Raw genomic sequence first — 44,886 nt, 5'->3', positions numbered from 1 at the left:
CTTCCTTGATCTCGAACTCCCAGCCGTTGCCGGCCAGCGAATCCACGGCGTAAACGTCGTTGACCTTGTGCCAGCCCGCGTCAATCGCGCCATACCAGCCATTCGGCTCAGCCGAAGCCGCACCAGCACCCAGGGCGAGCGCCGCAGCGGCGCTGGACGCCAGGATAAAACTCTTAACACGCATCGGTGAATGCCCTCCGCAGCCTTCGTTGAAATATGCGACGGACACGCCGCCTCGCGGTTCTAATAACAGCGCCCGTCCTGAAGGTCGAGGCTCAACTGGCCCGGAAAGCGCCTAAACTGTGGCAGCGTGATACCGAAGATACAGCTTCAGGTCGCCGCAATGTCCGAATCCGCACACAGCCGGGCCTCGCAGGCCGCGAATTCGTCCGCCGTGTCGACATCCCAGCCCCGTTCGACGGGCATGACGTAACCCAGCGCGCCCTCCGGCCTGAAGGTGCGGTCGCGCGACAGTCGTTCGGGACGCGCCACATAGACGGCCCCATTGATGACAAAGGTGTCCTCGAGCGCCGGGGGCGGCCCCGCCAGGCTCCCGTCCCCCACCATCCGGACATGAAACCCCGCAGGCTTGGGCAGGGGCGACACGCTGATCACCGCCGGCGCCTGCCGCTCCTCGGCCAGGGCCACGGCGGCATCGATGTCGAGGGCCCGACGCAGCGGCGAAGTCGGCTGCAGCAGCACCACATAGTCCCAGACCCCGCCCACTTCGCCCAGGGCATGTTCGACCGCATCGATCACAGAGGCCTCTGGGCCCGACAGGGACGCCGGACGCGTGAAAGGGGCCGGGCAGCCCATCTCCGCCGCCAGGTCCAGCACCGCCGGATCGTCGCTGGACACGACAATGCGGTCCAGCACCCGGGAGGCCCGCGCCGCCGCCAGGGTCCAGCCGATCATGGGCCGCCCCGCCAGCATGCGGGTGTTCTTGCCAATCATGCGGCGGGAGCCTGCCCGCGCCGGAATGACCCCGATCACCCGCCTGTCGCCGATCATGGCACCCTCCGCCCTGCCCGTCCGGGGCCGTCCCATCTGAGGACGCGCCGGCTTATGGAGGGTTAACGGCGTGCGTCTTGCGTGGCCGACGCCACCGCCTATCCTGCCGCCATGTCCCTGACCCCGCCCGCGCCGGCCCACCCCCGGCAGACCGGTCCGCTCCGCCATCTGTCGATCGTGCGGGCCCTGATGCTGCGCGAACTGATCACCCGCTATGGCCGCGAGGGGCTGGGGTTTCTGTGGGTGATCGGCGAGCCCCTGGTCTTCTGCCTCGGCGTGGTGCTGATGTGGAACCTGATCCGGCCAGAGTATGAGCACGGCATCCGCCTCGGCCCCATGGTGATGACCGGCTATATGGCCCTGCTGCTGCTGCGCCATCAGATCAGCTTCAGCCTGTCGGCGCTTCAGGCCAACACCGGCCTGCTGCATCACCGGGCGATCGCGGTGCTGCACCTGTACGCCGCGAGGAACGCCCTCGAATTCCTCGGCACCACCGCCGCCTTCCTGGTGGTCTATCTGCTTCTGGGCTTTCTGGGCGAGGTCCCGGCGCCGGCGGACTGGGGCCTGATGTTTGCAGGCTGGCTGCTGCTGGCCCTTCTCGGCCTGGGGCTGGCCCTGATCTTCAGCGCCCTGGCCCAGCGGTTCGTGGTCATGGAGAGGATCGTGCCGCTCTTGACCTATGCCCTGATCCCCATGTCAGGGGCCTTCTTCATGGCCTCATGGGTGCCGCCCGCCTGGCGCGACGCCTATCTGCTCATTCCCCTGCCGCATGCGGTCGAGATGATCCGCGCCGGCGTGTTCGGTCCCTTTGTCGAGACCCACTATGACGGCCTCTATGCGCTCGGCTGGGGTCTGGTCCTCACCCTCCTGGGCCTGCTTCTGATCGCCGGGGCCCGCGACCGGATCGAGGCCGAGTGAGTCCGAGCATGCCCGGCGATAGCCTGTTGCGCCGTCACGGGTTATCAGTCGCGTCATGACCGATCCCGTGCCGGAATTCCCCCGTGACCGCCTGTCCTTCCGGCAGCGTCCGCGCCTGCCCGCCCTGCCCCCCTGGGCCCCGTCCTGGCCCTTCCTGATCTGTGTGATCCTGCCGACCCTGCTGGCCGCCGTCTATTTCCTCCTGATCGCCTCGCCCCGCTATGTCTCCGAGGCGCGTTTCATCGTCCGCCAGTCCGGACAGGTCCAGCCCGATGCCCTCGGCCTGACCCTGCAGGGGGTCGGGCTCAGCGCCACCCAGACCGATGCCTTCGCCGTCCATGACTATATGCGGTCGCGGGACGCGGTGGCCGAGCTGGACCGGTCGCTGGACCTGTCCCGCATGCTAGGCCCGCCCGGCGCCGACGTCTTTTCGCGCTGGCCCCGACCCTGGGAAAGCCGCAGCCGCGAGGGGCTCCACAAGGGCTATCAGCGCTTTGTCACCGTCGGCTATGACGCCACGACCGGCATCAGCATCCTCAGGGTCGAGGCCTATCGCCCCGAGGACGCCCGCCGTCTGGCCGAGGCCCTGCTGACGGGCGGCGAGGATCTGGTCAACCGGTTGAACGCCCGCTCGGTCGCCGATGCCGTCACCCAGGCCGAACGCTCCCGCGACGAGGCCCGCGAGCGGCTCAGCGAGGCCCAGCGCCGGCTGGTGGCCTTCCGCAACCGCGAGCGCTTCATCGACCCCTCCATGGTCGCCGCCGAAGGGGCCGGCCTGATCGGCGAACTGTCGGCCACCCTCGCCGGCCTGCGCGCCGAACGGGCCCAGCTGGCGGCCGAAGCCCCGCAAAGCCCGCAACTGCCCAGCCTCGACAACCGTATCACCGCCTATGAGCGCCAGATCTCGGCCGAGCGTTCCAAACTGGCCGGGGCCGCCACCTCCCTCGTGCCCGCCGTCAGCGCCTATGAGGATCTGGTGCGCGAGCGCGAACTGGCCGACCGGCAGCTGTCCGAGGCTACCGCCGCCCTGCTGGCCGCCGAACGGGACGCCCGGCGTCAGGCCCTCTATCTGCAGCGGGTGGTCAACCCCGGCCTGGCGGACGACGCCATCCTGCCCCGTCGCTGGAGGTCCATCCTGATCGTCCTGATCGGCAGCCTTCTTCTGTACGGGGTGGGCTGGCTGGTCTGGTCGGGCCTGCGCGAGCACCGGCAGCAGGGATGACGGCCGGGCCCGCCCCTGCTGTCGATCCGGGTCTTGTCGTCACCGGACTGGCCAAGGCCTGGGCGTCAGGCCGCGCGCCGGTCTTGGCCGATATCGATTTCAGCCTGTCCCGCACCGGGCGACTGGCGCTGCTGGGCCGCAACGGCCAGGGCAAGTCGACCCTGATCAAGGTGCTGGGCGGGGTGCTGCGCCCCACCCGGGGCCAGGTCCGCTGGCGCATGGCAGCCTCATGGCCGATCGGCTTCGGCGGCGGCTTTCAGGGCAGTCTGTCGGGCCTCGACAACATCCGCTTCCTCGCCCGTCTGTATGAGCGCGACTTCGACCATCTGCTGGCCCGTGTCGACGACTTCGCCGAGCTGGGCCAGGCCCTGAAACAGCCGGTCAAACACTATTCCTCCGGCATGCGGGCGCGCCTCGCCTTCGGCCTGTCGCTGGCCATCGAGTTCGACTGCTATCTGATCGACGAGGTGGTGGCCGTCGGCGATGCCCGCTTTCAGGAAAAATGCCGCGAGGAGCTGTTCGCGCGCCGCGCCGACCGCGCCTTCATCATGGCCTCACACGACACCCATCTGGTCGAGCGCGAGTGCGACCGCGCCCTGATTCTCGAGGGCGGCCGGGCGCGCCTCTATGACAATGTCCATGAGGCCGTCGAGGCCTACACCTTCCTGAGGGCGGCCTGATGGCGGATCTGAAGACCCTGCTGGCCCGCAGCCGGGCCGCCTTCACGCCGCCGACCGCGCTTCAGGCCCAGGTGCGCGCCGATGCCGCCCGCGACCGCCGCGACTGGGCTGCCGCCGCCCGCCACTATCGCCGGTCGCTGGACCTCGACCCCACCCGCGCCGCCATCTGGGTCCAGTACGGTCATGCCCTGAAGGAGTCGGGCCGCCGCGCCGAGGCCGAGACGGCCTATCGCAAGGCCACCACCCTCGCCCCCGACGACGCCGACGCCGCCCTGCAGTTGGGCCACATCCTGATGCTGCTCGACCGGCCGACGGAGGCCCTGCCCACCTTCGAACGCGCCCTCGTCCTGATGCCGACCCTACGTCCGGCCCGCGAGGCCCTGCGCGATCTGGCCCGGCGCGGCCATCGCTCGACCGATCCGGCCGTTGTCGAGGCCCTGCGCACGACACAGCCCCGCTTCCGCGCCCAGACCTCAGCCAGCGTCACAGGCTTGCCGGCGCATGAGGCCCGCTATGTCTTCGACGTCTCGGACCTGCTCGGCTATTTCCGCAATGCCCGCCTGCCGACCGGCATCCAGCGCGTCCAGATCGAGGTGATCTCCGCCCTGCTGGCCACCCCGGACCGGGCTGATCAGATCGCCGTCTGCGCCTTTGCCGAGGGGCGGGACGGCTGGGTGCCGGTGCCGTCCGATCTGTTCCTCGACCTCGCCGATGCCGCCCGCGCCGACGGATCGCTTGACGATCCCGACTGGCAGAAGCTGATGGACACCCTCCAGACCGAGCTGGAGCTGGCCCCGCCCCTGAGGTTCCGCACCGGCGCATGGCTGGTCAATCTGGGCACCTCCTGGTGGCTGCAGAACTATTTCCTCAGGGTGCGCGAGGCCCGGCGGCGTCACGGCATCCGCTATGTGCCCTTCGTCCACGACATGATCCCGGTGATGGCGCCCGAGCACTGCGTGCGTCCGCTGACCCAGGACTTCATCAGCTGGGTCATGGGCGTCTTCAGCCATGCCGACGGCTGGTTGACCAATTCTGAGGCCTCGGCGCGCGATCTTCACCGGGTGGCCGCGCGCCTCGGCCGCCGGGTTGATCCAGCGCAGGTCCATGTCGTGCCCCTCGATGCCGACTTCCGGCCCCCGTCAGAGCTCGGCCTCGACCCGGCCCTGCGCGACCGCCATGATACCGAGGTGCTGGCCCGCTTCGGCCTGGCCGCCGACCGCTATGTCCTGTTCGTCTCGACCATCGAGAGCCGCAAGAACCACCTTGAAGCCTTCCGGGCCTGGCGCGAGCTGATCGACCGCCATGGCGAGGACGCGGTGCCCACCCTGGTCTGCGTCGGCAACCACGGCTGGCTGAATGATGCCGTCTTCGCCCGGCTGGAAAGCGACCCCGTCCTGCAACGCAAGGTGCAGATGCGGCGCGGACTGGCAGATGCCGATCTGGCCGCCCTCTATCGTCAGGCGGCCTTTACCCTCTATCCCAGTCTGTACGAGGGCTGGGGCCTGCCGGTGACCGAATCCCTGTGCCACGGGACGCCCGTGCTGGCCTCAGACAGTTCCTCCCTGCCCGAAGCGGGCGGCGATCTGGCGGTCTATTACCGGGCGGGAGACACAGAGGGGCTGGTCGAGACGCTCGAGCGGCTCAGCCTGACCGACGGCTGGCGGCAGCGCCTCCGCGCCGACATCGCCCGCCGGTTCCGGCCCCGCGACTGGGCCGCGGTGGCCGATGACATGCTGAACCGCCTGTCCGGGTGGGACTCCGCCGGCGGCGCAGCCCTTCCCGATGCCCCGGTGCCCGCCCTGCCCCCCGGCCGCTATGTCTGGATGCGGCGCAGTCAGGAATTGGCGATCCGCCCCGGCCTGCTGCCGGCCGAGGCCTTCCGTCTCGGCGACACCTGGCTGCCGCCCGAGGACTGGGGCTGCCCGGCGCGGGCGGGTCAGGCCGTGCTGAAGATGACGCGGACGGCGAGCGGCGATCCCCTGCGTCTGTTCATCGGCCTGAAGGGCGCGCCACACGCGGGCTGCAGCTGGTGGATCGACTGTTCGGGCATGCCGGTCGATCAGGGCCACCTGGACCCGGACGCGGTATGCTGGCGCGCCATCGATCTCCCGGCACCAAGCTGGTCCAACCCGACCCTGATCCTTGGCCTGCACAGCCGTCCCGATCCGGGGGCGCCGCGCACGGACGCCCCCCCGCGGGGCGTGGGGGTGATCGGCTTCATGATCTGCCCGGTCGACGATGCCCGGGCGCGGGCCGACTTCCTCGAGGCCCTCAGGCTCGACGACCTGGCCGGTCTGGAACGCCGCCAGATCGCAGCCGTCGAACAGGCCGTCAGCCCTTCGACCTGAAACCAACCAGGGGCTGCCGCGTGTGCGACAGCCCCTGGTGTGCCTTTGGCCCTGTCCGCCCCGGGGTGGCCCGGGGCGGTCGGGTTATGCGTCTCAGGCGAAGCCCCACGGATCGTGCGGGGTCGGCCGTCCGAAGTCGTCGTCCAGCACGGTCACCTGCTTGCGGTCGTCGATCGGAAGGATGAACAGATCCAGATCCGTCCCGCGCAGGGCCTCGGGCAGATCGGCCAGCCCCCCGGGCAGACCGACCGGCCCGTCCTCGGCCTGCGGCAGCACCAGCGGGGTCGAGTCCAGCGACGCCTTGCTGAACAGGAAGTCGTCGTCGCCCAGCGCCGGCAGGATCTGCGGACCCGCATCATCCTTGATCACCGGCCCGGTCTCGGCCACCGGCAGGACCTGGGGCCCGGCCGCCTTCGACAGCACCACGAAGGCGTCGTCCTCCAGCCCCGGCAGGATCTGGGCGGCGTCGGCGTACGGGTTCACCGGCCCCTCTTCGGCGACCGGCAGCACCTGGGCCTCCCCGGCCTTGCCGGCATCGCCAGTCTTGCCGGCCTGCCCGGTGAGGTCCGGGCGGGCCGCGACCTCCGGCAGCACCAGACCGTCGTCCACACCCGACCCCGGCAGCACCTGCGGTCCGTCGTAATCGATCCTGGCGACCAGACCCGGCAGGGCGATGTCGTCGTCGGCCGGCGGCAGGACCTGCGGTCCCGCGTCGGCATCGTCGGGCGCGACCTCGGCCGCGGCAGGCGCGGGCGACGCCAGGGTCGGAATGCCCCCCACATAGAGCGGCAGGGTGATGGCCCGGTGCTCGGCCGATTCCGAGAATTCGAGCAGCATCTGGGCCCGGGTCAGGGTGCCGTTGGTCAGCGCCTCAATATAGACGGCCCGGCCCCCGGCATCGGCCGCGCGGTTCAGCACCGTCTGGTAAAGGGCATCGACGAACTGGGCGTTGGTCAGCCCGCCATAGATCTGTTGCCCCTCGGCCGAGTTGAGGAAGGTGGTGGCGATGGCCAGAAGGCTGGTGCCCCCGGCCAGGGCCCCGGTCCAGCTGATCAGGCCGTCCTCGTCCGGCAGGCGGTTATAGGCCGCGTCATACAGCCGGGCGATGGCGGCGGCATTGTCGTTGCCGACCCACAGCCCCTCGGCCAGGGTCGACCAGCTGATGGCGCGGTGCTCCGCCGACTCGGCAAAGATCAGCATCAGACCCGCGCGCGTGCCGCCGTTAGCCAGATAGACCAGCCAGCTGTTGATGCCGTCGGGGTCGCCGTCCCGGTTCAGCGCGTTCAGATACAGCCGGTCGATGAACTGACGGTCGGTCAGCGTGCCGTAATTGTTCACGAACTCGGCCGAGGCGATGAAGCGCGCAGCCATTTCCTGCATCGACACCCCGGCCTCCAGCGCATTCAGCTGGATTTCGAAGCCGAGCGCATCGGGCTCACGGCCAAAGGCCGCCGAATACAGCCGCATCAGCTGGGCCGCCTGGCTGTCGGCGTTGAAGGTCAGGGTGCCGTCGACGAACTCGGCCGCCTCCATGCCCGACAGGGTGTCGGTCCCGCCCTCGCGTCCGCCCGACACCGTGTCATACCGCGCCGTCGTATAGCCGCGGTAAGCCCCGGCATAGACCGCCACGTCATACCCGTCGCCGCCATTCAGCGTGTCATTGCCCGCCCCGCCCACAAGACGGTCATTGCCCGCACCGCCAATCAGGGTGTCGGGGCCTGCGCCACCGAACAGCTCATCGTCGCCCGTGCCGCCGTCCAGGGTCGAGCCCTGCAGGGTCACCGGCACCGGCGGGGCGCTGGGAATGGAGACGTGCAGCGTATAGGTGCCGCCCACGGGGGGTGCGCTGGTGGTCACGAACTCGCCGCTGCCGCTCGCCCACTGGGACACCTCGATATAATAGGTGCCCGGCTGGCCGAAGCTCATGGTCAGGCCGGAATCCGTGGTCTGGCCGTCCGGCGGGATGGCGTCGTCGTTCGTCGCCAGCACCACACCGCTTTGAGTCATTATCCGGATGACGGTGTCGAAACTGGCGTTGTCGATATCGAAGGTAACGCTCTCGCCCGCCACGACGGTAAAGGAATAATACTCCCGCCCGCCATGGCTGGTCGCCCTGACGGTCGAGTGCGGAATGGTGGTGGAATCCTTGATGTCGGGGTTTTCCATGAGATCGAAGGTGCCGGCCAGCGACACCGCATTGGCGGTGCTGTTGTTGGCCGTGCCCTGCGCCTTGATCACATCAGGGGCGGCAACCTCGGCCGGAGCCCCGGCATAGAGACGGTCGTTGCCGCCGCCGCCATTGATCACATCCACGCCGCCGCCCCCGCGGATCACATCATTGCCTGCGCCCCCGGTCAGAGTGTCCGAAAAGGCTGAGCCGATGATCTCCTCAATGCTGATCAGGGTGTCGTTGCCGGCCGCCCCGGTCACCACGCCCGTGCCCAGATTGGCGACGATCCCGCCGATGGCGGTCGAATAGTCCGCGATGTCATGGCCGTTGCCGCCGTTCAGCGTGTCATTGCCGAACCCGCCGATCAGGATGTCGTCGCCGTCTCCCCCGTTCAGGACGTCATTGCCGAAGCCCCCGTCCAGGATGTCATTGCCCGCCAGACCGTTGATGACGTCATCCCCGCCCAGACCCGCGATGGCGTCGCCGAAAGTCGTACCGTTGATGTTCTCATTGGTGATGTCGCCGGACACGACCAGGCCACCGGTCGGGGCCGCCGCGATGGTCTGGTCCGCGAACTGAAGCCACTCGACGTTGGTGATGGTATCGGTGCCATCCGGCCCGACCACAGTGCCGATCTGCCCGTTCCAGGTAATGGTGTACTGGCTGCGGTTGCCCGAGAAGACTACCGTGTCGATACCCAGGCCGCCGTCGATCTGGTCGTTTCCGCCATTGCCCCGCAGCACATTATTGCCCGAGTTGCCGCGGATCATATCATTGCCCGAGCCGCCGATGGCATTCTCGATCACCGCACCGAGCGCGATCGACACATTGCCGACCAGCCCGCCGACGTTCGAGAACGACGCCTGGCGCAGGTCGATGACCTGGTTCTGGCTGTAGCCCGAGAAGTCGAAGGTGTCGTTGCCCCCCGCGTCCCAGACGGCAAAGATCATATGGCCGTTGTGGTCAGGGGCGAACCAGGGCTGACCGGCGTTGGAGTTGAAGCCATAGACCGTATCGCCGGTGCGGGTCGTCATATTGGCCCCGTACAGCCGCTGGGCCGCCGCGATATCGTCCATCAACGGTACCGCCGAATACTGGAAGAACCCGGTGTTACCCACCCACCGGACGAAGTCCGCGCCCGTCTCGCGCTCGCTGAAATAACTCATCAGCGAATACTGGCGGGAATCCTCGAAATAGGTGGCGTGGGCCGCATAGGTGATGGTGACGCCGGCCCCGGCATTGTAATCGGCGGGGTGCAGCAGGCCGATGGCGTGGCCGATCTCGTGGGTCAGCACCTGATAGCCATAGGCGTTCAGCACCGGCGTGGCGTTATACCCCAGGCTGTTGTTGATCCAGACGTCGCCCGCATTGGCGTTGAAAGCGGTGCTGCCCGGCAGATAGGCGAAGGCTGCGGCACCCGAGGCACCCGTGGAATAGTTGCCGAACAGGATGGTGGCGTTGTTGGAATAGTCGCTGCCCGTGTCGGTGACCCGCTGGAAGGTGATGCCGGCCACGTCGGCCCAGGACTGCAGGGCCAGCAGGGTGGCCGTGATCTGGGCCTGGGTGAACTGCGAGAAGCCGCCGGTGCCGTTCGGCATGGTGCCCGGCTCGGTCGCCCGGAAGGCAAAGGTGACGGTCGTCGCCTGGCCCATGGTGCCGCCCCAGAACAGATTGGCGCGCGTCAACTGGATGCCCGCATCGATCGGTCCCAGCGAGGGCTTGCCGTTCTCGCCGAAACTGCCCCGGAAGTCCCCGTTCAGGATGGCCGACAGGTCGCCGGAGCCGCCCATGTCGATCGCGCCGTGGAACCGTCCGCAGCCGGCGCACAGCCCATAGCTGGAGATGTCGCCGAACATCGCATAGGTGTCGCGTTCGGTGCTGTCCTCGACGAAACGGCCCGAGCCGCCCGTGCCGCCGGTGTTGCCGTAGACCGAAAGTGCGGTCGCATGACGACCGGTGAACAGGGAGTCGAACATTGGGAAAGCCCCTCGCGTGAATATCCAGCAGGCACCCTACTGCAGGATTCCCCGACGACAAGCGTTACAGCAGCGGTGGCGGTCAACAGACGGTGAACCGGGGTATGCGGGCCACACGGCGTCCGCGAGCCTTGCCCCGCTTCCGTTTCGGGCCGATCCGATCTAGTGAGCCCGCACCATGGATGAGATCGAACGCCAATCCGAAGACCGCGCCTGGACCACGGCCAAGACCCTGGCCGAGGCCCTGCCCTACATCCAGAACTACGACCGCCAGACCGTCGTCATCAAATACGGCGGCCACGCCATGGGCGAGACCGCCGTCGCCAAACAGTTCGCCGCCGACATCGTGCTGCTGAAGCTGATGGGGGTGAACCCGGTCGTCGTGCACGGCGGAGGACCGCAGATCAGCGCCATGCTGGACAAGGCGGGCGTCAAGTCCAGCTTCGTGGACGGCCTGCGCGTCACCGACGCCGACACCATGCAGGTCGCCGAAATGGTCCTGTCCGGCGCGGTCAACAAGGAGATCGCCCACTGGATCACCGTCGCCGGCAAACAGGCCGATGTGCGCGGCGTCGGCCTGTCGGGCAAGGACGCCGGCCTGCTGACGGTCGAGCGCACCCGCCGCACCAAGCGCGATCCCGACAGCCTGATCGAGCAGGAGGTCGATCTCGGCTTCGTCGGTGAACCGACCCGCGTCGATGCCAAGCTGATCACCCGGCTGATCGAGTCCGACGCCGACTGGGTCCCGGTCGTCGCCCCGATCGGGGTGGCCGACGACGGCCTGACCTACAACGTCAATGCCGACACGGTCGCCGGTGCCCTCGCCGGGGCGCTGGGGGCCAAACGCATGCTGCTGCTGACCGACGTCGAGGGCGTCAGGGGCAGGGACGGCCAGATCATCCGCCAGATGACCCTGGCCGAGGCCGAGGGGCTGATCGCCGACGGCACGGCCACCGGCGGCATGATCCCCAAGCTCCAGACCGCCATGGCCGCCGTGCGCGCCGGGGTCGAGGCCGTGGTCATCCTCGACGGACGCCGCCCCCACGCCATGCTGGTCGAGCTGTTCACCGAGCACGGCGCCGGAACCCTGGTGCGCGCGACATGAGCGTCGAGCTCCACCGCGCCCGCGTCTGGATCTTCGACATGGACGACACCCTGTATCCCCGCGAACAGGGCGTCATGCGGCTGGTACAGGAGCGGATCAACGCCTTCATGATGGCCGCCGTCGGCCTGCCCCAGGAAGAGGCCCGCGTCCTGCAGAAGCAGTTCCTGAACGAGCACGGCACCACCCTGGCCGGCCTGATGGCCAACTATGCGATCGACCCCGAGGCCTTCCTGACCGAGGTCCACGACGTGCCGCTGGATTCGCTCGAGCCCAATCCCGACCTCGACGCGGCGCTGCGCCGCCTGCCCGGCCGCCGGTTCGTCCTGACCAATGGCGCCCGCTATCACGCCACCCGGGTGCTGGAGCGTATCGGCATCACCGGGGCCTTTGACGCCGTCCATGCCATCGAGGACATGGATCTGGTGCCCAAGCCCGCCCCCGCCACCTTCCGCCGCTTCCTCGCGGCCCACGCCATCGAGGCCGAGGGCGCCGTCTTCTTCGAGGACACGCCGCGCAACCTCGCCCCGGCCAAGGCGCTGGGCATGACCACCGTCCTGGTCGGCGACGGCCACGGCCATGAGATCGGCGACTGGGTCGATCACCACACCCCCGACCTGCTCCACTTCCTGACCCACACCGCGCCCAAGGAGGCCGCATGAGCGACCCCGCCCACTTCAAGTCCGTCATCGAACAGGCGTGGGAGGACCGCGCCTCGGTCTCTCCCGCCACGACCGGCGAGGTCCGCGATGCCGTCGACCATGCCCTGACGGGCCTCGACGACGGCTCCCTCCGCGTCGCCTCACGCGAGGCCGATGGCACCTGGACGACCCATCAGTGGCTGAAGAAGGCCGTGCTGCTGTCCTTCCGCCTCAACCCCAACGTCCGCATGGGGGCCGGTGAGGCCGCGCCCGGGCCTTGGTGGGACAAGGTGCCGGTCAAATGGGCAGGCTGGACCGATGCCCGGTTCGAGGCCGCAGGCTTCCGCGCCGTGCCGGGCGCCGTCGCGCGCCACGGGTCCTTCATCGACCGCGACGTCGTGTTGATGCCCAGCTTCGTCAACATCGGCGCCCGGGTCGAGGCGGGCACCATGGTCGACACCTGGGCCACGGTCGGCAGCTGCGCCCAGATCGGCCGGAATGTGCACCTGTCGGGCGGCGCCGGCATCGGCGGCGTGCTGGAGCCCCTGCAGGCCAATCCCACCATTATCGAGGACGGCTGCTTCATCGGCGCCCGGGCCGAGGTGGCCGAGGGCGTCATCGTTCGCGAGGGCGCGGTGCTGGCCATGGGCGTCTATCTGTCCGGCTCGACGAAGATCGTCGATCGCGCCACCGGCGAGGTCTTCCGCGGTGAAGTGCCCGCATACTCCGTCGTGGTGCCCGGCACCCTGCCCGACCCGAACGGCGGCCCCGGCCTCTACTGCGCCGTGATCGTCAAGCGGGTTGACGCGCAGACCCGGGCCAAGACCGGCGTCAACGAACTGTTGCGCGCCTGAGCCGTTCAGGGCCGCCTTCGGACTTGGGATCGCCGTCGCCTTGCTTTAGGGCAGTATCCGGCGGGCCCGGTCCGCGATTGCAGGAGTGTATATGTCGATGCGAGTTCTGGTTCTCGGGGGTGATGGTTTCTGCGGCTGGCCCACGGCCTTGCACCTGTCGGCCCGCGGCTGGGATGTGACGATCGTCGACAATCTGTCGCGCCGGAACATCGACAATGAGCTTGAGGTCACCTCCCTGACGCCGATCCGCTCCATGGGCGAGCGCATCGCCGCCTGGAAGGAGGTCTCGGGCCGGGACATCGGCTTCGTCAACATGACCGTCGGCAAGGAGTTCGACCGTCTGGTCGCCCTGATCCGCGACTTTGCCCCCGACAGCGTCGTCCACTTCGCCGAACAGCGCGCAGCCCCCTATTCGATGAAGTCGGCCCGGCACAAGCTCTACACCGTCGACAACAATCTGAACGCCACCAACCATCTGCTGGCCGCCATCGTCGAGAGCGGGCTGGACGTCCACCTCGCCCACCTCGGCACCATGGGGGTCTATGGCTACACCACCGCCGGCCTGCGCATTCCCGAGGGCTATCTCAAGGTCACCGTCGAGACCGACTTCGGCCCGGCCGAGCAGGAGATCCTGTTCCCGCCGAACCCCGGCTCCATCTACCACATGACCAAGACCCAGGACGCCCTGCTGTTCCAGTTCTACGCCAAGAACGACGGCCTCCGGATCACCGACCTGCACCAGGGCATCGTCTGGGGTGCCGAGACCGAGGAAACCCGCAAGGACGAGCGCCTGATCAACCGCTTCGACTATGACGGCGACTACGGCACGGTCCTCAACCGCTTCCTCATCCAGGCGGCCGTCGGCTATCCGCTGACCGTCCACGGATCGGGCGGCCAGACCCGCGCCTTCATCCACATCCAGGACACGGTCCGCTGCGTCGAACTGGCCCTCAAGAACCCGCCGAAGGCCGGGGACCGGGTCAAGATCCTCAATCAGATGACCGAGAGCCGCCGCGTGCGCGACCTGGCCGAACTGGTCGCGGGCATGACCGGGGCCGAGGTCCACAATGTCCCCAACCCGCGTCAGGAAGCCGACGAGAACGACCTGGTCGTCGCCAATGACCAGTTCCGCGAGCTGGGCCTTAAACCCATCACCCTGGCCGAGGGCCTCATGCAGGACGTGACCGAGATTGCCCGCCGCTATGCCGCCCGGGCCGACCGCTCCAAAATCCCCTGCGTCTCCAGCTGGAACGCCCGCCGGGCCGAGGCGCTCAAGACCGAGCCCGTGGTCTCGGCCACCGCCGCCGCCCATCTGCGCACGGCCTGATCCCGGTTCACCCGTGAGCCCGCCCCGATCCCCCCAGACCCCGTCGATCCTGATCTTCGGCGGCGGCTGGCTGGGACAGGCCATGGGCCGCGACGTGCGGGCGAACGGCGGCACCGCCTGGCTGACCTCGCGCTCGCCCGAGGCCCGCGCCGAACTTGCGGACGCCGGCTTTCAGGCCGTCGATCCGGCCGACCCCGGGGCGCTCAAGCACGCCGTATCGGCCGTCCGGACCCTGCTGGTCACCGCCCCGCCCGAGCCCTCCGGCTGTCCGGGGCTCAGGGCCCTGATCCCGGCCCTTTCGGCCTCGGGCGCCTGGCCCGACTGGATCGGCTACATCTCGTCCAGCGCCGTCTATGGCGACCGGGCCGGTGCCTGGGCCTTCGAGGATGAACCCCTTCATGCCTCCAGCCTGGCGGGGGCCCGCCGCGTCCGGGCCGAGGCCGAATGGCTTGAGGCCGGCCAGGGCATGGGTCTGACGGTTCAGCTCTTTCGCCTGCCCGCCCTCTATGGCCCGGGCCGGTCCGTCGTCGAGCGCCTGCGCGACGGCACCGCCCGGCTGGTCAGGAAGCCCGGTCAGGTGTTCAACCGCATCCATGTCGACGATGTCGTCTCGGGCCTCACGGCCTCCATGGCCCGCCCCCACCCCGGCCGCGCCTATACGCTGTGCGATGACCAGCCCTCGCCCGCCGACGAGGTCATCGAATGGGCCGCCCGCCGCATGGGCCTGCCCCTGCCGCCCGAGGTCGACTGGACCGACCCCTCCGTCTCCGAGGGCATGCGCCGCTTCTATCTCGACTCCAAACGCCTCTCGAACGCCCGCGCCAAGGCCGAACTCGGCTGGCGCCCCCGCTACCCGAGCTATCGCGAGGGGATAGAGGCGATCCTCAAGACCGAGGGCTGAGGCGCCCAACCCGCACATCTCCGCCAACAAACCCCCGCCTTTCCAAGGCCCTGCCCGTCCTGACCGTCATTCTCCCCGCCCTGGTCGACCAGCCCCGCCCACTGACCGGTTGAGACTGAGGGAGGACCCCATGGACCCGCACGACCCAAACCACACCGAAGACGGCTACTGGCCCAATGACTGGCCGGGACACGATCCCGACTACGACCCCGACCGCGCCTCGATCGACGACGAATGTGCCGGCATCTTCGCCGAACGTGAACCCCGCTCCCGCCCATCCGGTCGCTCCGGCCATCACCGCGCCTCGGACGAGACCTGGGCCCGCGCCCGGGCCGACTATCTGGCGGGGGAGTCCGCCTCCGTCGTCTGCGACCGCTACGGCATGCGCGTCTCGACGCTCCGGAACCGGGCCGCCGAAGAAGGCTGGCGTCGGCAGGATCAGCCCGCCCCCGAACCCGTCGACCTCGAGGCCGAGATGGAACAGGGCCTGCCCGACTATGCCGACATGGCCAACCACGCGCTCATCCGCCTGAACCGCGCCATCCTGAAGGGCCACGCCACCGAAGCCGGCCGCTGGATGCGCCTGCACCGCACCCTGCTGGACATAGCCCGGAAGCCGGCAGCAAAACCGGCCCCCCCGCCCGCGCCCAGGCCCGACCCCCTCATGGACGCCCTCGAAGCCCAGGTCGCCGAGATCCAGACCCTGGCCCGCTCGCTGGCCAGGGCGAATTCAGACGGTTCAGACGGTTCAGACGGTAAATTGCGGGAGGACGCAGCGTCTCCTCCCCACCTCGGGTGGGGAGGGGGACCACGAAGTGGTGGAGGGGATCTTCACCCCGCGCACAGCCCTCAGCCCTCGGCCCAGAACCCCTCCGTCACGGCGCAAGATGCGCCGCGCCACCTCCCCATTGCTCCGCAACAGGGAGGAGACCCTTCAGACCCTTCAGACGGTATTTCCCGCCCCTAGAACGGCAGCAGGTTCCGCTGGCGGCTGTAGGCCATGGTGCCGACGTTGGCACCGAGGCGCAGGCCGACGCCGGTGCGCACGGGGGCCAGGATGATGCCGTCAGCCTGCTGATAGTTCACGCCCAGCCCGCCGATCAGATAGGCCGAGCCCTCGACCCCCGGGTACCGCCGGTAAATCATGTCGGGATAGTAGAGCCCGTAGACCAGGGTGAAGACGCGGCTGGCGTTGCCGCCCACGTCCCAGCCGATGGAGATGCCTTGCCAGAAGACTTCCTGTGAAGCGCTGAGGTCCTTCATGTGCAGCGCGCCGCGTCCGTAGCGCACGCCGACACCGACCGCGCCCGCGCCCTCCTCGCCCGCGATATAGGCGGTCGGGCTGTCACCCTGATCGGCGAAGATGCGTTCGATGGCCCCGCCCATGGCCTCGGCGGCGATGCCCAGCTCGCGCGAGCCGGCGGCGATCAGCTCGTCCGCCGTATAGGCCGGGGCCTGCTGATCCGAGCGGATCGGATAGTTGGGGCCCGCCGGGCCCTGACCCGGCTGGGAAGTGGCACAGCCCGACAGCGAACCGGCCGCCAGCGGCGTGGCGGCGGCAAGGCCGGTCAGGATCAGCTTGCGACGGTCCATGGCAAATCTCCTCGGGCAGCGATGGGCGCACCCTGTCGCGGCCCACATTCTCGTGGCCCACATTCTCGCGGCATTGAGTCAGACTTGCGGCGGCAAGGTTAACGGCAGATTGCCGTCAGCACTCAGCCTCTATGCGACGGGGCGTCACGGAGGGGGTCATATAGACGAACTGGCTGGTCTCGCCCGGCGACAGCGAAAAGCTGCTGGTCAGGCCCGTGCTCCAGGTGACGGTCATGGTGGCGCTGCGCGAGCCGAGGTTGCGGACCCGGTAGTAGGTCTGGTTGTTGACCCGCCCGTATTCGCTGAAAGCCGGGCATTCGCCATCCATGCGATCCGAATGATGCTCGTCCGGCCACCAGGCACCGTTCTCGGCGTCCAGCTGATCGGAAAAGGCGGCCATGCCGGTCACCAATTCCGCGCAGCCTCCCAGAAGGGCGCACGCGGCGAGCCCCGCAACAACGCGTACTCTCATGAAAACACTCCCCTATTCCCCGAAACACTGTTCGAAAAACCGGAGATCGTCAATCAGATTTTGAAGCGCATACCTACTGGCGCAGGGTCGCACCCAGCTTTTCCGCCACCGCCACGATCCTGGCCGACAGGGCCTCGATCTCGGCCTCGGTCAGGGTCGCCTGATCGGGCTGGATCGTCACCTCCAGCGCTACCGACTTGTAACCTGGCTCGACGCCCTTGCCGCGATAGACATCAAAGACGACGACATCGGCGATCCGCGCCTTGTCCGCGCCCTGCACCGCCCGGATCAGATCCCCGGCCGGCACGCGGTCCTCGACCACAAAGGCAAAGTCGCGGCTGAGCGGCATCAGTGTCGAGAGCCTGGCCGGGCCGCGCGACTTGGTCTTCGCCCCGCGCGGTTCGGGCAGGGCCTCGAGGATCAGCTCAAAGCCCAGCATCGGGGGCTCGGCGTCCAGCATCTTCAGCGTCGCCGGATGCAGGGCACCGAACTGGGCGATGACCGCCTTCGGTCCCAGCTGAACCCGCGCCGAACGGCCCGGATGCCACCAGCTGTCCGTGGGGCTGCGCTCGGGGTCCTGAACCGTCTGCAGGCCCGCCGGGGCCCCCAGCAGGGTCAGGAGGCGCATCAGGTCGCCCTTCAGCTGGAACAGCGGGTCCTCTCCCGCCCCGCTCCAGTGGCGGGCCGCATGGGGGGCCACGACGACCGTGATGGCCGTCCGCTGACCGGTCGGGCTGTCGTCGCGATAGACCGGCCCGATCTCGAACAGGGCCACATCGGGGTGGCCCCGGGCGGCATTCCGCGCCGCCGCCTGGATCAGATTGGGCAGGATCGAGGGCCGCATGCAGTCGAGCCCCTGGGCGATCGGGTTCTCGACCACCAGCCGGTCGTCCCCGCCGCCAAAGGCCCGGGCAATGTCCTGGCTGGTGAAGGACCAGGTGACCGCCTCGGCATAGCCCAGGGCGGCCAGCGCCCGGCGGGCCCGGCGCACCCGGGCCTGCAGGGGCGACAGCAGGCCGGCGCTGGGCGCGCCCAGATCCGGCAGGGGGGTGGACGGCAGGGCGTCATAGCCGACGATCCGCGCCACCTCCTCGATCAGGTCGGCCGGGCCATGGGCGTCGGCGCGCCAGCTGGGCGGGGTCACCGTCCACGGCTGGCCGGTCTCGACGGCAAAGCCGAGCGCGGTCAGCACCTCGGCGGTGCGCTCCGGGCTGACGTCCAGCCCGGTCAGCCGCCCGACGCGGGCCGGGTCAAAGGCAAAGGCTTCGGGGGCCGCCGGGGCCTCGCCCGCGACCACGACCTCGGACGGCTCGCCGCCGCACAGGTCGAGGATCATCCGGGTGGCCAGCTCGATCCCGGGCACCACCGTGCCGGGGTCGACCCGGCGGGCAAAGCGGTACTGGGCGTCCGAGCTGATGCCCAGGGTCCGTCCGGTCTGGGCCGTCGCCAGCGGATCGAACCAGGCGCTCTCGAGGAAGACGTCGGTCGTGGCGTCCGAGCAGCCGGTCGTCTCGCCGCCCATGACGCCGCCAAGGCCGATGGCCCTCTGGCCGTCGTCGTCGGCGATGACACAGATGTCCGGGGCCGCCGCATAGGTCCTGCCGTCCAGCGCGGCCAGGGTCTCGCCCTCGGTCCCGCCCCGGGCGACCACAGTCTGGCCCTTCAGGCTGCCGAGGTCATAGACGTGCAGCGGCCGGGCCCGGTCGTAGGCGATCAGGTTCGTCACATCGACCAGCCGGTTGATGGACCGCAGGCCGATGGCCGCCAGCCGCCGCTGCAGCCACTCGGGCGAGGGGCCGTTGCTGACACCCCGGATCACCCGTCCGGCAAAGACGGGGCACAGGCCGGGGGCCTCCAGCCGGATCGACACCGGGCAGGCAAAGCGGCCCGGCACGGGGGCGATGGCGGGGGTCTTCAGCCGGCCCAGACCGGCGGCGGCCAGATCCCGGGCGATGCCGTCCACGCCCAGCCAGTCGGGGCGGTTGGGGGTGACCTCAAAGTCGATGACCGGCTCGGCCCCGAACACCTCGGCCGCCGGCGTGCCGACCGCGAGGTCCGCGGGCAGGTCGAGGATGCCGTCGCTGTCGCCGGGCAGTTCCAGCTCGGCCGCCGAGCACAGCATGCCGTTCGAGACCACGCCCCGCACGGGCTTCTCGACCAGGGTCACGCCGAGGCCCGGCACGAAGGCGCCGATGGGGGCGTAGACGGTGACCAGCCCCGCCCGGGCGTTCGGCGCGCCGCAGACGATTTCCTTCGGCCCATCCACGGTCTCGACCTGACAGACCTGCAACCGGTCGGCATCGGGGTGGCGCGCGGCCGAGACGATCCGGGCGACGGTGAAGGGGGAGAGGGCCGTCGTCGGATCGGTGACGTCCTCGACCTCCATCCCGGCCATGGTCATGGCCTCGGCCACGCCCGCCGCGTCCGTCGTCGTGTCCAGGTGATCCTTCAGCCAGGAGAGGGTGAACTTCACGAAGCCTTGCCCTCGGCCTCGGCCCGCGCCTGCGCCTCTGCCTGGGCCTTCTCGGCCACCGCTCGGGCGCTCGTCAGGCCCTGCGCCATCTCCTCGACGGCCGCAAGGTTGCCCGCGAAACCAACCATCATGAAGCGGCAGCGGACGAACCGGCAGTGGGCCACGCCCACCACGCCGATGGCCTTCGTGCCGTGCGGCACGAGGAACAGGGCCTTCACGTCCTGGGTCACGCCCATGTTGCAGCCCTCGAACTGCACGCCCTCGGCCATGCCCAGGACCGCCGGCCCCTCGATCAGGCAGTCCGTGAAGGTCTTGCCCTCGATCAGGAACGCCCCGGCATTCAGATGCTGCGCGGCCATGGCGGGCAGCCAGATCGCCTCGTTCTGGAAGGTGTCGCGTTCGACCAGTTCGCGTCCGGTCGGGTTGGTGATGGGGGCTTGGTTGGAGGGTTGGCTCATGGGACGGATCCTGGGTGTGGGGTCAGCTCAGCCCGGCAGCGGGGCTGGGCGCGGAAAAGGCGGAGAAGCCGTAGTGGGACAGCCAGCGGCTGTCGGCCTCGAACATGGGGCGAAGGTCGGGGATGCCGTACTTCAGCATGGCCAGCCGGTCGACGCCCATGCCGAAGGCAAAGCCCTGGTACTCATCGGGGTCGATCCCACAGGTGCGCAGCACATTCGGATGGACCATGCCGCAGCCGAGGATTTCCATCCAGCTATCGCCCTCGTTGAGCTTCAGCACGCCGCCGGAACGGTCGCAGCGGATGTCCATCTCGGCCGACGGCTCGGTGAAGGGGAAGTGGTGCGGTCGGAACCGCGCATCGATGCCCTCGACCTCGAAGAAGCGGGCGACGAAGGTCTCCAGCGTCCACTTGAGGTGACCCATGTGGATGTCCCGGTCGATCACCAGCCCCTCGACCTGATGGAACATCGGCGTGTGGGTGGCGTCCGAGTCCTTCCGAAAGGTGCGTCCCGGAGCGATGATCCGGATCGGCGGGGTCGTCGACATCATGGTGCGGATCTGCACCGGGCTCGTGTGGGTCCGCAGCACCTTGCGCTCCCCCGTCTCCGGGTCAGGCTTCAGGAAGAAGGTGTCGTGCATCTCCCGCGCCGGATGCTTGGGCGGAAAGTTCAGGGCGGTGAAGTTGTGGAAGTCGTCCTCGATGTCCGGACCTTCGGCGACCGCAAAGCCCATGTCGGCGAACAGGGCGACCATTTCGTCCATCACCTGCAGGGTTGGATGGACGCTGCCGGCGCGCGCGGGGCGGGGCGGCAGGGTCAGGTCCAGATGCTCCGACTTCAGCCGGGCTTCCAGCTCTGCGGTCTCCAGCTCGGCCTTGCGGGCAGCGAGTGCGCTCGCCACCCGGTCGCGCAGGCCGTTGATGCGCGGGCCCTCGGTTCGGCGCTCCTCCGGGCTCATCGCGCCAAGGCCCTTCAGCAGGCCGGAGATCGAGCCTGTCTTGCCGAGGGCGGAGACGCGGAGGTCCTCAAGGGCCTGCACGCCTTCAGCCGAGCCGATGGCGTTGATCAGGTCCAGTTCCAGTTGGTTCAGGTCTGTCATGACGCCCGTCGTCTAGCGAGACGAAGGCCGTTCGTCACCCCGAAAGGCTGCCGGAGCGCAAGGACCCGGGCCGGGCTTGCGCCGAAGCCTCAGTCCTTGAGGACGAAGGTGATCTTGAGATTGACCCGGTAATCGGTGATCTTGCCGCCCTCAACGACGACCTTCTGCTCCTGGACCCAGGCGCCGCGCACCTGATCGAGGGTTTCGTCGGCGCGGGCGATGCCTTTCTGAATGGCATCCTCGAAGCTGACACTGGAGGAAGCGGTGATTTCGGTAACGCGGGCAACGGACATGGGACACTCCTGTTTCGGTGCCCTTGTCCAACGATGCCGGGGCCGTCGGGTTGCCTCGCCGATCGCCTCATGAAAACGCCCGCCGTCCTGAAGGGAGGCGGGCGCTGTCAGATCGTCAGGGTTGACCGGTTCAGGCCAGGGCGGCGCGAACCTTGTCGGCCACGGCCTTGAAGCCGGCTTCGTCAGTGGCCATCGCGGCCAGGACCTTGCGGTCCATCTCGATGCCGGCCTTCGACAGGCCGTGCATGAACTGCGAGTAGGTGAAGCCTTCCAGACGGGCGGCGGCGTTGATGCGCTGGATCCAGAGGGCGCGGAAATTGCGTTTCTTGGTGCGGCGGTCGCGATAGGCATACTGCCCGGCGCGGTCTACGGCCGCCTTGGCGGCCCGGATGGTGTTCTTGCGCCGGCCGTAGAAACCCTTGGCCTGTTTCAGAACCTTCTTGTGCTTGGCGTGCGAAACGACGCCTCTTTTGACGCGAGCCATTATATATCTTCCTTCGGAAGGGCCCTAACGCGCGCGACGCGGTCGCTTGCTGCTTGAGGGCCGCTGTTCAAATTCGTTCGATGCGATGCGGTCAGTCGTGTGTGCGGCTACGCTCAGGCGTAGGGCATGTAGGACTTGATCTTGCGGGCGTCGGCATCGGACATCACCTGCGTGCCGCGGTTCTGCCGGATGTATTTCGAGTTGTGGCTGATCAGGCGGTGACGCTTGCCTGCCACGCCGGCCTTGACCTTGCCGCTCGCGGTGAATTTGAAGCGCTTCTTGGCGCCCGACTTCGTCTTCAGTTTCGGCATTTTCCATTCCTTTTTCGGCGACCGGTCCCTGGACCGGAAAGGCCCGGGGGGTGGAAGCGCTGGGTTCTGGAACCGCCCAGGCATGCCTGTTCGCCCGGCGGTTCGGTACGCGAAGGCGCGGGTCATACGGCAAGGCCCCGCCAAACGCAAGGGCAGGTTTCCGGCCCTGGCCCGTTCCCACGAACGCTTTGTTCATGTTATGTTCTGATGGCATGGCAGCAGATGATCAGAGCGAAGACGGGGCGGGACTGCGCTGGTTGTTTCTGGACCTGAACAGCTATTTCGCCAGCGTCGAGCAACAGTACCGACCGGAGTTGCAGGGACGGCCGGTGATCGTGCGACCGGCACCATCCGAATACACCTGTGCGATTGCCGCCAGTTATGAAGCCCGGCCCTTCGGAATCCGCACCGGGACCCGTGTGGCGGATGCCCGTAAACTGTGTCCCGGTCTGGCCGTGGTCGAGGCCCGACCGGATCTCTATGTGACGGTCCACAAGCAGATCATGGCCGAGATCGACAGGCACCTGCCGATCTGGAAGGTCTGTTCGATCGACGAGGCCGCCTGTGAACTGGTCGGGCCACAGCGGCTGGAAATCAATGCCGTTCCCCTGGCGCGCCGGATTCAGGCGGGCATCAAGGCGGCGGTGGGGGATTGTCTGCGCTCATCGGTTGGTCTGGCCCCCAGTCGCCTGCTGGCCAAGACCGCCTGCGGTATGCAGAAGCCGGACGGCTTGACGGTGTTGCGGGCCGATCAGTTGCCCGGACGTCTGCTGGACCTGCCCGTGTCGGACCTGCCGGGGGTAGGGCCGCGCATGACCCGCCGCCTGCGGGCCGCAGGAATCACCGACATGGCCGGACTGTGGGCGCTGGGGGCGGCCGAGGCCCGACGCCTGTGGAACAGTATTGAAGGGGAGCGCATCTGGCGAGGCCTTCACGGGCTGGACTGTACAGAGCCACCGGAGCGACCGCGCGCCTCCATCAGCCACAGCCACGTTCTGGCCCAGGCCATGCGGACCCCCGACGGATCCCGGGCCGTCGTCCGGCGGCTGACCGTCAAATGCGGTGCCCGTCTACGCCGGTTAAGGCTGACCGGCGCGTCCCTCACATTGATCGTGGACATGCCGGACGGCATGCCTCGAAGAGCCCGACGACGCGATGTGGCGTCGCTCAGCTGCAGGTTTCCGCCAACCTGCGACAGCTTTGTCCTGCTGAAGGCCGTGGATCGTCTGTGGGAAGGCGTTCGGGCTGAGGTCGAGCGCCGCCCGCCCAACTACGTGGGGGTGGCCGTTCATGACCTGCGTCCGATGGACAGCTTCGTGCCGGACCTGCTGGGCTGGTCGCCGGATCAGGCGGGGAAATCCCGGTCGCTGCGGCTGTCCAGGGCGCTGGACCAGCTGAACGCGCGCTTTGGCAAGGACACCGTCTCGATCGGCCCCCGCGCGGCCTTGCCCGATTATGTAGGGGCCAAGATCGCTTTCAACCGCATCCCCGAAGATGAGGAATTCCGGGAATAGGCCTCAGTCCGGCGGGTTGTGTTCCAGCAGGAAGGCTACGGTTTCCTCCAGCATCCGGCGGCGGGTTGGGCCAAAGGAAAGCCAGTGATCTTCTCCATCAAGGATGATGAGGCGCGACTCCTTGCCGGCTGCACGAAGCGCGCGGTGCATGATCTCGCTCTGGTTCAGGGGGACGACGGTATCGTTCCGGCCATGGATCAGGAGGATGGGGCCCTGGACAGCTCCGGCGCGGCGAGCGGGCGAAAGTTCGGCGAGGACGGAGTCGCGGCGGCTGTCCGCCCCCATGAAGCGGTTCCAGTATCGGATGACGGGATTGTTGTTGGTGCCGCCCCCGAGACGACCTTCCGCCTCGAGCATTTGGGGGAGGTCCGAGACACCGGCGAACGACACGCCGCAGCGATAGATGTCGGACTGGGTCGTCATGCCCTGCAGCACCGCGTAGCCGCCGTAGCTGGCCCCGACGATACAGACGCGTTCGGGATCGATCATGCCCTGCTGAACGAGATGCTCCACGCCATCCGAAAGGTCGGTCTGCATCTTGCGACCCCATTCACCGTAGCCGGCGCGGAGGTGGGCTTCACCAAAACCGTCCGACCCGCGGAACTGCGGCTGGAACACCGCATACCCGCGCGATGCCATGGCCTGGGCCCACCAGTCGAACTGCAGATAGTCCCGGGCCGCCGGCCCCCCGTGGGGCATGACGACCAGCGGAAGGTTAGTGGTATCGCGACCAGGCGGCAGGGTCAGATAGCCCATCAGCTCCATGCCGTCGGCGGCCTTGTACGGGATCACGAAGATGGCCCCCACCACGTCGGGTCCGATCACGGGATACGGACGGCCGACTACAGAAACCGAGCGCGCCGCACCGTCGTAAAGGAAATAGGTGCCCGAATCCGACACCCCTTCGCTGCGGACGACAAGGGTCTGGAAGTCGTCACTGAAGGAATGGAGCCGTAGCCGACGCCCCTGGAGGCCTTGGGTCATGACCTTCCACCCCTCTTCCAACCGGGGCTCGAAGAAGGTGTAGTGGGCATCATCGCCGTAGGTGGTCATGGCAACCAGCCGCCCCCGCCGGTCATAGAAGGGGCCGGACGGGTCATCCTCCATACGGGTGCGCCTGACCTCCTCGCCGGTGCCGAGGTTAATCTCGCTGAGATAGGCCTGACCGTCTTCAAGGGTCGAGATCATGACGTGGTCACGATCATGGCCAAAGCCCCAGACGGCCGGTCCGTCCAGCTGACTGACGACTTCATAGAGGGTGCGCCAGCCGCCCGAGCCGTCGGGGGCCGTCAGGCGGAAACGCGTGGCATCGTCCGAGCTGGCGATGCGGGCCGCGATACTGCCGTCCGGCCGGATCAGATAACCGCGCGTGTCGCGCTGCCCCGTGGCCACCCGGCGCCCGCGGCCGCTGTCGAGGTCGACGCGATAGATGTCGCGGGTCACGTGGCCGCCCTCGATCGTATAGGTCTGGACATGAATGACGGGTTCGCGACCGGCATCGACCCGGGTGACGCCATAGACGGCATTGATCACGCCGCCCCGATCCGTTGATCGCAGGGCCTGCGCCACGTTGCGGGTGCGGACGTTGACGATGTCGAGCTGGGGCACGTGGCTGCCTCCCGTCAACCGGTGCTCAAGCACGAGCGACCAGATTCCGACGTGGTCCGGCGACAGCCAGCGAAGCCCGCTGAATCGACGGTCGCTGACATCGATGGTGGTCAGGATTTCGCCGCCTGTGGTCTGAACGACGACGACCGACTGATCGCCCTCGCGCCGCACATAGGCCAGCCGGGTTCCATCATCGGACAGGGTGACGTCAGCGACCGCGGGCAGGGAGGCCCAGGCATCCAGCGGGACCTCGCGTAGCTGGACCTGGGCCTTTGCGGGGTCACCTCCGATAACGGACATGCCGACCGCCATGGCGACCAAGGCCATCAGAATTCCACGCATCACCGCCCCCAAGCTGTTTGCGTCCCCGGTGTTAACCCGGACGCGCAGGAATCGCCAGCCCGGCGCGGTGGCATCGGGCATCTGGTGATGCTTCGGAAAGCTAGCGCGGGGCCAGGATCATGATCATCTGGCGGCCTTCCATGCGCGGGGCATACTCGACCTTGGCGATTTCCTCGAAGTCGGCCTGGACCTTGTTGAGCAGTTTCATGCCCAGTTCGGGGTGGGCCATTTCGCGACCGCGGAAGCGAAGGGTCACCTTGACCTTGTCGCCCTCCTCGAAGAAGCGGTGCATGGCCTTGGCCTTCACATCATAGTCGTGGGTGTCGATGTTCGGCCGGAGCTTGATTTCCTTGAGCTCGACGATCTTCTGGCGCTTGCGCGCCTCGGCCTTCTTCTTCTGTTCCTGGAAGCGGAATTTGCCGTAGTCGAGGATCTTGCAGACGGGCGTCTCGGCGTTCGAGACGATCTGGACAAGGTCCATGCCGGCTTCTTCGGCGGCTTCCAGCGCGGCCGCCAGAGGCATCACGCCCTGCTTTTCACCGTTCTGGTCGATCAGGAGCACACGCGCGGCGCGGATATCCTGATTGATGGGCGGCCCATCCTTGACGGGCGGAGTTTGCATCGGACGGCGAATGGGCGTCGTTTCCTTATGTGGTCGAAAGAAGATCAGTAGATGTCATACGGAAACGCGCGGTGACCCGCCCCGTTTCCCGACGGTGCAATATGACCCTACGCGGCCCAATCTTCAAGGCGTGGGGCCCGGACGCCCCTCCGGCCAGGCCTCATACAGGTCAACCACGGCAGAAAAGACACGATCCACCGTCAGATCCTCGATCGGGGCGAACTGACCCCGCGTCTCGTTGGAGGCGACCGTGGCGGTGCGCGGGCCCCAGGGACCGTAAAGCCACCACTCGGTCGGTCCGAACAGGCCGAGCGTCGGCCGGCCCAGGGCGGCGGCCACGTGCATGAGGCCCGAGTCGTTGCCCACGAACAGGGTCGCCCGATCGATGGCCGCCGCCGAAGCCAGGATGTCGCCCTTGCCGACAAAGTCGATCCCCCTGGTCCCCGCCGCCTCCAGCGCCGGAGTCGCCGGCTGCCGGTCGCCGGGGCCGCCCACCGGCATGAAGCGCCAACCGTTGAAACGGGGATCGGCCATCAGCCGCTCGACCAGCTGGCCCCATCGGTCGGCGGGCCAGGACTTGCCCGGCTGATGGGCGATGGGGGCCAGGGCCATGATCGGACCGGGACCGGCCCCGGCCGCCAGCTGGGGATCGATGACGGCGGCGGCCTCCCGCTGCGCCGTCTCGTCGAGGAAGATTTCCGGATCCAGGGGGGCGTCGGCGCCCATCAGGCGCGAGACCATCTCGACCTTGCGGGTGCCGGTCTCCCAATTGCGGGTGTAGACGACACGTCGACGGGTGGGCACCAACCAGGCGAGGGCCGAGCCCCGGATGTCGATGACCAGATCCCAGCGCGTGCCGCGCACCTGACGCCACAGATTGAACCAGTGCCCCGACATCGGTGTCTTGTCGAGAATGATGACCCGTTCGACCCCGGGGGCGGCGCGGAAGAAGGGGGCCGGCGGTCGCCCGCACGCGACGGTGATCCGCGCGCCCGGCAACTGACGCCCGATCTCGCGGATCACACCCGAGGAGATCACGCAATCGCCGATGCGGTTTGAGGTGACGAACAGGACCTGGGGGGTGCGTGTCATGCGATTCCGTCTTCGCTTCCGGGGTCGGGTCTGGCTATCAGGGTCCGGGAGCCATGGCGAGAGGAGCCGGACATGACCGAATACCTGACCCGTCCCGACGGGGAACGCCTGGCCCTGAAGCAGGTCGAGGGCGAGGGGCCGACCATCCTGTGGGTCGGAGGGTTCCGCTCGGATATGGAGGGGACCAAGGCGCTGGCCCTGCACGCCGCCGCGCAAGAAAGAGGCTGGGCCTTTGTTCGATACGATCATTTCGCCCATGGCCAGTCCTCGGGCGCGTGGCGCGACGCCACCGTGGGCCGCTGGTGCGACGATGCCTGTGCGTTGGTCGATCATCTGGTCGGGACGGGTGGGCGACAGGTCGTGCCGGTCGGTTCGTCCATGGGCGGCTGGGTAGCGCTGAACCTTGCCCTGGCGCGACCCGGGACGATCAAGGGAATGGTGCTGATCAATCCGGCGCAGGATTTTACCGAACGGCTGATGTGGCCGGGTCTCGGCCCCGACCGTCAGGCCGAGATTCTGGAAACGGGCGAGACGCTGATGCCGGACGAAGGGCTCGGGCCCTATGTGCTGACCCGGAGGATGTTCGAGGATGCCCGCACCCGCATGCTGCCGGAGGGGCCCCTGCCGATCCGCTGTCCGGTCCACATTCTGCAGGGCCGAAGGGACACCGCCGTGCCCTGGCAGCATCAGCTGGCTCTGATCGCGCAGATGGAATCGGCCGATGTGCGGCTGGACCTGATCGCAGAGGGGGATCACCGACTGTCAGGGCCGGACGATCTGGCGCGCATGATCGCGGCGGTCGAGGCCTTACGATCCGTCTGAATGTCCGGAGGGACGAAGCCGCCCGGGATCAGGTGCCGACGCGGCGCAGGCCCCCGGCCGTGGTCGGGCGCTGTTCACCGCCGGACAGGATCACGCGATCAATGCGGGTTTTTTCCGCCCGGAAGGCGGCCAGATCGGCGCCGCCGAGGATGGTGCCTTCCTGGGTCTTAACCCCTGATGGATTGATCCGTCGACCGTTCTGCCAGATTTCGTAGTGGAGGTGCGGGCCGGTGGAGGCACCGGTCGAGCCGACATAGGCGACGACCTGACCCTGGCGAACCCGAACCCCGGCGCGGATGCCCGAGCCATAGCGCGACAAGTGGGCATAGCCGGTTTCCAGCCCGTTGGCGTGGCGGATGCGCAGCCAGTTGCCATAGCCCCCCCAGCGGCGTGCCTCGACGACCACGCCGTCGGCGGGGGCCAGCACCGGCGTGCCGGTCGGCGCGGCGAAGTCGATGCCCTGGTGCATGCGGCGATAGCCGGAGATCGGGTGCTGTCGGAAGCCGTAGGAGGAACTGACGCGGGCGCGGTCCAGCGGGGTGCGCATGAAGGTGGAGCGCATATTCTTGCCCGAGGCGTCGAAATACTGGGCCTCGGCCGAATTGGCCGGCTTGAAGCGATAGAAGACGTGGCCCTTGAGCTCGGCATAAAGCAGTTCGCCGGACTCGACGACACGACCGCTTTCGGTGACCGTCTGGCTGAAGACCAGCACAAATTCGTCCGACGCGCGGATGTCACGATCCAGGTCGAACTTGTGCGCAAACAGCTGGGTCGCCTTGCGGATCACCTGGGCATTGGCGCCCGACTGACGCGCAGTCGCAAAGATGGATCCCTTGACGGCGCTGCGCACCACGACGGTCTCATGCGTGACCTTTTCCTCGATCGCGCGCAGGCGCAGGGCCCCGTCGAAGGTGCGCGACACGGTCAGCTGGCTGGCCGGGCCGGTCCGCATGGTCAGGCCGATCAGGCGCGCCCCGCCCCGGCCGCCGCGCGGCTGGGCGATGGCGGTTTCAAACCGCAGGCCGGCACGAAGCTCGTTGACGTCATAGGCGTTGGCGATGGTCTGGGTGACGGCGCGGGCCTCTTCCGCCGGGATACCGGTGCGGCGTACGGCCTGCTCGAAGGTTTCGCCCTTGCGGATCTGGACCGGGATGGCCTCGGGCGCGTCCATGCCGACCGGCGTTCCGGCGGCGGCGATCGCCTGGGCTTCCAGTTCGGAGATATTCTCGGCGCTGACAGCGGCGACCGGAACCTCGGCCCTTACCGGTTGGTAAACCCGCCCTGCCAGCATGGCGACGGCCAGGGCCGCGCAGGCGGTAAAGATATGCGGCGCAAGGCGCATCGGTTGGCGGCGCGGATCAAATTGAGCCATCGTTTCCCGACATATCAACGACGCCGTCCGGCGCCCGATCTGATACCAGCAAGTTCCGCGCCGAAGACGCCCCTCCGGCACCGGAGGCTCGCTATAGCCCGTCAAAGGCCCAATGTGAAGCGGAAGTGTTACGAAGCCTTAACGGCAAAGGCTGTTTCCGTAGCAAAGCTAGACACAGGGAGAACAAACTCACCTGCTTCGAGTTATGCCCGTCGGTGACAATGAGTCTTGTTTTGATCTTCATGACCCTGTCGAAACATCTGCTCGCCCCTTCTTGTGTTCTTGAGGCAACTTTACAGTGGTCGTGAAGCAACACCCCGCACCCCCCGACCGGGGCACTGATCCAGAGCGGGAGCGGGTCGAAAGATGGGCGCGTCCCGTTCAGGGACAGGCTATGGCCCTCTCGTGAGCCCGCCGCCCTCCCCGCCTGAACCGACAGACGCCGCCCCTCGAATGGCCAGAAAGGGGTACGGGCGGACGTGGCCGCGCATTCTGACCGGCGTCATCGTCGGCCTGCTGATCCTGCTGGCGGCGCTTTACCTGAACCGGCGAATGGTGGCGCGCGAGGTGCTGGTCGGATGGCTGGACCGGCAGGGGATCGCCGCCGAGGTCGAGGTCGAGCGACTGGAGCTGAACGGCTTTGTCGGGCGCATTCGTATCGGCGACCCCGCCGATCCCGACTTTCTGGCCGAGCGGGTCGAGGTCGATTACAGCCTGACGAGCCCCTGGTCAGAGACCGGCTTCGGCGCCCGGCCGAGCCGAATCCGGCTGGTCGCACCGTCCTTGCGCGCCACCTGGACGGACGGAGGCTTCAGCTTCGGCAGGCTTGACCCGTTGATCGACCGGTTCACCGGGCGACCGGTGCAGCCCGAGGCCTCGTCCCCGCTCATCCTTGTCGAGCGGGGCGAATTGCGCCTGACCACCGCCTATGGGCCTGTGCGGGCGCTGGCCGATGCGCGAATCGAGGACAACCGTCTGGTGCGGCTGACCGCCCGCATGCCGGCCTCGAATCTGGCGCTGGACGACCAGTCCATTCGGGGTCTGGCCGCGAATCTGGACCTGGCGACGCAGGGGGATCGGACGACCGTTCGACTGACCGCCGGGGCGGACAGCCTGAGCGGCGCGGACGGCACGGCTGGCGAGGTGACGCTCGGTCTTGAGGCCGTGTTACCTTATCCGGAGGGAACGCCCCTGACACTGGACGGACCCGGGCAGGTCGCCCTGACCCTGACGGCCGCGACCTATGCGGGCGGCGATACGGCAGCCGAAGCACTGGCCGTGGAGTTGTCGGGCGAGGGCGTGCTCAGCGGTCTTCTGACCCGGCCCCGGTTCGAGGGTACGGCGCGGGGGGACGCTTCGGCCGCGCGGCTGAAAGGGCAGGGCTCGATCCTGGCCGAGGCGCGCGCCCTTCTGGGGCCTTCGGCCACGACCCTCGACCTGACGGAAGGGGCGCCCCGCTGGAGCCTCATCGGACCGGTGGGGGTACGGGCGGTCCGCATGGACAGCGAGGCCCTTGGCGGGCGGGATCTGGACCTGACGACGGCCCGGCTGGTTGCCGGGGGCCGCGAGGGCCGATTCGAGATCACAGGGCCGTGGCGGGTAACCGCGGGGCTGATGACCTCGGGCACGTTGCGGCTGGCGGGTGTGTCGGGTGGAGCCGACCTGGATTGGGTCTCGGACGGGGCCCTGACGATCCGCGGACAGATGACGGCTGAGCGGGGCAGTTGGCCGCTGCTGGGCACGCCCGCCCCGGACGATGTGCCGGAACTGGCGGCGATGAAGGGCGCGCTGGAGGGGTTCCGGCTGGACGCCCCCGGCTTCCTCTACCGGTCCGGGGTCGGAGGGGGGCGGCTGGACCTGACGCGGCCTCTCGCGATCCGGCCCCGGAACGGCGGACAGCTGACGATCCGGGAGGGGGATGCGCCCGTGCTGGTGCTGCGCGACGGCCAGGCCCCCGGGGGACAGATGCGCCTGACGGCAACGCGCGGCAGCGGCCTGCCCGAGGCCGAGATTGCCGTTCCGCGCTGGGCCCTGGTCTCCGGCGGGTTCGTGGCTGACTTCGAAGGCCGCGCGTCGCTCGACTTCGGGCTCGGGCGTGGATTGACCCTGGCCGGTCAGGGGCGTCTGCAGAACAGGGGCGGGGTGGTTACCGTCACCACCGCCGACTGTCTGGCGATGACCGCCGAATGGCTGGAACTGGGCGAGAACGACGTCACCGACATCAGGACCGGCCTGTGCCCCACCGGCCGCACACCCCTGGTCCGGATCGCCGACGGCGGCTGGCGGGTGGACGGGCGGCTCGAAGACGGGTCGGGGCGGGCCCCCTTCCTGGCGTTGGGGGTCGAGGATCTGGACGGGGCGCTTGAGGTCGTCGGCCGTCCGGAGGGCCTGGCCCTGGACCTGACCGTGGAGGGGGCGCGGGTCGAGGATGCGACCCGGCCCATCCGCTTTCATCCCCTGACCGGACGGGGCATTGCCCGCATGCGGGGTGCATCGTGGACCGGAGACTTTGTCCTGAGCCGGAACGGCATGGAGGTGGCGCAACTGGATCTGGTGCACGACGGCCTGACCGGGGACGGCGGCGTCGATATCACGACACGCGACCTGACCTTTGTCGAAGGGGGTCTGCAGCCCTCGACCCTGACGCCGCTGGCCGACGACCTGGTCGGGGAGCCCGTCACGGGCACGGCGCGCTTTGACGGGAGGATCGGCTGGACATCCGTGGACGGCACCAGCACCGGTCGATTGGCGCTTCGCGACCTGACGTTCTCCAGCCCCGCCGGACAGGTCAGGGGCCTTGAGGGCACGATCGACTTCACCAGTCTGGCCCCCTTGACCACGGCCCCGGACCAGTCGCTGACCGCCCGGTCGCTGGAGGTTGCGGGTGGCGTCTCTGATCTGGGTTTGACCTTCACCCTGGACAAGGCGGCACTGTCGGTCTCGGGTGCGGAGCTGGCGGTAGGAGCCGGGCGGGTGACTATCGAGCCGTTCGACATTCCGCTGGATCCGGCCGCGGCCTGGGGCGGGACGGTTCTGCTCGAGCGGGTGCAGCTGGGCGATCTGGTGGCGGGTGCGGGTTTTGGCGACAAGGTGCAGCTGGATGCCGTGGTCTCGGGCCGCATTCCCTTCGTTCGCAATCCGGATGGCCAGATCCGCATCTCGGGGGGCGCGCTCGAGGCCGTCCAGCCGGGGCGCCTGTCGATCCAGCGCGAGGTCCTGTCGGGTCTTGAAGCCGGAGGCGGAGGCGAGGAGATACCGCCGGGCGTGGTCGAGGACCTGGCCTATCAGGCGATGGAATACATGGCCTTTGACACCCTGACGGCCCGCGTTGACAGCCTGGACGGCGGCCGGCTGGGGGTGTTGTTCCGGATCATGGGCCGGCACGACCCGCCCGAGCGCCGGGAGCTGCGACTGGGCCTGCTCGACGTGATCCGGCGCGACTTCCTCGGCCAGCCGCTGGAGCTGCCGTCCGATACCGGCATCCGGTTGACGCTCGACACGACCTTCAATCTGGATCAGATCGTCTCCGACATCCTGGCGCTCAATCGGGCGCGGCGGGGCGAGGCCGATCCCGACGCCGCCTCCGAGCCCAAACCTGAATCCGATCCGCGCGTTCAGACCCTGTTCACCCCCGTTGGGGCTGTATGGCTCCGACACTGAAGGAGACTTCCGGACATGAGGCCCAGATTGCCCTACCGCAAAGCCCCCGCCCTGCTGGTCGCGGCGACCGTGCTGGCCCTGGGCGCGTGCACGCCGACCATTCGTCTGGAAGTCGCCCCGATCGAGATCTATGCCAAGCTCGACGCCGACGTGCGGGTCCGCCTTGATCGGGAGCTGCAACAGCTGCTGATCGAGAACCCCAACCTGTTCTGATGAACCGAGCCCTGAAGGGTACGACCATGACTTTCCGCAAACTCTTCGTCATCACCGCCGCCGTGGCCGCCCTCGGTGTGGCCGCCACCGGTGCGTTTGCCCAGTCGGCCGAACAGAAGGCGATGGTGGACCGCGCCAAGGCCGAGGGGATCGTCGGCGAGCAGGCCGATGGTTACCTGGGCTTCCGCGTCAGTTCCTCCGATGCGGCCCTGAACGACGCGGTGCAGGCCATCAACGCCGGACGCCGCCAGGCCTATGCCCGCAGCGCCGCCCAGGCCGGCACGACACCGGCGGTCGCGGGGGCCGTGATGTTCGAGAACCAGCTTCTGCCCCGCATCACCTCGGGCCAGTGGTACCGCACGACCGACGGTCGCTGGGTGCAACGCTAGGCCGGGACCTAAACCGGGGGCTAAACCCGGATATCCAGATAGCTTCCGGGGCGCAGGGGGCGATCCGCCGCCTGCGCTTCGCTGCGTGTGGGTTCCGTCGCGGGGGCGGCGGGCCGTGGCACGATCTGCTGACCCGTCTCGACCTGGGCCAACGCCTGCCTGAAAAAGGCGGCCTGCGCCCGACGCACGTCCGCCGCAGGTCCTGCGGGGGGCTGGACAGCCAGATTGACAGGCGTGAAGGGGCGAATGTCGCTCATCCCCAACAGGTTAACGAGCAGGGTTCAGAAATCGTTAACGCCGGGAGGGAAAGCTGTGGATCACGGTCGTTCGGCGGGTGCGTTGAGGGCGTCGACCAGACGGCGGACGTCGGCCGCGTCGGTCAGCGGGCCGGTGTGCTTGGCCACCACCCGGCCAAAGGCGTCGACCGCATAGGTTTCCGGCACGCCCGCTATGCCCAGATCAAGTCCGGCCAGGCCCTCGGCATCCACCAGTACCATCGAAAAGGGGTCCCCCAGCTCGTCCAGAAACGCGCGGGTGGCGGCGGGCTCGTCCTTGTAGGCGATGCCGACGATGGCGATGTCCTGACCCGCCAGCTCCATCAGGACGGGATGTTCGATCCGGCATGGCGCGCACCAGGAGGCGAACATATTGACCAGCATGGGCCGCCCCACGCCGGCGGTCCTGATATCCACCTGCCCCGGCCCGGCGACGGCACCGGTCAGCATGGGCAGGACGGTCTCGGGAACCGGCTGGCCGACCAGGGCGTCGGGCTTGTAGGCCGGGTCGCGGTTGAGCGCCCAGACGCCGAACAGGACCGCCAGCCCCAGCAGCACCACCAAGGGAAGGACAGCCAGCCAGCGCTTCATTGATCGTCGTCCTCAAGCCGCTCAAGCTCGCGTTTCCAGCGGCGCGACTGCGTCAGGCAGCGGGCCACCACGGCGACCAGCACACCGACCGTCACCGCCCATGCGGGCCAGACGAAGGCGCCATAGGTGCCCATATCCAGATCGATCATCCCTGAGCCTCCCTCGCGCGGCGCGCCCTGATCGCCAGCACCCGGCGGCGCACGACCTCGGTGCGGATCGCCGTCAGCCAGACGGCGAGGAACAGCAACAGCCATGCGGTCATCATGGTCAGCAGCGGCCACAGATAGGCGGGGTCCAGACTGGTCCCGCCTGCCCGCAACAGCGAGGCCGGCTGATGCAGGGTGTTCCACCAGTCGACCGAGAATTTCACGATCGGCAGATTGATCAGGCCGACCAGCCCCAGAACGGACGCGGCGCGGGCACCCCGACCCTCGTCGTCAAAGGCGCCGCGCAGGACGGCATAGGCGATGTAGAGCAGGAACAGCACCAGCATGGAGGTCAGGCGCGCGTCCCAGACCCACCAGGTGCCCCACATGGGCTGGCCCCACAGGGCGCCGGTGATAAGGGCCAGACCGGTAAAGGCCGCGCCGGGCAGGACCGCCGCCCGGGCCGCCGCATCCGCCAGCGAATGCCGGAATACCAGATAGAACAGGCAGCTGAGCCCCAGCGAGGCATAGACTGCCAGACCCAGACTGGCGGCCGGCACATGAATGAACAGGATTCGCACCGTGTCGCCCTGAAGCGCATCCTCGGGCACGCGAAAGGCCCAGACCGAGCCCACGGTCAGCAGCACCGCCGCGATGACCCACAGGGGGCCGACCAGCGGGCGGGTGACGCGCATGAACCTGTCGGGATTGGCCAGACCGAACATGGGCGCGGCTTACCCGTACGACCGGGGGGCGGCAAGCGGCCCGCATGTCGCGGCTTGCCGGGTCATGTGCGGCTGCCCCTGAGGCCGGCGGCCCCGGCCAGCACGCCGATCACCAAGGCCACCAGCGCACAGGCGAACAGCAGGGCGAGCGCCGGGGCGGGCGAGCGGCCCTCCGCCTGGGCGACCAGCGCCCCGGCCCCGAAGATGACAGGCGGCAGGAACAGCGGCAGGACGATCACCGCGATCAGCAGTCCGCCCTTGCGCGCGCCGATGGCCAACGCCGCCCCCAGCGCCCCGGTCGCGGAAAAGGCCAGAGCCCCGACAGCTGCCGTCAGGGCCAGCAAAGGCAGCTGGGCCGGGGCGAGACCGAGGCTGATCCCCACGGGCAGGGTCATGGCGGCTAGCGGCAGGCCGAGGGTCAGCCAGTGCGCCAGCGCCTTCACCGCAAACATGCCCTCGTCCGGCAGGGGCCCGAGCGCCAGGAGGTCGAGCGTGCCGTCCTCGAAGTCGCGTTCGAACAGCCGCTCCAGCGTCAACAAACTGGCCAGGGAAAGCGCCAACCACACCAGTCCCGGCGCCAAATTCGCCAACTGATCCAAGCGCGGACCGGCGCCCAGCGGCACGATGACCGCGAGGCTGAGCAGGAAGCCGCAGGCCAGCAACGGCCCGCCGCCGCCATTCCAGGACAGGGCCATTTCGCGCCGAAGCAGTAGCAGGGCCGCGCTCATGCGACCTCTCCCACGGCGAAGCTGCAGGCGGGGATCGGAAGGGGGTCGTGGACCGCCGCCAAAAGGATTCCGCCGCCGTCCAGATGCGCCTGCATCAGTTGGCCGAGCCGGGCTCGCCAGCGGGCGTCGAGCGGCGACAGGGGCTCGTCCAGCAGCCAGACCGGACGCGGCGCGGCCAGCAGACGGGCCAGGGCGAGGCGACGCCGCTGCCCGGCCGAGAGACGCCGGACCTCCAGATCCATGAGCCCCTCAAGCCCCAGCGCCTGCACGGCACCGGAGAGGGCCGCGGTATCGCCCCCGCACCATCCGACCTGAAAGGCTAGCTCGTCGCGCGCCGTGCGTCCCGACCGGAATCCGTCCTGATGGCCGATCAGGTGCAGGTGCCGGGTGCGGGCGACCTCGGGGTCGAGATTCTGCCCGTCCCTTTCGAACCGGACGATCCCGGCCTCAGGCGTCAGCAGGCCCGCGATGGCGCGCAGCAGGCTGCTTTTGCCCGCGCCATTGGCCCCCGTCAGGGCCACGGCCTCGCCGGGGCGGACGGTCAGGTCCAGCCCCTCGAACAGCCGCCGCTCGCCGCGCCACACCGACACGCCGTCAAGGACCAGGGTGATCACAGCCCCACCGCCGGTTTGCGAACCGCTCTCAATGTCCATGACGCCGGCAGGGACACGTGGACGCGCGCGCGGACGCGCTCTATATCCGCGATTGCCGCAGCAGGCTTTCGCCGCGCGCGCCGGGGACCTGTGTGCCCCTGCGTCTGCCGCGCGATCGCGCAACCGGATGTCCGGGCGGCCTTTGCCAGAGGAAGCTCTCCATGCCGTCAATCGACACTCACGCCACCCGCCGGGATCTCGCCGTCGGGCGTAAGAAGTATGCCTATTACAGCCTTGCCGCCGCAGAGGAAGCCGGTCTGACCGGGATTTCCCGCCTGCCCCGTTCGATGAAGGTGCTGCTCGAGAACCTGCTGCGCAACGAGGACGGCGTGTCGGTCACCGCCGAGGACCTGAAGGCCGTGGCCGCCTGGGTTGAGAACAAGGGCTCGGTCGAACACGAGATTGCCTTCCGTCCCGCGCGCGTGCTGATGCAGGATTTCACGGGCGTGCCCGCCGTCGTCGATCTGGCCGCCATGCGCGATGCCATGGCCAGGCTGGGAGCCGACCCCAAGAAGATCAATCCGCTCAACCCCGTCGATCTGGTCATCGACCACTCGGTCATGGTCGACCACTACGGCACCCCCGAAGCCTTCGAGGCCAACGTCGCCCGCGAGTACGAGCGCAATATCGAGCGCTACAAATTCCTGCGCTGGGGTTCATCCGCCTTCAACAACTTCCGCGTCGTGCCGCCGGGCACCGGCATCTGCCACCAGGTGAACCTGGAGCACCTGGCCCAGACCGTCTGGACCGCCGAGGAAGGCAAGAAGACCGTCGCCTATCCCGACACCGTGGTCGGCACGGATTCCCACACGACCATGATCAACGGCCTGTCGGTTCTGGGCTGGGGCGTGGGCGGCATCGAGGCCGAGGCGGCCATGCTGGGTCAGCCGATTCCGATGCTGATCCCCGAGGTGATCGGCTTCAAACTGACCGGAAAGCTGCCGGAAGGGGCCACGGCCACCGATCTGGTCCTGACCGTGACCCAGATGCTGCGCAAGAAGGGCGTGGTCGGCAAGTTCGTCGAATTCTTCGGCCCGGGCGTCAACGTCCTGACCATCGAGGATCAGGCCACCATCGCCAATATGGCTCCGGAATACGGCGCGACCTGCGGCTTCTTCCCGGTGTCGCAGGCGACCCTCGACTATCTGACGGCTACCGGCCGCGACAAGGCGCGCGTGGCGCTGGTCAAGGCCTATGCGGAGGCGCAAGGGCTCTGGATCGACGAAAGCTCCGAGGACCCGGTGTTCACCGACGTCCTGGAACTGGACATGGCCGAGGTCGTGCCGTCGCTGGCCGGGCCCAAGCGCCCCCAGGACCGGGTGGAGCTGACCAACGCCGCCCCCGCTTTCCACACCGCGCTGGGCGAGGTGTTCAACCGCGAGGCCGACGCGCCGCGCGTCGCGGTCGAGGGAGAGACGTTCGACCTCGGCGACGGCGATGTGGTGATCGCCGCCATCACCTCCTGCACCAATACCTCCAACCCGTCGGTGCTGATCGCCGCCGGTCTGGTGGCGCGCAAGGCCCGCAAGCTGGGTCTCACGGTCAAGCCGTGGGTGAAGACCTCGCTGGCCCCCGGCTCGCAGGTGGTCACCGACTATCTGACGGCGGCGGGCCTGCAGGACGACCTGAACGCCATGGGCTTCAACCTGGTCGGCTATGGCTGCACGACCTGTATCGGCAACTCGGGCCCGCTGGATCCGGCGATCTCCAAGGCCATCAATGACAACGGCCTGGTCGCGACCTCGGTGCTGTCGGGCAACCGCAATTTCGAAGGGCGGGTGAACCCCGATGTGCAGGCCAACTATCTGGCCAGCCCGCCGCTGGTGGTCGCCTATGCCCTGGCCGGCTCGATGCGCATCGACATCACCAGGGAGCCGATCGGCAAGGACAAGAAGGGCAAGGATGTCTTCCTCAAGGATATCTGGCCGACCAATCAGGAAATCGCCGACATCCAGAAGAAATGCGTCACCCCGGCCATGTTCGCCAAACGCTATGCCGACGTCTTCAAGGGCGACAAGCACTGGCAGGGTATCGAGACCGCCGGTGGCCAGACCTATGCCTGGGACGACACCTCGACCTATGTGCAGAACCCGCCCTATTTCGAGGGCATGACCATGGAGCCGGCGGCCGTCACCGATGTGGTCGAAGCCCGCATCCTCGGCATCTTCGGCGATTCGATCACCACCGACCACATCAGCCCGGCCGGGTCGATCAAGAAGAGCTCGCCCGCCGGGGCCTATCTGACCGAGCACGGCGTCGATGCGCTGGACTTCAACTCGTACGGGGCCCGTCGCGGGAACCATGAGGTGATGATGCGCGGCACCTTTGCCAACATCCGCATCCGCAACAAGATCACCCCCGATATCGAGGGGGGCGTGACCCGACACTTCCCGTCGGGCGACACCATGTCGATCTATAACGCGGCCATGCGCTATCAGTCCGAGGGCCGCCCGCTGGTGGTATTCGCCGGCAAGGAATACGGCACCGGCAGCTCGCGGGACTGGGCGGCCAAGGGTACGCGCCTGCTGGGCGTTCGCGCGGTCATCGCCGAAAGCTATGAGCGCATCCACCGGTCGAACCTGATCGGCATGGGCGTGGTGCCGCTGCAGTTCAAGCAGGACGGCTGGACCCGTCTGGGCCTGACCGGCGAGGAGATCGTCACCATCCGCGGCCTGTCGGACGCCAATGTCGGCAAGCTGAAGCCGCGTCAGGACCTCTGGGTCGAGCTGTTCCGCGCCGCCGACGGCAAGATGGCCCGCTTCCCTGTCCGCTGCCGCATCGATAATGCGACGGAACTGGACTATTTCCGGGCCGGCGGCGTCATGCCCTACGTCCTGCGGAACTTGGCCCGCGACTGACGGTCTCTGTCGGATCAGGGTGGGAAAGGCCGGGGTCTGTCCCGGCCTTTTTTCGTCTCAGCTCCCCGCAGCGAAGGCCTCGCGGCATAGCTGAGCACCAAGCGCCTCCCCAAGCGCCGAGCGTCGCTCGCCGAGATCGCCGGCCGGGCCGGGCATCTGCGCCGAAAGGGGATAGCGCCCGATGACCCGTCCGCGCGCGTCGATCAGGTCTACGCTGCCGGACAGGCGCGCCTGTCCCTGGTCATCCAGCAGGGTACCGCCCCGGTCAAGAGCATGGATAAAGACGACGGCCCGTACGGGAGACTGCCCCCGGGCGCAGGCGTCGGTCTGGCTCTGGAAAGCCGGGATGAAGGCTTCCGAGAAGGCATCCGGCGGGTCGTAGTAACTGCTGCGGATCTCGATTCGGTCGACCCGGAGCGCGGTCGCCTGCCCGGGGGGAAGGGCAATCCGCATTTCGGGGTCCATATCCCAGAAATCCGTCGAACAGCCCGCCAGCAGGGCGGCAGCAACAAGGCAGGAAAGCAGGGCGCGCATCAATTCGGGGTCGCGTTGTGCGGCCCCGGGCGGCGGGGATTGCGGGCAAAGGCGGCGTCGCACAGGGCGCGACCGAAGGCCTCGGCGACGATCATCTGGCGGTCGCCGAAGATGCCGGCGACGCGTCCGCCGGCGTCGACCTCGACTTCCAGCGGATAGCGACCGACCACCGTGCCCGAGCGCGGGTCGACCAGTTCGGCGACGCCGCGGGCATAGTGGCTGCCCCGACCCCGGACGGCCATGGTCAGTCGCCCCTCGCGATCCAGCTCCTCGATGTGCAGCCGCAGGTCGAGCGGCCAGGTGCCGTAGGCGCAGGTGCGCATCTCCTCGCCGATCTCCTCGATGAAGGTATCGCCCACATCGTCCTCGGCCCGCAACCAGCCGGTGGACAGGGTGATTGTGCCGATCGAGGCCGTCTCGACCAGACCGGGCGGCAGGGCGAGCGGCGGCCCGCCCTCGACCACCGGGGCACAGGCGGGCGTGATCGCAAGGGCCATGAGGGCGGCAGCGGCGGCAAGGGAGCGGTTCATGTCACGGATCGGGGTTATGGGGATGAGCTGATCCGTCCCATGCCCCGACTTTCGACGGCCCCCTAGTGTATTTTCAGCAATGAAGGGGGCGGCATCAGTCCAGCTTGAGGGCTTCGGCCAGCAGGCGGGCCTCGGCGGCGCGGCTGGAGCCGGTACGCCAGGCGACTACAATCTCGCGCCGGGGGGCATCGGCGCTAATCGGGCGCACGACGACGCCGGGATCGTCGGCGAGGCCGGCGCGCACGGCCATTTCGGGCAGGAAGCTGACCCCCAGCCCCGAGGAGACCATCTGCACCAGCGTATGCAGGGAGGTCGCGGCAAAGACGTCCTCGCCGCGGGGCGCCTCGATATCGAAGGCCGCCAGGGCCTGATCACGCAGACAGTGGCCGTCTTCCAGCAGGATCAGGTCATCGGCACGGAGCGATCCCGGCGGGATCGGCCCGGTGCCCGCCAGGCGGTGGCCGACGGGAGCGGCGGCCAGAATCTCGTCATCGCCGATGCGGGCATGATCGATCCCCGGGGCACCGTAAGGCAGGGCGATGACGGCGGCGTCCAGCTGTCCGGCTTTCAGACCGGCCACCAGCCGCGGGGTCAGATCCTCACGGATGAACAGGCGAAGCGCCGGATAGGCGGCCTTCAACCCCGGCAGCTTGGCCGGGAGCAGAAAGGGGGCGACCGTCGGGATCACCCCCAGGCGAAACCGTCCCGACAGAGGTTTGCCCGCATTGCGGGCCGCCTCGACCAGATCTTCGGTCCGGGCCAGAACATCCTCGGCCCGGCGCACGGCCTCGGCCCCCACGGCAGTCAGCTGCACCCGGCCCCGGGTGCGCTCGACGACGGCGGCCCCCAGAATACGCTCCAGCTCCTGCACGCCCGAGCTCAGCGCCGGCTGGCTGACATGGGCGGCCTCGGCCGCGCGGCTGAATGAGGCATGCTCGGCGAGGAGCTTCAGATACTGCAACTGGCGCAGGGTGGGCAGCACGCAGGGACCTCCGGCAATGGGGCCACCACCCTACCCCTTCGCATAAGCGAAATCTATTCGCGAATGCGAAAGGATTGATTTGACTTCCGGGGCGGAAACCCCCAAGTCCCGCCCATGCGGTCGGCTCCCCCCGGCACGCGATATATTCTTTCATCCCTGATCCCAAGGAGAGCCCATGCTCGGCGTCGGCGAAAAACTGCCTGCATTCAAAATCATCGGTGTGAAGCCCGGCTTCAACAGCCACGAAGAGAACGGCGTCTCGGCATTCGAGCCGATCACCGAGACCAGCTTTGAAGGCAAGTGGAAGGTCATCTTCTTCTATCCGAAGGACTTCACCTTCGTCTGCCCGACCGAAATCGCCGAGTTCGCCTCCCTGGCCCGCGATTTTGAGGACCGTGACACCGTCGTGCTCGGCGGCTCGACCGACAATGAGTTCGTCAAGCTGGCCTGGCGCCGCGACCACGCCGACCTGAACAAGCTGCCGATTTGGCAGTTTGCCGACAACGGCGGCAAGTTCGCCCGCGAGCTGGGCATTCTGAACGAGGAAGAAGGCGTCGCCCTGCGTGCCACCTTCGTCGTCGATCCGCACAACGTCGTCCAGCACGTCTATGTGACCAATCTGAACGTGGGCCGCGCCCCGGCCGACACCCTGCGTGTCGTCGACGCCCTGCAGACCGACGAACTGTGCGCCTGCAACCGCCCGGTCGGCGGCGAGACGCTGGCGGCGTAAGCAGTGACGTGTGGCGAGTGATGAGTGGCGAGACCTTCGTCGCCCATCACTCGTTGCGCCTTCCTACACACTCTCCCGTGGCTCAAGCAGCGAGCAACCGCGTTGCGAGCGTTAGCCACTTCCCGAAGGGAAACCTCAACAATGTCCCTCGACGCCCTGCGCGATCTGATCCCGGCCTATGCCAAGGATATCTCGCTGAACCTCAGCTCGCTGGCCAGCGAGACGGTGCTGAACGACCAGCAGAAGTGGGGCTGTTTCCTGGCCTCGGCCCATGCCGTGGGCACTGTGCCCGTCGTCCGCACCATCGAAGCGGCCGCAGCCGACAAGCTGTCGCCCGAGGCGCTCAATGCTGCGCGCGCGGCGGCGGCCATCATGGGGATGAACAACATCTACTACCGGTCCCTGCACCTGATGAAGAACAAGGAGTACGGGACCCTGCCGGCGCGCCTGCGGATGAACGTCATCGCCAATCCGGGCGTCGACAAGATGGACTTCGAGCTGTGGTGCACGGCGGTGTCGGCCATCAACGGCTGCGGGGCCTGTATCGATGCCCATGAGGGGCCCCTGCGCCAGCACGGCTTTACCGCCCCCCAGGTTCAGGCTGCCCTGCGCATTGGTGCTGTCGTGCATGCGGCCAGCCGCGTGGTCGCCTCCGCCGAGGCGCTGAACGCCTGATCAGAGAGCGGAGGCGCGGGCGTCCATATGGGCGGTCCAGCGTGTGAAGCCGCCGCCCATAACCCCGTCAACCGGATCGGCCATGGCCCCCACACCGGGCCCCTCCACCACAAAGGTCCAGGTCGTCCGCACGACACCGTTGACCAAGGCGTAGGTCACGACCAGATCGGCCCGTGTGGCCATGGCCCGCAGCGGACCGAAAGGCGCGTGAAGGCGGAGCTCACCCAAGGCCACCGACTCGACCCGGCCGTGGTCGAAGCGGGAGCCATCCGGCATGACCTCGCACCAGCAGCCGCCGGTTTCGAGAGCGAGGCTGAGGTTTGCCGCATCACCGGTGTAACTGTGCGCCGGGTCCCACCACTGTTCGACCTCCGAGAAGGCGTCTGCCACTTCGGTCGGGTCAAGGCGGGTCGTCCCCTCGAACTTCAGGGTGAAGGCATTCTCGCTCCGCGAAATGACCTCCGCCGCCACGGGAGACGTCACCAGCCCTGCAAGGGCGAGGGCGACGACAAAAATCAGAATACGCATGATCAGGCCTTCTCGAAGGTCAGGGGTTCACCCCAGAAGCGTTCGACCCGCTCGCTCTGGCCGCCGGGTGAGCCGGTGGTCAGGAAGCGCAACCGCCCCTGATCCCCCAGCGCATATTCGGGATGGCGGGTGAAATAGCGCTCCAGCGCATCGGCGACGGCGTCGGGCTGGCCGATGACCGGCGTGCCTTCTGGCAGGGCCTCGGCGAACAGATGGGCGACGATGCCGTAATGGGTGCAGCCCAGGATGACCTTGTCCGGCCAGCGCCCGATGCGGCGGCGCAGGGCCTCGACATGGTCGCGCACCGTGGTTCGCAGTTCATCCTCGTCGACACCCGTCTCGATCTGGCCGGCGAGGCCCGGGCAAGGTTCGGTGAAGACAGCCAGGTCCTCGCGCCGCTTGTCGATCTCGATCTCATAGACGCGGCTGTTGGCCGTGGCCTGGGTGCAGAACAGGCCCAGAACCTCGACCGCCGACTTGCGTTCGTCGCGGAACCGGTCGTCCGTTTCGCGGGCATAGGTCCAGGGCAGGCCGGTGGCGGCCTCTATGGTCGGAACGATGATGCCCAGCACATTGACCGACCGGCCAAAGGTGCGCGCGGCTTCGGGCACCCAGGTCTGCTGCAGGCGGCGAAGCGCGATGGCCGAGGCGGTGTTGCAGGCCAGCACGACCACCGAGGCCCCCTCGGCGAACAGCCGTTCACAGCCCGCCCGGGTCAAATCGACGATCTCTTCCCCCGCCCGGCCGCCGTAGGGGGCGTGCTTCTGATCGGCCAGATAGAGGAAATCCCGTCCGGGAAAGCGCCGCGTGAGCGTGCGGTGGATCGTCAGCCCCCCGACCCCGGAATCAAACACCCCTATGGCCATCCCGGCCCCTCTGTCCTGGCGATAACGGGCAGGCCCGCGGACGTTCCTCTTGCCCCCGCCCCCGGACCTGATGCAAGTCTTTGTGCGGAAGACGACTT

General features: G+C 68.2%; 43 protein-coding genes and 1 pseudogene. 18 read left to right on the top strand and 26 right to left on the bottom strand.

The annotated features are described in order from the left end of the window. Positions 1 to 184, bottom strand: a pseudogene (locus IBJ06_RS08965) (cell envelope biogenesis protein OmpA); the annotation flags it as partial. A gap of 146 nt (positions 185 to 330) precedes the next feature. Continuing rightward, entirely contained in the window at positions 331 to 1,011 is a 681-nt protein-coding gene (locus tag IBJ06_RS08960; RefSeq protein ID WP_292159373.1) for an acylneuraminate cytidylyltransferase family protein, read from the bottom strand. An 81-nt stretch (positions 1,012 to 1,092) separates the two neighbouring features. Here IBJ06_RS08960 and IBJ06_RS08955 point away from each other — a divergent pair, with 81 nt between their 5' ends. The 4 genes from IBJ06_RS08955 to IBJ06_RS08940 are packed head-to-tail and all read left to right on the top strand — an operon-like array spanning position 1,093 to position 6,179. Further along, positions 1,093 to 1,929, top strand: coding sequence for an ABC transporter permease (locus tag IBJ06_RS08955; protein ID WP_292159371.1), 837 nt, complete (start codon positions 1,093 to 1,095; stop codon positions 1,927 to 1,929). A 55-nt stretch (positions 1,930 to 1,984) separates the two neighbouring features. After that, on the top strand, positions 1,985 to 3,151 hold the full coding sequence (locus IBJ06_RS08950) for a chain-length determining protein (protein WP_292159369.1): 1,167 nt from the start codon (positions 1,985 to 1,987) through the stop codon (positions 3,149 to 3,151). Continuing rightward, on the top strand, positions 3,148 to 3,831 hold the full coding sequence (locus IBJ06_RS08945; protein WP_292159368.1) for an ATP-binding cassette domain-containing protein: 684 nt from the start codon (positions 3,148 to 3,150) through the stop codon (positions 3,829 to 3,831). The genes IBJ06_RS08950 and IBJ06_RS08945 overlap by 4 nt, the downstream gene beginning before the upstream one ends. Then, positions 3,831 to 6,179 carry a glycosyltransferase gene (locus IBJ06_RS08940; protein ID WP_292159366.1) on the top strand — a complete coding sequence of 783 codons (2,349 nt, stop codon included), beginning with the start codon at positions 3,831 to 3,833 and terminating at the stop codon, positions 6,177 to 6,179. Before IBJ06_RS08945 ends, IBJ06_RS08940 begins: the two co-directional genes overlap by 1 nt. 93 nt (positions 6,180 to 6,272) lie before the next feature. Here the strand turns inward: IBJ06_RS08940 and IBJ06_RS08935 are convergent, their stop codons facing one another. Then, positions 6,273 to 10,325 carry a DUF4214 domain-containing protein gene (locus tag IBJ06_RS08935; RefSeq protein ID WP_292159364.1) on the bottom strand — a complete coding sequence of 1,351 codons (4,053 nt, stop codon included), beginning with the start codon at positions 10,323 to 10,325 and terminating at the stop codon, positions 6,273 to 6,275. Between the two features lie 187 nt (positions 10,326 to 10,512). On the opposite strand from IBJ06_RS08935, the gene argB reads away from it, so the two are divergent. From argB to IBJ06_RS08905, 6 genes are all read left to right on the top strand, one after another. Continuing rightward, on the top strand, positions 10,513 to 11,430 hold the full coding sequence (gene argB / locus IBJ06_RS08930) for an acetylglutamate kinase (RefSeq protein WP_292159428.1): 918 nt from the start codon (positions 10,513 to 10,515) through the stop codon (positions 11,428 to 11,430). Beyond that, on the top strand, positions 11,427 to 12,089 hold the full coding sequence (locus IBJ06_RS08925) for a pyrimidine 5'-nucleotidase (RefSeq protein WP_292159363.1): 663 nt from the start codon (positions 11,427 to 11,429) through the stop codon (positions 12,087 to 12,089). The genes argB and IBJ06_RS08925 overlap by 4 nt, the downstream gene beginning before the upstream one ends. Continuing rightward, the gene (dapD, locus tag IBJ06_RS08920) at positions 12,086 to 12,922 is read left to right on the top strand and encodes a 2,3,4,5-tetrahydropyridine-2,6-dicarboxylate N-succinyltransferase (RefSeq protein WP_292159360.1); all 837 of its coding nucleotides are present in this window, start codon (positions 12,086 to 12,088) and stop codon (positions 12,920 to 12,922) included. The genes IBJ06_RS08925 and dapD overlap by 4 nt, the downstream gene beginning before the upstream one ends. A gap of 97 nt (positions 12,923 to 13,019) precedes the next feature. Then, positions 13,020 to 14,249 carry an NAD-dependent epimerase/dehydratase family protein gene (locus tag IBJ06_RS08915; RefSeq protein ID WP_365812383.1) on the top strand — a complete coding sequence of 410 codons (1,230 nt, stop codon included), beginning with the start codon at positions 13,020 to 13,022 and terminating at the stop codon, positions 14,247 to 14,249. 13 nt (positions 14,250 to 14,262) lie between these two features. Then, entirely contained in the window at positions 14,263 to 15,150 is an 888-nt protein-coding gene (locus IBJ06_RS08910; protein WP_292159356.1) for an NAD-dependent epimerase/dehydratase family protein, read from the top strand. A 130-nt stretch (positions 15,151 to 15,280) separates the two neighbouring features. Then, on the top strand, positions 15,281 to 16,117 hold the full coding sequence (locus IBJ06_RS08905) for a hypothetical protein (protein ID WP_292159354.1): 837 nt from the start codon (positions 15,281 to 15,283) through the stop codon (positions 16,115 to 16,117). Here IBJ06_RS08905 and IBJ06_RS08900 read toward each other — a convergent pair. The 8 genes from IBJ06_RS08900 to rpmI all read right to left on the bottom strand — a co-directional run bounded on the left by IBJ06_RS08900 (position 16,114) and on the right by rpmI (position 22,333). Beyond that, the gene (locus IBJ06_RS08900) at positions 16,114 to 16,743 is read right to left on the bottom strand and encodes a DUF1134 domain-containing protein (RefSeq protein ID WP_292159352.1); all 630 of its coding nucleotides are present in this window, start codon (positions 16,741 to 16,743) and stop codon (positions 16,114 to 16,116) included. The genes IBJ06_RS08905 and IBJ06_RS08900 overlap by 4 nt on opposite strands. A gap of 115 nt (positions 16,744 to 16,858) precedes the next feature. Then, positions 16,859 to 17,215: a hypothetical protein gene (locus IBJ06_RS08895; protein WP_292159350.1), complete on the bottom strand. Its 357-nt coding sequence runs from the start codon at positions 17,213 to 17,215 to the stop codon at positions 16,859 to 16,861. A gap of 73 nt (positions 17,216 to 17,288) precedes the next feature. After that, positions 17,289 to 19,688, bottom strand: coding sequence for a phenylalanine--tRNA ligase subunit beta (pheT, locus tag IBJ06_RS08890; RefSeq protein WP_292159348.1), 2,400 nt, complete (start codon positions 19,686 to 19,688; stop codon positions 17,289 to 17,291). Continuing rightward, on the bottom strand, positions 19,685 to 20,146 hold the full coding sequence (locus IBJ06_RS08885; RefSeq protein ID WP_292159346.1) for a hypothetical protein: 462 nt from the start codon (positions 20,144 to 20,146) through the stop codon (positions 19,685 to 19,687). Before IBJ06_RS08885 ends, pheT begins: the two co-directional genes overlap by 4 nt. 22 nt (positions 20,147 to 20,168) lie before the next feature. Next, positions 20,169 to 21,245, bottom strand: a complete 1,077-nt coding sequence (gene pheS / locus IBJ06_RS08880) for a phenylalanine--tRNA ligase subunit alpha (protein ID WP_292159345.1) — start codon at positions 21,243 to 21,245, stop codon at positions 20,169 to 20,171. An 89-nt stretch (positions 21,246 to 21,334) separates the two neighbouring features. Next, positions 21,335 to 21,538 (bottom strand): dodecin family protein, encoded by a 204-nt coding sequence (locus IBJ06_RS08875; RefSeq protein WP_292159343.1) that lies wholly within the window; start codon positions 21,536 to 21,538, stop codon positions 21,335 to 21,337. Positions 21,539 to 21,668: 130 nt separating this feature from the next. Further along, complete coding sequence (gene rplT, locus IBJ06_RS08870) at positions 21,669 to 22,022, bottom strand: 50S ribosomal protein L20 (protein ID WP_292159341.1); 354 nt, start codon at positions 22,020 to 22,022, stop codon at positions 21,669 to 21,671. Between the two features lie 113 nt (positions 22,023 to 22,135). Continuing rightward, positions 22,136 to 22,333, bottom strand: coding sequence for a 50S ribosomal protein L35 (rpmI, locus tag IBJ06_RS08865; RefSeq protein WP_292159340.1), 198 nt, complete (start codon positions 22,331 to 22,333; stop codon positions 22,136 to 22,138). 212 nt (positions 22,334 to 22,545) lie between these two features. Between rpmI and IBJ06_RS08860 the strand changes: the two genes are divergently transcribed. Further along, the gene (locus tag IBJ06_RS08860) at positions 22,546 to 23,847 is read left to right on the top strand and encodes a type VI secretion protein ImpB (protein ID WP_292159338.1); all 1,302 of its coding nucleotides are present in this window, start codon (positions 22,546 to 22,548) and stop codon (positions 23,845 to 23,847) included. 3 nt (positions 23,848 to 23,850) lie between these two features. Here IBJ06_RS08860 and IBJ06_RS08855 read toward each other — a convergent pair whose 3' ends face one another. The 3 genes from IBJ06_RS08855 to IBJ06_RS08845 form a co-directional block, all read right to left on the bottom strand. Continuing rightward, positions 23,851 to 25,797 carry a S9 family peptidase gene (locus IBJ06_RS08855; protein ID WP_292159337.1) on the bottom strand — a complete coding sequence of 649 codons (1,947 nt, stop codon included), beginning with the start codon at positions 25,795 to 25,797 and terminating at the stop codon, positions 23,851 to 23,853. Positions 25,798 to 25,897: 100 nt separating this feature from the next. Then, positions 25,898 to 26,419 carry a translation initiation factor IF-3 gene (gene infC / locus IBJ06_RS08850; protein ID WP_292159336.1) on the bottom strand — a complete coding sequence of 174 codons (522 nt, stop codon included), beginning with the start codon at positions 26,417 to 26,419 and terminating at the stop codon, positions 25,898 to 25,900. A gap of 123 nt (positions 26,420 to 26,542) precedes the next feature. Then, complete coding sequence (locus tag IBJ06_RS08845; RefSeq protein WP_292159334.1) at positions 26,543 to 27,511, bottom strand: glycosyltransferase family 9 protein; 969 nt, start codon at positions 27,509 to 27,511, stop codon at positions 26,543 to 26,545. Positions 27,512 to 27,583: 72 nt separating this feature from the next. On the opposite strand from IBJ06_RS08845, the gene IBJ06_RS08840 reads away from it, so the two are divergent. Next, a complete protein-coding gene (locus IBJ06_RS08840; protein ID WP_292159331.1) occupies positions 27,584 to 28,333 on the top strand; it encodes an alpha/beta hydrolase in 750 nt (249 codons plus the stop codon). A 28-nt stretch (positions 28,334 to 28,361) separates the two neighbouring features. Here IBJ06_RS08840 and IBJ06_RS08835 read toward each other — a convergent pair whose 3' ends face one another. After that, positions 28,362 to 29,705 (bottom strand): M23 family metallopeptidase, encoded by a 1,344-nt coding sequence (locus IBJ06_RS08835; protein ID WP_292159329.1) that lies wholly within the window; start codon positions 29,703 to 29,705, stop codon positions 28,362 to 28,364. Between the two features lie 453 nt (positions 29,706 to 30,158). Between IBJ06_RS08835 and IBJ06_RS08830 the strand changes: the two genes are divergently transcribed. From IBJ06_RS08830 to IBJ06_RS08820, 3 genes are read left to right on the top strand one after another with little or no spacing between them, the layout of a single operon-like run. Further along, the gene (locus tag IBJ06_RS08830; RefSeq protein WP_292159327.1) at positions 30,159 to 33,365 is read left to right on the top strand and encodes a YdbH domain-containing protein; all 3,207 of its coding nucleotides are present in this window, start codon (positions 30,159 to 30,161) and stop codon (positions 33,363 to 33,365) included. A gap of 15 nt (positions 33,366 to 33,380) precedes the next feature. Continuing rightward, positions 33,381 to 33,578, top strand: a complete 198-nt coding sequence (locus IBJ06_RS08825; protein ID WP_292159325.1) for a YnbE family lipoprotein — start codon at positions 33,381 to 33,383, stop codon at positions 33,576 to 33,578. 26 nt (positions 33,579 to 33,604) lie between these two features. Further along, positions 33,605 to 33,967: a YdbL family protein gene (locus tag IBJ06_RS08820; RefSeq protein ID WP_292159322.1), complete on the top strand. Its 363-nt coding sequence runs from the start codon at positions 33,605 to 33,607 to the stop codon at positions 33,965 to 33,967. A gap of 20 nt (positions 33,968 to 33,987) precedes the next feature. Here the strand turns inward: IBJ06_RS08820 and IBJ06_RS08815 are convergent, their stop codons facing one another. The 6 genes from IBJ06_RS08815 to ccmA form a co-directional block, all read right to left on the bottom strand. After that, complete coding sequence (locus tag IBJ06_RS08815) at positions 33,988 to 34,224, bottom strand: hypothetical protein (RefSeq protein ID WP_292159320.1); 237 nt, start codon at positions 34,222 to 34,224, stop codon at positions 33,988 to 33,990. Between the two features lie 60 nt (positions 34,225 to 34,284). Beyond that, positions 34,285 to 34,833, bottom strand: coding sequence for a DsbE family thiol:disulfide interchange protein (locus tag IBJ06_RS08810; RefSeq protein WP_292159317.1), 549 nt, complete (start codon positions 34,831 to 34,833; stop codon positions 34,285 to 34,287). Further along, positions 34,830 to 34,982, bottom strand: a complete 153-nt coding sequence (gene ccmD / locus IBJ06_RS08805; protein WP_292159315.1) for a heme exporter protein CcmD — start codon at positions 34,980 to 34,982, stop codon at positions 34,830 to 34,832. Before ccmD ends, IBJ06_RS08810 begins: the two co-directional genes overlap by 4 nt. Beyond that, entirely contained in the window at positions 34,979 to 35,704 is a 726-nt protein-coding gene (gene ccmC, locus IBJ06_RS08800; protein WP_292159313.1) for a heme ABC transporter permease CcmC, read from the bottom strand. Before ccmC ends, ccmD begins: the two co-directional genes overlap by 4 nt. Before the next feature lie 62 nt (positions 35,705 to 35,766). Beyond that, positions 35,767 to 36,432, bottom strand: coding sequence for a heme exporter protein CcmB (ccmB, locus tag IBJ06_RS08795; protein WP_292159311.1), 666 nt, complete (start codon positions 36,430 to 36,432; stop codon positions 35,767 to 35,769). Next, positions 36,429 to 37,085, bottom strand: a complete 657-nt coding sequence (ccmA, locus tag IBJ06_RS08790; RefSeq protein WP_292159309.1) for a heme ABC exporter ATP-binding protein CcmA — start codon at positions 37,083 to 37,085, stop codon at positions 36,429 to 36,431. The genes ccmB and ccmA overlap by 4 nt, the downstream gene beginning before the upstream one ends. A 161-nt stretch (positions 37,086 to 37,246) precedes the next feature. Between ccmA and acnA the strand changes: the two genes are divergently transcribed. Further along, positions 37,247 to 39,943 carry an aconitate hydratase AcnA gene (acnA, locus tag IBJ06_RS08785; RefSeq protein ID WP_292159307.1) on the top strand — a complete coding sequence of 899 codons (2,697 nt, stop codon included), beginning with the start codon at positions 37,247 to 37,249 and terminating at the stop codon, positions 39,941 to 39,943. 57 nt (positions 39,944 to 40,000) lie between these two features. Here acnA and IBJ06_RS08780 read toward each other — a convergent pair whose 3' ends face one another. The 3 genes from IBJ06_RS08780 to IBJ06_RS08770 form a co-directional block, all read right to left on the bottom strand. Further along, the gene (locus IBJ06_RS08780) at positions 40,001 to 40,477 is read right to left on the bottom strand and encodes a hypothetical protein (protein ID WP_292159305.1); all 477 of its coding nucleotides are present in this window, start codon (positions 40,475 to 40,477) and stop codon (positions 40,001 to 40,003) included. Next, a complete protein-coding gene (locus tag IBJ06_RS08775; protein WP_292159303.1) occupies positions 40,477 to 41,007 on the bottom strand; it encodes a hypothetical protein in 531 nt (176 codons plus the stop codon). Before IBJ06_RS08775 ends, IBJ06_RS08780 begins: the two co-directional genes overlap by 1 nt. A gap of 94 nt (positions 41,008 to 41,101) precedes the next feature. Beyond that, positions 41,102 to 41,989, bottom strand: coding sequence for a hydrogen peroxide-inducible genes activator (locus IBJ06_RS08770; RefSeq protein WP_292159299.1), 888 nt, complete (start codon positions 41,987 to 41,989; stop codon positions 41,102 to 41,104). 175 nt (positions 41,990 to 42,164) lie between these two features. On the opposite strand from IBJ06_RS08770, the gene IBJ06_RS08765 reads away from it, so the two are divergent. Next, a complete protein-coding gene (locus IBJ06_RS08765) occupies positions 42,165 to 42,719 on the top strand; it encodes a peroxiredoxin (RefSeq protein ID WP_292159297.1) in 555 nt (184 codons plus the stop codon). Positions 42,720 to 42,860: 141 nt separating this feature from the next. Further along, the gene (locus IBJ06_RS08760) at positions 42,861 to 43,394 is read left to right on the top strand and encodes a carboxymuconolactone decarboxylase family protein (protein ID WP_292159295.1); all 534 of its coding nucleotides are present in this window, start codon (positions 42,861 to 42,863) and stop codon (positions 43,392 to 43,394) included. On the opposite strand, the gene IBJ06_RS08755 is transcribed toward IBJ06_RS08760, so the two are convergent. Continuing rightward, entirely contained in the window at positions 43,395 to 43,922 is a 528-nt protein-coding gene (locus tag IBJ06_RS08755) for a hypothetical protein (RefSeq protein ID WP_292159293.1), read from the bottom strand. Positions 43,923 to 43,924: 2 nt separating this feature from the next. Further along, positions 43,925 to 44,788 (bottom strand): aspartate/glutamate racemase family protein, encoded by an 864-nt coding sequence (locus IBJ06_RS08750; protein ID WP_292159291.1) that lies wholly within the window; start codon positions 44,786 to 44,788, stop codon positions 43,925 to 43,927. Between the last annotated feature and the right edge of the window lie 98 nt (positions 44,789 to 44,886).

Origin of the sequence: Brevundimonas sp. (assembly GCF_016742135.1) — a bacterium.
In the GTDB taxonomy this organism is placed as follows: Bacteria; Pseudomonadota; Alphaproteobacteria; order Caulobacterales; family Caulobacteraceae; genus Brevundimonas.
This window is presented reverse-complemented; position numbering and strand designations above follow the sequence as displayed.

Coding starts and splice junctions, on each gene's coding strand:
- IBJ06_RS08960 (WP_292159373.1), bottom strand. CDS start 1,011: ATGATCGGCGACAGGCGGGTGATCGGGGTCATTCCGGCGCGGGCAGGC.
- IBJ06_RS08950 (WP_292159369.1), top strand. CDS start 1,985: ATGACCGATCCCGTGCCGGAATTCCCCCGTGACCGCCTGTCCTTCCGG.
- IBJ06_RS08945 (WP_292159368.1), top strand. CDS start 3,148: ATGACGGCCGGGCCCGCCCCTGCTGTCGATCCGGGTCTTGTCGTCACC.
- IBJ06_RS08940 (WP_292159366.1), top strand. CDS start 3,831: ATGGCGGATCTGAAGACCCTGCTGGCCCGCAGCCGGGCCGCCTTCACG.
- IBJ06_RS08935 (WP_292159364.1), bottom strand. CDS start 10,325: ATGTTCGACTCCCTGTTCACCGGTCGTCATGCGACCGCACTTTCGGTC.
- IBJ06_RS08925 (WP_292159363.1), top strand. CDS start 11,427: ATGAGCGTCGAGCTCCACCGCGCCCGCGTCTGGATCTTCGACATGGAC.
- dapD (WP_292159360.1), top strand. CDS start 12,086: ATGAGCGACCCCGCCCACTTCAAGTCCGTCATCGAACAGGCGTGGGAG.
- IBJ06_RS08915 (WP_365812383.1), top strand. CDS start 13,020: ATGCGAGTTCTGGTTCTCGGGGGTGATGGTTTCTGCGGCTGGCCCACG.
- IBJ06_RS08905 (WP_292159354.1), top strand. CDS start 15,281: ATGGACCCGCACGACCCAAACCACACCGAAGACGGCTACTGGCCCAAT.
- IBJ06_RS08900 (WP_292159352.1), bottom strand. CDS start 16,743: ATGGACCGTCGCAAGCTGATCCTGACCGGCCTTGCCGCCGCCACGCCG.
- IBJ06_RS08895 (WP_292159350.1), bottom strand. CDS start 17,215: ATGAGAGTACGCGTTGTTGCGGGGCTCGCCGCGTGCGCCCTTCTGGGA.
- IBJ06_RS08885 (WP_292159346.1), bottom strand. CDS start 20,146: ATGAGCCAACCCTCCAACCAAGCCCCCATCACCAACCCGACCGGACGC.
- pheS (WP_292159345.1), bottom strand. CDS start 21,245: ATGACAGACCTGAACCAACTGGAACTGGACCTGATCAACGCCATCGGC.
- IBJ06_RS08875 (WP_292159343.1), bottom strand. CDS start 21,538: ATGTCCGTTGCCCGCGTTACCGAAATCACCGCTTCCTCCAGTGTCAGC.
- rplT (WP_292159341.1), bottom strand. CDS start 22,022: ATGGCTCGCGTCAAAAGAGGCGTCGTTTCGCACGCCAAGCACAAGAAG.
- rpmI (WP_292159340.1), bottom strand. CDS start 22,333: ATGCCGAAACTGAAGACGAAGTCGGGCGCCAAGAAGCGCTTCAAATTC.
- IBJ06_RS08860 (WP_292159338.1), top strand. CDS start 22,546: ATGGCAGCAGATGATCAGAGCGAAGACGGGGCGGGACTGCGCTGGTTG.
- IBJ06_RS08855 (WP_292159337.1), bottom strand. CDS start 25,797: ATGCGTGGAATTCTGATGGCCTTGGTCGCCATGGCGGTCGGCATGTCC.
- infC (WP_292159336.1), bottom strand. CDS start 26,419: ATGCAAACTCCGCCCGTCAAGGATGGGCCGCCCATCAATCAGGATATC.
- IBJ06_RS08845 (WP_292159334.1), bottom strand. CDS start 27,511: ATGACACGCACCCCCCAGGTCCTGTTCGTCACCTCAAACCGCATCGGC.
- IBJ06_RS08840 (WP_292159331.1), top strand. CDS start 27,584: ATGACCGAATACCTGACCCGTCCCGACGGGGAACGCCTGGCCCTGAAG.
- IBJ06_RS08835 (WP_292159329.1), bottom strand. CDS start 29,705: ATGGCTCAATTTGATCCGCGCCGCCAACCGATGCGCCTTGCGCCGCAT.
- IBJ06_RS08830 (WP_292159327.1), top strand. CDS start 30,159: ATGGCCAGAAAGGGGTACGGGCGGACGTGGCCGCGCATTCTGACCGGC.
- IBJ06_RS08825 (WP_292159325.1), top strand. CDS start 33,381: ATGAGGCCCAGATTGCCCTACCGCAAAGCCCCCGCCCTGCTGGTCGCG.
- IBJ06_RS08820 (WP_292159322.1), top strand. CDS start 33,605: ATGACTTTCCGCAAACTCTTCGTCATCACCGCCGCCGTGGCCGCCCTC.
- IBJ06_RS08815 (WP_292159320.1), bottom strand. CDS start 34,224: ATGAGCGACATTCGCCCCTTCACGCCTGTCAATCTGGCTGTCCAGCCC.
- IBJ06_RS08810 (WP_292159317.1), bottom strand. CDS start 34,833: ATGAAGCGCTGGCTGGCTGTCCTTCCCTTGGTGGTGCTGCTGGGGCTG.
- ccmD (WP_292159315.1), bottom strand. CDS start 34,982: ATGATCGATCTGGATATGGGCACCTATGGCGCCTTCGTCTGGCCCGCA.
- ccmC (WP_292159313.1), bottom strand. CDS start 35,704: ATGTTCGGTCTGGCCAATCCCGACAGGTTCATGCGCGTCACCCGCCCG.
- ccmB (WP_292159311.1), bottom strand. CDS start 36,432: ATGAGCGCGGCCCTGCTACTGCTTCGGCGCGAAATGGCCCTGTCCTGG.
- ccmA (WP_292159309.1), bottom strand. CDS start 37,085: ATGGACATTGAGAGCGGTTCGCAAACCGGCGGTGGGGCTGTGATCACC.
- acnA (WP_292159307.1), top strand. CDS start 37,247: ATGCCGTCAATCGACACTCACGCCACCCGCCGGGATCTCGCCGTCGGG.
- IBJ06_RS08780 (WP_292159305.1), bottom strand. CDS start 40,477: ATGCGCGCCCTGCTTTCCTGCCTTGTTGCTGCCGCCCTGCTGGCGGGC.
- IBJ06_RS08775 (WP_292159303.1), bottom strand. CDS start 41,007: ATGAACCGCTCCCTTGCCGCCGCTGCCGCCCTCATGGCCCTTGCGATC.
- IBJ06_RS08765 (WP_292159297.1), top strand. CDS start 42,165: ATGCTCGGCGTCGGCGAAAAACTGCCTGCATTCAAAATCATCGGTGTG.
- IBJ06_RS08760 (WP_292159295.1), top strand. CDS start 42,861: ATGTCCCTCGACGCCCTGCGCGATCTGATCCCGGCCTATGCCAAGGAT.
- IBJ06_RS08755 (WP_292159293.1), bottom strand. CDS start 43,922: ATGCGTATTCTGATTTTTGTCGTCGCCCTCGCCCTTGCAGGGCTGGTG.
- IBJ06_RS08750 (WP_292159291.1), bottom strand. CDS start 44,788: ATGGCCATAGGGGTGTTTGATTCCGGGGTCGGGGGGCTGACGATCCAC.